General features: G+C 63.0%; 38 protein-coding genes (1 of these 38 running past the window's edge). 17 read left to right on the forward strand and 21 right to left on the reverse strand.

Going from position 1 to position 57,671, the window contains the following annotated elements; translation table 11 throughout:
* The 5 genes from ACTJK9_RS00005 to ACTJK9_RS00025 form a co-directional block, all read left to right on the forward strand.
* On the forward strand, positions 1 to 604 hold a 604-nt coding region (locus ACTJK9_RS00005; protein ID WP_440811178.1), incomplete at its 5' end, for a bacteriophage T4 gp5 trimerisation domain-containing protein.
* On the forward strand, positions 601 to 1,176 hold the full coding sequence (locus ACTJK9_RS00010) for a DUF4123 domain-containing protein (RefSeq protein ID WP_085610224.1): 576 nt from the start codon (positions 601 to 603) through the stop codon (positions 1,174 to 1,176). The genes ACTJK9_RS00005 and ACTJK9_RS00010, both read left to right, overlap by 4 nt.
* A gap of 111 nt (positions 1,177 to 1,287) precedes the next feature.
* Positions 1,288 to 1,803, forward strand: a complete 516-nt coding sequence (locus ACTJK9_RS00015) for a GNAT family N-acetyltransferase (RefSeq protein WP_064382008.1) — start codon at positions 1,288 to 1,290, stop codon at positions 1,801 to 1,803.
* A gap of 37 nt (positions 1,804 to 1,840) precedes the next feature.
* Positions 1,841 to 2,881, forward strand: a complete 1,041-nt coding sequence (locus tag ACTJK9_RS00020) for a GSCFA domain-containing protein (protein ID WP_440811180.1) — start codon at positions 1,841 to 1,843, stop codon at positions 2,879 to 2,881.
* Positions 2,850 to 3,539, forward strand: coding sequence for a hypothetical protein (locus ACTJK9_RS00025; protein WP_260329054.1), 690 nt, complete (start codon positions 2,850 to 2,852; stop codon positions 3,537 to 3,539). The genes ACTJK9_RS00020 and ACTJK9_RS00025 overlap by 32 nt, the downstream gene beginning before the upstream one ends.
* A 47-nt stretch (positions 3,540 to 3,586) precedes the next feature.
* Here the strand turns inward: ACTJK9_RS00025 and ACTJK9_RS00030 are convergent, their stop codons facing one another.
* The 6 genes from ACTJK9_RS00030 to ACTJK9_RS00055 are packed head-to-tail and all read right to left on the reverse strand — an operon-like array spanning position 3,587 to position 27,563.
* The gene (locus ACTJK9_RS00030) at positions 3,587 to 4,456 is read right to left on the reverse strand and encodes a TauD/TfdA dioxygenase family protein (protein WP_039771066.1); all 870 of its coding nucleotides are present in this window, start codon (positions 4,454 to 4,456) and stop codon (positions 3,587 to 3,589) included.
* A gap of 15 nt (positions 4,457 to 4,471) precedes the next feature.
* On the reverse strand, positions 4,472 to 4,678 hold the full coding sequence (locus tag ACTJK9_RS00035) for an MbtH family protein (protein WP_007958563.1): 207 nt from the start codon (positions 4,676 to 4,678) through the stop codon (positions 4,472 to 4,474).
* Complete coding sequence (locus tag ACTJK9_RS00040; protein WP_440811182.1) at positions 4,671 to 5,354, reverse strand: hypothetical protein; 684 nt, start codon at positions 5,352 to 5,354, stop codon at positions 4,671 to 4,673. The genes ACTJK9_RS00035 and ACTJK9_RS00040 overlap by 8 nt, the downstream gene beginning before the upstream one ends.
* A complete protein-coding gene (locus ACTJK9_RS00045) occupies positions 5,351 to 14,449 on the reverse strand; it encodes an amino acid adenylation domain-containing protein (protein ID WP_440811184.1) in 9,099 nt (3,032 codons plus the stop codon). Before ACTJK9_RS00045 ends, ACTJK9_RS00040 begins: the two co-directional genes overlap by 4 nt.
* Positions 14,446 to 18,558, reverse strand: a complete 4,113-nt coding sequence (locus ACTJK9_RS00050; protein WP_440811186.1) for a non-ribosomal peptide synthetase — start codon at positions 18,556 to 18,558, stop codon at positions 14,446 to 14,448. Before ACTJK9_RS00050 ends, ACTJK9_RS00045 begins: the two co-directional genes overlap by 4 nt.
* On the reverse strand, positions 18,555 to 27,563 hold the full coding sequence (locus tag ACTJK9_RS00055) for an amino acid adenylation domain-containing protein (protein WP_440811188.1): 9,009 nt from the start codon (positions 27,561 to 27,563) through the stop codon (positions 18,555 to 18,557). Before ACTJK9_RS00055 ends, ACTJK9_RS00050 begins: the two co-directional genes overlap by 4 nt.
* A gap of 812 nt (positions 27,564 to 28,375) precedes the next feature.
* Here ACTJK9_RS00055 and ACTJK9_RS00060 point away from each other — a divergent pair.
* From ACTJK9_RS00060 to ACTJK9_RS00070, 3 genes are all read left to right on the forward strand, one after another.
* Positions 28,376 to 28,780: a hypothetical protein gene (locus tag ACTJK9_RS00060; RefSeq protein ID WP_221399441.1), complete on the forward strand. Its 405-nt coding sequence runs from the start codon at positions 28,376 to 28,378 to the stop codon at positions 28,778 to 28,780.
* A 40-nt stretch (positions 28,781 to 28,820) separates the two neighbouring features.
* Entirely contained in the window at positions 28,821 to 29,237 is a 417-nt protein-coding gene (locus ACTJK9_RS00065; RefSeq protein ID WP_085610216.1) for an organic hydroperoxide resistance protein, read from the forward strand.
* A gap of 136 nt (positions 29,238 to 29,373) precedes the next feature.
* A complete protein-coding gene (locus ACTJK9_RS00070; protein ID WP_440811190.1) occupies positions 29,374 to 30,807 on the forward strand; it encodes a catalase in 1,434 nt (477 codons plus the stop codon).
* Between the two features lie 66 nt (positions 30,808 to 30,873).
* Here the strand turns inward: ACTJK9_RS00070 and ACTJK9_RS00075 are convergent, their stop codons facing one another.
* The 3 genes from ACTJK9_RS00075 to ACTJK9_RS00085 form a co-directional block, all read right to left on the reverse strand.
* Complete coding sequence (locus ACTJK9_RS00075; RefSeq protein ID WP_440811191.1) at positions 30,874 to 32,292, reverse strand: aldehyde dehydrogenase family protein; 1,419 nt, start codon at positions 32,290 to 32,292, stop codon at positions 30,874 to 30,876.
* A 65-nt stretch (positions 32,293 to 32,357) separates the two neighbouring features.
* Positions 32,358 to 33,107 (reverse strand): creatininase family protein, encoded by a 750-nt coding sequence (locus tag ACTJK9_RS00080; RefSeq protein ID WP_440811192.1) that lies wholly within the window; start codon positions 33,105 to 33,107, stop codon positions 32,358 to 32,360.
* A 134-nt stretch (positions 33,108 to 33,241) separates the two neighbouring features.
* On the reverse strand, positions 33,242 to 34,057 hold the full coding sequence (locus ACTJK9_RS00085) for an AraC family transcriptional regulator (RefSeq protein ID WP_440811193.1): 816 nt from the start codon (positions 34,055 to 34,057) through the stop codon (positions 33,242 to 33,244).
* Between the two features lie 133 nt (positions 34,058 to 34,190).
* On the opposite strand from ACTJK9_RS00085, the gene ACTJK9_RS00090 reads away from it, so the two are divergent.
* Complete coding sequence (locus ACTJK9_RS00090; RefSeq protein WP_440811195.1) at positions 34,191 to 35,405, forward strand: MFS transporter; 1,215 nt, start codon at positions 34,191 to 34,193, stop codon at positions 35,403 to 35,405.
* Positions 35,406 to 35,451: 46 nt separating this feature from the next.
* On the opposite strand, the gene ACTJK9_RS00095 is transcribed toward ACTJK9_RS00090, so the two are convergent.
* From ACTJK9_RS00095 to ACTJK9_RS00110, 4 genes are all read right to left on the reverse strand, one after another.
* Positions 35,452 to 36,228, reverse strand: coding sequence for an alpha/beta fold hydrolase (locus ACTJK9_RS00095; RefSeq protein ID WP_440811197.1), 777 nt, complete (start codon positions 36,226 to 36,228; stop codon positions 35,452 to 35,454).
* A 24-nt stretch (positions 36,229 to 36,252) separates the two neighbouring features.
* Positions 36,253 to 36,762: a cytochrome P460 family protein gene (locus tag ACTJK9_RS00100; RefSeq protein ID WP_011333683.1), complete on the reverse strand. Its 510-nt coding sequence runs from the start codon at positions 36,760 to 36,762 to the stop codon at positions 36,253 to 36,255.
* 24 nt (positions 36,763 to 36,786) lie between these two features.
* Positions 36,787 to 37,830, reverse strand: coding sequence for an alpha/beta fold hydrolase (locus ACTJK9_RS00105; RefSeq protein ID WP_440811198.1), 1,044 nt, complete (start codon positions 37,828 to 37,830; stop codon positions 36,787 to 36,789).
* Between the two features lie 71 nt (positions 37,831 to 37,901).
* Positions 37,902 to 39,248 carry an epoxide hydrolase family protein gene (locus ACTJK9_RS00110; protein ID WP_221399435.1) on the reverse strand — a complete coding sequence of 449 codons (1,347 nt, stop codon included), beginning with the start codon at positions 39,246 to 39,248 and terminating at the stop codon, positions 37,902 to 37,904.
* Between the two features lie 216 nt (positions 39,249 to 39,464).
* On the opposite strand from ACTJK9_RS00110, the gene ACTJK9_RS00115 reads away from it, so the two are divergent.
* A complete protein-coding gene (locus tag ACTJK9_RS00115) occupies positions 39,465 to 40,694 on the forward strand; it encodes an MFS transporter (RefSeq protein WP_440811199.1) in 1,230 nt (409 codons plus the stop codon).
* Here the strand turns inward: ACTJK9_RS00115 and ACTJK9_RS00120 are convergent.
* Positions 40,681 to 41,646, reverse strand: a complete 966-nt coding sequence (locus ACTJK9_RS00120) for a quinone oxidoreductase family protein (protein ID WP_064595626.1) — start codon at positions 41,644 to 41,646, stop codon at positions 40,681 to 40,683. The genes ACTJK9_RS00115 and ACTJK9_RS00120 overlap by 14 nt on opposite strands.
* Before the next feature lie 338 nt (positions 41,647 to 41,984).
* On the opposite strand from ACTJK9_RS00120, the gene ACTJK9_RS00125 reads away from it, so the two are divergent.
* The 3 genes from ACTJK9_RS00125 (at position 41,985) to ACTJK9_RS00135 (ending at position 45,010) form a co-directional block, all read left to right on the forward strand.
* A complete protein-coding gene (locus ACTJK9_RS00125; RefSeq protein ID WP_440811201.1) occupies positions 41,985 to 43,946 on the forward strand; it encodes a PAS domain-containing sensor histidine kinase in 1,962 nt (653 codons plus the stop codon).
* Positions 43,946 to 44,317 (forward strand): response regulator, encoded by a 372-nt coding sequence (locus ACTJK9_RS00130; protein ID WP_039771030.1) that lies wholly within the window; start codon positions 43,946 to 43,948, stop codon positions 44,315 to 44,317. The genes ACTJK9_RS00125 and ACTJK9_RS00130 overlap by 1 nt, the downstream gene beginning before the upstream one ends.
* Before the next feature lie 78 nt (positions 44,318 to 44,395).
* Positions 44,396 to 45,010, forward strand: a complete 615-nt coding sequence (locus ACTJK9_RS00135; RefSeq protein WP_440811203.1) for a response regulator transcription factor — start codon at positions 44,396 to 44,398, stop codon at positions 45,008 to 45,010.
* On the opposite strand, the gene ACTJK9_RS00140 is transcribed toward ACTJK9_RS00135, so the two are convergent.
* On the reverse strand, positions 44,997 to 47,879 hold the full coding sequence (locus ACTJK9_RS00140; protein WP_440811205.1) for an ATP-binding protein: 2,883 nt from the start codon (positions 47,877 to 47,879) through the stop codon (positions 44,997 to 44,999). The two genes, ACTJK9_RS00135 and ACTJK9_RS00140, sit on opposite strands and share 14 nt — an antisense overlap.
* Positions 47,880 to 48,074: 195 nt before the next feature.
* Between ACTJK9_RS00140 and ACTJK9_RS00145 the strand changes: the two genes are divergently transcribed.
* Entirely contained in the window at positions 48,075 to 49,934 is a 1,860-nt protein-coding gene (locus tag ACTJK9_RS00145; RefSeq protein WP_440811206.1) for an ABC transporter ATP-binding protein, read from the forward strand.
* A 40-nt stretch (positions 49,935 to 49,974) separates the two neighbouring features.
* Here the strand turns inward: ACTJK9_RS00145 and ACTJK9_RS00150 are convergent, their stop codons facing one another.
* The 4 genes from ACTJK9_RS00150 to ACTJK9_RS00165 all read right to left on the reverse strand — a co-directional run bounded on the left by ACTJK9_RS00150 (position 49,975) and on the right by ACTJK9_RS00165 (position 53,440).
* On the reverse strand, positions 49,975 to 50,355 hold the full coding sequence (locus ACTJK9_RS00150) for a nuclear transport factor 2 family protein (RefSeq protein ID WP_039771019.1): 381 nt from the start codon (positions 50,353 to 50,355) through the stop codon (positions 49,975 to 49,977).
* Positions 50,356 to 50,428: 73 nt separating this feature from the next.
* Positions 50,429 to 51,532: an alkene reductase gene (locus ACTJK9_RS00155; RefSeq protein WP_440811208.1), complete on the reverse strand. Its 1,104-nt coding sequence runs from the start codon at positions 51,530 to 51,532 to the stop codon at positions 50,429 to 50,431.
* A 109-nt stretch (positions 51,533 to 51,641) separates the two neighbouring features.
* Positions 51,642 to 52,901: a cation:dicarboxylate symporter family transporter gene (locus ACTJK9_RS00160; protein ID WP_440811209.1), complete on the reverse strand. Its 1,260-nt coding sequence runs from the start codon at positions 52,899 to 52,901 to the stop codon at positions 51,642 to 51,644.
* A 113-nt stretch (positions 52,902 to 53,014) separates the two neighbouring features.
* Positions 53,015 to 53,440, reverse strand: coding sequence for a VOC family protein (locus ACTJK9_RS00165; protein WP_011333668.1), 426 nt, complete (start codon positions 53,438 to 53,440; stop codon positions 53,015 to 53,017).
* A 104-nt stretch (positions 53,441 to 53,544) separates the two neighbouring features.
* On the opposite strand from ACTJK9_RS00165, the gene ACTJK9_RS00170 reads away from it, so the two are divergent.
* The gene (locus ACTJK9_RS00170) at positions 53,545 to 54,423 is read left to right on the forward strand and encodes a LysR substrate-binding domain-containing protein (RefSeq protein WP_064595608.1); all 879 of its coding nucleotides are present in this window, start codon (positions 53,545 to 53,547) and stop codon (positions 54,421 to 54,423) included.
* Between the two features lie 11 nt (positions 54,424 to 54,434).
* Here ACTJK9_RS00170 and ACTJK9_RS00175 read toward each other — a convergent pair whose 3' ends face one another.
* Positions 54,435 to 55,418 (reverse strand): alpha/beta hydrolase, encoded by a 984-nt coding sequence (locus ACTJK9_RS00175; RefSeq protein WP_440811211.1) that lies wholly within the window; start codon positions 55,416 to 55,418, stop codon positions 54,435 to 54,437.
* 191 nt (positions 55,419 to 55,609) lie between these two features.
* Between ACTJK9_RS00175 and ACTJK9_RS00180 the strand changes: the two genes are divergently transcribed.
* Positions 55,610 to 56,443: an oxidoreductase gene (locus tag ACTJK9_RS00180; protein ID WP_440811212.1), complete on the forward strand. Its 834-nt coding sequence runs from the start codon at positions 55,610 to 55,612 to the stop codon at positions 56,441 to 56,443.
* Positions 56,444 to 56,464: 21 nt separating this feature from the next.
* A complete protein-coding gene (locus tag ACTJK9_RS00185) occupies positions 56,465 to 57,403 on the forward strand; it encodes an AraC family transcriptional regulator (RefSeq protein ID WP_085610197.1) in 939 nt (312 codons plus the stop codon).
* 4 nt (positions 57,404 to 57,407) lie between these two features.
* Here ACTJK9_RS00185 and ACTJK9_RS00190 read toward each other — a convergent pair whose 3' ends face one another.
* On the reverse strand, positions 57,408 to 57,671 hold the 3' end of the coding sequence (locus ACTJK9_RS00190; protein ID WP_440811213.1) for a helix-turn-helix transcriptional regulator. It continues 669 nt past the right edge of the window; only the last 264 of its 933 coding nucleotides appear in the window; its start codon lies off the right edge, out of view — the gene reads right to left on this strand; its stop codon occupies positions 57,408 to 57,410.

Genomic DNA, 57,671 nt, shown 5'->3' on the forward strand with positions numbered 1-57,671 from the left:
CTACATCCACGCCCAGCGCGACTGGGACGAAAACATCGAGCACGACCAGAAGATCCGCGTCGGCAATGAACGGCATGACATCGTTGAAGCCAATGTTTTAAGTGAATTCAAGGTCGAGGAACACCGCATCACCCACCTGGACCGCAAGAGCGAAATGCGCGCCAACGATCACCTGACCGTGGGCGTGACACAGCATGTGAAGGTCGGCACCGGGCAGTTCGTGGAAGCGGGCACGGAGATTCACTACCACGCTGGTGAAAAAGTCGTGATCGAAGGCGGGATGGAACTGACGGCGAAGGCTGGCGGCAGTTTCATCAAGGTCGACGCGGGTGGTGTGACCATCAGTGGTGCCGAGGTAAAGGCCAATACCGGCGGTGCGCCGGGTGTGGGTTCCGGAATTGCAATTCTGCCGCCCGTCATTCCCTGGATAGCCGACAGCGATAAAGCCGGACAACGGCTGACCGCCGCTACTGCTGCCACTGCCCCCCGTATTTCTGCTGTCGAACTCAAAAAGGCCCGCATACAGCGCCAGGATCGCCAAGCCAGATCTCTGAAACAGGCGGCCGAAGACGGAAAGCCATTCTGTGAGATCTGTTCGAAATGAGTGCCCCGCATGAATCAGACCTGAGCCTGGTCACATGGCTTGTTCGGGAGCTGTGGAGCGCAGGGAAAGGTCCGCAGGCACCGCAGGTATATGCATTGCTGGACGGAGCTCGCGATGACCGAATCGAACCCATGATCCGTTTGAGCAATTCCGATTTTACCTGCCTGTATGCAGGCAGTCTCACTCCGGCGCTGTCTGCCGTTGCCCCCTATCTGGTGCATCTTGATCCTGATCAAGCGTTCACCGGTTCACTGCTTGATGTGGGATGGGGAGCAAGCTGGGGGTATTTTGTCATTGCACCACCCGATGTTTCCCTCCGCCAGTTACGCCGTCACTTTCGCACCTTGCTCAAAGTAGTGGACTTCGAAGGCAATGAGCTCGCCTTTCGCTTTTACGACCCGCGAGTGCTGCGCACCTACTTGCCGACCTGCATGCCGGAAGAACGTAAAGCCCTCTTCGGGCCTTCTCTGCTTTTCATCGCAGAATCAACAACGCAGGACTCACTGGATGCCTACTCTGCCGCCCCCTCTATCGAATACACACGGCAGTTGAAGCCTAACAGCCTTAAGTAAACGGCAGGTTTAGTAAAAACATTGAAACCACCGAGCAGTACAGATCATTGATCTTTGCCCCGGCACCAAGTAAAAAACCTCTTTCCTTTCCACCTCTGCAAGGTGCACCGGATGCTCGAACTCACCACGCAACGCCTGGACCTGCGCACGATGGTCGAATCCGACTGGCCGCTGTTCCTCAGGCTGCATTCCGAGCCGCAAACCATGCAGTACGTGTTCGGTGAAATCGCCGAAGAACAGGTGCGCAAAGGCTTCGAGCATCGGCTTCCGGCTTGGGGGCCGCAGTCGGATCACTGGTTGTGTCTGGTGGTGACCGACAGGGCCAGCGGGCAGGAGCTGGGAGTGACCGGTTTTCGCATCCTGTCGCCGGGGCATGCCGAGGTGGGTTGCCTGCTGTTACCCGAGCATCAGGGCAAAGGCTTTGGCACCGAGTCGCGGCAGGCGATCATCGACTATGCCGCCGCCATCGGCCTGGACTCATTGGAGTCGACCGTGACCGACGGTAATATCGCGTCCTGCAAGGTGTTGGAGAAATGCGGTTTTGTATTCGAGCGCCGCGTGCCGCAGGCCTATCAGATTGGAGATCGGTGGTTTGACGACCTGATCTACCGCTATCAAATCAGTTGACCCCGTTTTATCAGCGACCGCCAAGGAGGCCCTCGTCGTGAATCCTTATCAATGCCTGCCACCCCGCGCTTTCTGGCGCACCGCCGTGGCTGACAAGCCCGCGCTGAACATCGATCAACTGTGGACGCCGCAGTTCGAGATCGGCAACAAGGACGCCATCGTCACCGCCGGCTCGTGTTTCGCCCAGCACATCGGCCGGGCGCTGGGCGAACGCGGCATGAACTGGCTGGATGCGGAACCGGCCCCGGCCGAACTGCCCGCAGCCGAATGGAAGGCCCACAACTATGGGGTGTTCTCGTTCCGCACCGGCAATCTGTACACTCCGGCGATGCTGTGCCAATGGCTGGAATGGGCGCTGGGCGTGAGCCTGCCCCCCGACGAAACCTGGGCCCATGACGGGCGATGGTTCGACCCATTCCGCCCCTCCGTGGAGCCCGACGGTTTTGCCAGCGAGGACGCGCTGTTCGCCTCGCGTGAAGCCACCCTCGACGCCATCCGCAGCGCCCTGCGCCGGGCCAAAGTGTTCGTGTTCACCCTCGGCCTGACCGAAGCCTGGCAAAACCGCCAGACCGGTCTGGTGTATCCCGTGTGCCCCGGCACCGTGCGCGGCACTTTCGATCCGCAGCTGCACCGTTTCTGCAATTTCGGCTTCATGGACACCTATGGCGACATGGTGCGGGCGCTGGAATTGATGCGTTCGATCAACCCGCAGCTGCGCCTGCTGCTCACCGTGTCACCAGTGCCCCTGACGGCGACGGCCACGGGCGAACATGTGCTGAGCGCCACCACCTATTCCAAATCGGTGCTGCGCGCCGTCGCCGGGCAGCTGTGCGAAGACCTGCACGACGTCGACTATTTCCCCTCTTACGAAATCATCACCGGCACACCGTTCAAGGGCGCGTTCTACCAACCCAACCAGCGCGAGGTCACGCCCGAAGGCGTGGCGTTCGTCATGCAGCAGTTTTTCGCCGGGCTCGACGCCGTTCAACCGCTGCAAACGCCGGCCAGCATTCCCTCCACCTGCGTGTCCAGCGAGGAGCTTGTCTGTGAAGACGCCGTGCTCGATTACTACGCCTAGGTTTCTGCTGCTGGGCGACTCCCATGCCGGGGTCATCGGCAAGGCCGCGCAGGCCCGTGAGTTGCCGTTCAGCGGCGGCCCGCTGGGCACCGGCCGGGATTTCGCGGTGGATTTTTTCAGCCTGACCCGCCATGACGTGCTGTTTCGCGAGGCCGAGATGGAACGTCTGTATCGCCAGGCCCTGGCGCCTTTTGAAGTGCCGCAACTGGCGAAGGTCGGGGTGCCGCTGGTGAGTACCATTGGCCTGAGCCTGCACTACCTCGCCACCGCGCCGAACTGGACCTGCTACCAGACACCGGACGGCGAATTCGACGAAGGTTTTCTCGCCGGGCCCCTGTTCGAATCCATCGTCGACACCTTGTCCAAGCCTGCGCTGGCGTTCTATGAACAGGCCCGGGCGATGAACCTCAAGGTGTTCGCCGTGCTGCCGCCGCAACGGGTGCCAGAGTTGTCCGATCCGCGTGTGTTCATGGCCGCGCAGGCGCTGCTGATCGAGCGCCTGCAGGGGCTCGGCATCGAGCTGATCGATGTGCGCGCGGCAGCGAATGATGAGCTGGGTTTTCAGCTTCCGGCGTACTGCGAAGTGGATGACCCGCTGCACGGGAATCTGGCGTTCGGCGAGTTGATCGTCGAGCAACTGCTCAATCGAGGAATTTAGACCCGAACCTGTGGGAGCGAGCTCCCACAGAGGGACTTTCAGGGTCATCAAGCCTTGGGCTGCGTCCCCAGAATCGTCACCCGCTCGCCATACCGCGAGTGCGGGAAATAATCCCAGACCGCATGGTGCTGGGTGCAGCGGTTATCCCAGAACACCAGGCTGTTCGGCGCCCAACGCACGCGACAGCTGAGGACCGGCTCCCGCGCCACCAGATCGAACAGCATGTTCAACAGCACCTGACTTTCACCGCCGGACAACTGGACGATGTGCGACGTGAACCCGGAATTGACGAACAGTGTTTTACGCCCGGTTTCCGGGTGGCGAACCACCACCGGGTGTTCGGTTTTCGGCAGGTTGGCCGGCGCCTCATAGCCCTTCCACGGAATCGCGCCGTCGTGGATCGCGGTCAGCTCGCCGAGAAACTGCTGCATCGTCGGCGACAGCATTTCCAGCGCCAGGTGCATGTTGGCGAACAGCGTATCGCCACCGGTGCCGATGGCCGGGGTTTCCTTGACGTACAGCATCGAACCCATGGACGGCGCCAGATCGGCGGTACCGTCGGTGTGCCAGGTTTCGCCGGCCACGTAGCGCGATTGCGCATTGGCGCGGATCACCACCAGCTCCGGGTCATCGCCGTCGATGTCTTCCACCGGCAGCGCCCGCAGCTCACCGAACAGCCGGCCAAACGCCTTGTGCTCGTCCACCGTCAGGTGCTGATCGCGGAACACCACCACGTGGTTCTCCAGAAAGGCCCGGCGGATTTCCGCGAGCTGCTCGTCGCTCAGCGGTTGCGAGAGATCGACGCCGCCGATCTCGGCGCCAATGATCGGCGTGATCCGCTCGACCGTGATGTGCTGATACGGCGCACGCCGTTCGGCGGCGATGCGCTCGATTGCCTTGAGTGCCAACTGATCCATGTTCCCTCACCCTTTTTATTGGAACGACGCTGATGACTGTTCGCGTAGCGAACGCGGGCGCATGTCGATCCAGTGTTCGTTGATGTAATCCAGACAGATTTGGCGTTCGCCGCGCATCCCCGCCTCGCTCCAGCCGCTGGCCATCGGCTTGCCCGCCGGCCACAGGGAATACTGACCCTGAGCGTTGATCACCACATCGAATTGCAGTTGTGCGTCATTCATGTCGTTCTCCTGTTGAACGGGATTGCAGCGTGGCCAGGCTTCGGTCGAGCCCGGCGGCGAGATGGTTGAGTGCGGCGTTTCGTTGTTCATCGGCCTGCGCGCAAGCTCCGACGTAAACCCGCACGGACGCCCCGCAAATCTGCGCACAGGTGTCTGCGTCGTCGTCCGCGAAGGCCCGGGCCGACACTTCGGCGTTGGCGCTGGCATGAGCCTGGGCAAACGCGGTGGCAGCGGCCTCGGTATTGAGTTGCGCGTAGTACTCGGCGAACGCCTCGGCATCGCCGAAGTGCTCGGCAATCATGGCGGTGTTGGCCGGTGCGAGGCCGTAGGTCAGCGCACTGGCGTGGGCCTTGGCGTACGCCGCGTCATAGGCATAAGCCTTGCGATACAGCGCCAGCAACACCGGTTTGAGCGTGGCCCGCCATTCGCCCTGACGCCCGAGCACGCCGAGTGCCGCCCGCTGATGCAGGCTTTGCAACGCGAGCAGCGCCTGTCGATGTTCCGGCAAGGCTTCGCCGAGCATCGGCAGGACCACGTCGGCCTGCCAGCGATGAAACAGCTGAAACGGCACATGACCCTGCAGTTGCCTCAAGCGCAAGGCCGCGTTCGGCTCGGCTTCGCACAATACCTTGGTCAAGGCCAGCCACCATCGCGGCATCGAGATCGGTTCATTCATGGCGCCGGCTCATCCGTACCGATCACCTCGGCCAGCAACCGCGCCCAGCGGCCCGCCACGATACCGTAGTGGTCGGTGTCCAGGGTTTGCCAGCTGCGCAACTGCGGCAGCAAGGCCTGCCAGTTGCGTTGCAGGTCGTCCGGGTTCCAGTCGTTGCCCAGCCCGTAAGGATTGGCGTGCCCGGCGATGAACAGCCGCACCGCCGTGGTCGCCAGCGCCGGCGGCTGGAAGTCGAGCATGCTGGTCATGTTGTTGCGACAGCACACCGTCAGCCGTTGCAGATACGCCTGACGTTCTTCGGCCATGCCCTGCCCTTCGACCTCCGGCCAGCGCTGGGCGAACTCGCGCTGGAACACCTGCTCGATGGTCTGCTCGTCGATGCCGGCCAGTTGCGCACCGGCATCCGGCGCGGGCGGGTCGATCAGGTACAACAACGGCTGCCTGAAGCCGTCGACCTGGGCCTGATGACACAGCGCCTGCGCCACCCATGCTCCGAAGGACCACCCTGCAAGGCGCCAAGTGCTGCCGTGCGGAAGATGCTCCTTGATCGCCGCCAGATACCAGCGTGCACGTTCCTCCACGCTGATGTTCGGCAACTGCGGCAGGCGCAGCGCCGGGTCGGCGATCACGCACACGCCCAGTTCCGCCGGCAGCGCCGAGACCAGTTCCCGATAGGCCTGAACATCGCCGCCCACCGGGTGGATCAGGTACAGCCAGTCGCGCCCGGCTCCGGCATGCCATTGATCGATCCGCACCGCGTCGTGCCAGCCGTGCGGTGCAGCAGGGGGCGCCTCTTCAACCGTGGCGGTCGAGACCAGCCCCAGCACCTCGTTCAGGCTGACCTTGTGGCTGAATTGCGACAGCTGAAACACCTCACCGGTGGCCGCTTGCAGTTCGTCGATCAGGTCGAGCAGCGTCAGCGAGTCCGCGCCCAGGTCGTACAGCGAATCGTCATCTTCCAGCTCGGCCACACCGAGCCACTTGCACAGGCACTCACGCAGGCGCGCCGACAGATCCACGCCCTTCGGCGCCTCGACCGCTGCAGCCACGGCACCATGGCGAACCGGATAAAACCGCCGCGCCGTGTCGATGCCGGTGGTGGAGATCAGCAGCTGCGGCAACTGCGTCGCCATCGCCAGATCGAACACCCGACAGCCCTCTTCCGCCGACAGGCCAACCGTCAGATGCTCCAGGTGCGCGGCGTCCCCACCGTTGCTGGTGGTGGCCATGCCGATGTCGCGCCAGATGTCCCAGTTGATCCCCAGACGCAGGCAAGCGTCGGCCGGGTTCGGGCGATAGTGAGTGAAGCCGTCGAGCACTCCGCTGGCCGCCGCGTAGTCCAGATGCCCCGCGCCGCCGAACAGTGCCGACATTGACGAGCAATACAGGACAAAACCCGGTGTCAGGTGTTCGATCAACGCCTCGACCGCCAGCATGCCGCGAGTCTTGGCGGCCATGGTCTCGGCCATTTGCCGAGGATCACGGTGGCGAATCAGACTGCCTGCACCGACGCCCGCCGCATGAATCACCCCGCTCAGGCGACCGTAACGAACGGCCAGTTGATCGAGGATCTGCGGCCAGCGCGGCAGGTCGGCGATGTCCGCTTTGATGCAGTCGATCCGCGAAGCGTAAGCCGCCAGAGACGCCGGCAGTTGCCCCTGACGCGAGAGCAGCACCACCCGGCGTGCAGGCGCCTGCAGCAGGTGTTCGCACAAGGTCCGGCCGATGCCGCCGCTGCCGCCCAGCACCAGGAATGTACCGTCTTCCGGCAGAAGCCCTGATGTCGTTGCTGGGCCGGTCAATGGCTGAGGCATCAAGCGTGGCTGCCACAGGTAACCATCGCGCACCGCCATTCGCCGAGGCAGTGAAGACGGATCGCCAAGCAGCGCTGCCAACTCGCCGGCGTGCGTTTCAAGTGGTGACGACGGCCAGTCCAGCCAGTGGCAACGCACCGGATATTCCTGCGGCACCACTTCGGTGATGCCGGCCAGCGCTGCCAGTTCGGGGCGCTGAACCTCGCCGTCTACCGGGCAAGCCTGCCATGACATCAACCACAACCGCAGCCGTGTCGTGCGCGGGTTTTGCCCCCAGGCCTGCATCAACGCACTGACCGTGTCCAGGCAAGCCCACTGCGCCAGATCCAGCGATTGCTCGTTGACCGCGCCCGACACCGCCAGCGGCAAGGCATGCAGCCAGTCGAGTTCGCCGAGTTCAGGTTCTGCAACCTCGGTGAGCAAGCGGTTGAGTGATTCAGTGTCCAGCGGATCAAGTTCGAAACGATCCGCGCTCAGGCGCTTGAAGCCATTGCCGGCACGCACGTGAATGACGCGTCGGTACACAGTGTTCAGGCTCGCCAGCAAGGTCGATTCCGGCGTTTCAGGGCTGCACAGAATCAGCACCTCACGGGATTCCGCCGTCGCTGTCGCGCTCAATCGCCGGGTGCGCACCCACTGGCGCTGGTGGAACCAGTCCGCCAGCGGTTGCCGCTCAAGGGCTGGCGCAGCAGGTTGGTTAGCCACGGGAGTCTGGAAACGATACGGCTGAAGATCGAACGACGACGGCGGCAAATCCCAGGGCGGCGGTGCCGAGCGCTGCGGCCACTGGATATTCGCGCCTTCGTACCAGGCGTCCAGCAGCTCCTGCGGCGATTGATCACGGGCGATCACCTGCGCGCTTGAGACCGTGACTTCCTTGATCGCTGTCGGCTGCAATGGAATGGCCTCACCCGTCCCACAAACCATTGCGAAGCGCCAGCGCAACTGCCGGCGACCTGACTGCAAGTGCCGCAGCAACGCAGTCTGCTGTTCCGGGTTCGCGTGCAGGTATTCGCGAATCGCCGCGATATCGCGCAGCAACTCCGCCCGGCTATGGGCCGAGATCATCAGCAGCGGCAATGTTTCCTCGACCGTTTCCTGCGCCGTGGGCGCAGCGCCGACGATGACATGCGCATTGGTCCCGCCAATCCCGAAACTGCTGACACCGGCCAGTCGCCGCCGTCCTTGCGGCCATGGCCGGGACGTGGTCGGCACGTAGAACGGTGAATGCTGCAGATCGATCTGCGGGTTGATCCGGCCAAAACCGAGGTTCGGCGGCAGCACGCCGTGGAACACCGCGAGGCTGGCGCGAATCAGCCCGACCACCCCCGCCGCCGCGCCCAGATGACCGATCTGGCTTTTCACCGAAGCCAATGCGCACTGACCGGCCGGCGCATCGCCGAAAGCCTTGGTCAACGCCGCAACCTCGATCGGATCGCCCAGCAAAGTACCGGTGCCATGGGCCTCGATGTAGCCGATGTCGGCACCGGCCAGCCCGGCCCGACTCAAGGCATCGCGAATGACCGCGCTCTGCCCGGCCACCGACGGTGCGGTGTAACTCATCTTGGCCCGACCGTCATTGTTCAACGCCGAGCCTTCGAGCAGCGCATAGATCCGGTCACCATCGGCCCGCGCCCTGGCCAGCGGTTTGAGCACCACGACGCCGTAACCACTGGCACCGAGGGTGCCGCTGGCGTCGTCGCTGAACGGACGGCACAGACCGTCGGCGGAAAAGATGTGCTGCGAGCGATGCCGGTAGCCCTCGGTCAGGGTCGGGTCGATCAGCACCCCGGCCGCGAGCATCACGTCGCTATCGCCCTGCCGCAGCATCGAACTGGCCAGGTGCACGGCGATCAATGAGCTGCCGCAAGCGGCTTGCACGCTGAGGGCCGGACCGTTGAGGTCCAGGTGATACGCGGCTTTGGTCGCCAGAAAATCCTTGTCGTGATGCAGCGCCAGCTGGAAGCCATCCGGCAGATCGTCGTCGGCGGTTTCGCGCAGCATTTGCTGGAAGTAAGTGGTTTCGCCGCAACTGGCGATCAGACCGATGCGCGGACCGTCCGCCGACGGAACGATGGCCGCGTGTTGCAGGGCCTGTACGCAGGCCATCAGCAGGTGCCGCTGTTGCGGGTCCATCAGGCGCGCTTCCTGGCGGCTGATGCCGAAGTACTCGGGATCGAAATCGAGCAGGCCCGCCAGTTGGCTGCGGGCACCGACCAGGCCTTCTTCGGCAGCAAAGTGCTCGATGCCCAGCCCATTGCCTTGCACCATGGCCCAGAACTCCGACAGGTTCTGCGCCCCGGCTACATTGACCGCCATGCCGATGATCGCCATCGGCTGATGACCAGCATCGGTTTGCCGTACCTGCTGCACCGCTGCCACTGGCGCGGTCGACAGATGCGCCGCCAGACGCCGCACCGTGACGTGTTCGAACAGATCGGCCATCGTCACCTTGTGCGGCAACTCTTTGGCGTAACGGCCGTGCAAACGCATCAGGCCGAGGCTTGTGGCGCCGGCCTCGAAGAAGGTCTGCTCCGGCTCGATATCACGGCCGATCACGGCCTGGAACAACTCGCTCAGTTGCCGCTCCAGCGCACTCAATTGAACAACCGGTTGTGGCGTGCTGCGCCGCTCCAGCGCCTCGCCCAGATTCGGCAAGGCCTTGCGGTCGATCTTGCCGCTGGGGGTGCGTGGCCAGCGGTCGATCCGTCGGTACTCATCGATTCGCACATGGGCCGGCAGCAGTTGCGCGACCTGACGATCCAGCTTGCCGGATGTCGCAGGTTCGCCATCGAGTTGCAGCCAGGCAATCAGCCGTGGCGGATCGGCCTGAACCGCGACCACCGCGTTGACCACTTCCGGCACCTGCATCAGCGCCGCCTCGATCTGCCCCAGTTCCAGGCGATGGCCGCTGAGTTTGATCTGCTGATCGTCACGCCCCAGGTAATGCAGGCAGCCTTGGGCATCGGACCACGCCAGATCGCCGGTGCGGTAGTACAAACAGTCGTCTGCCAGCTCGACAAACCGTGCGGCGTTCAGGGCAGGATCGGCCAGATAACAGCGGGCAACCATCGGCCCGGCCACCAGCAGATAGCCGCGAGAGCCGTTGGGCACCGGGCGGTCGTGTTCATCCACCAGCAGCAACCGCGCATTGCCGACGGCATGGCCGATCGGCGCGCGCAGTGGCCAGTTCCGCGCCACGGGCGGCAGGCGCAAGGCACTGACCACGTGGGTTTCGGTCGGGCCATAGTGGTTGAACAGCGACGCCTGTGGCATGCCGTCGAACCAGTTGCGCAGCGCATCGGTGCAGAGCAATTGCTCGCCGGCCGTGATCACCTCGCGCAACGCCAACGGGTAAATGCCCCGACTCACGGCGGTTTGCGCCAGATGCTGCAACGCCACGTACGGCAGGAACAGGCGCTCGATTCGCGCCTCGACCATGTAATCCAGCAACGCCTCGGCATCCTGACGCCAGCGCGGCGTGATCAGGTGATAGCAACCGCCGCCGCACAGGGTGCTGAAAATCTCCTGGAACGACACATCGAACGACAGCATCGAGAACTGCAGCGTTACCGCTTTCGCCGGCAACTGCCCCTCGGTGCGCTGCCATTGCAGCAGGTTGCACAGGGTGCGTTCCAACACTTGCACGCCTTTCGGTGTGCCGGTCGATCCGGAAGTGAACAGCGTGTACAGCGGCCGTTCGCCAGCGTGGCGTGGACGCTTGAATGTTCCGGCATCGGCGCGCAGATCAACCCGATGGGTGGCGAATCGTCCGGCGTTCAGGTCATCCAGTGCAGCCTTGGTCGCGTCGCTGAACAGCACACAAAGCGGCTGCGCCTGCTCCAGCACCTGACGCTGGATCGCCACCGGATAGGCGGGATCCAGCGGCACGGCGGTCAGGTTGAGTTTGGCCAGGGCCAGCAAGGCGACAATGTGCTCCACCGAGGCATCGAGGAACAGCACGACATGCAACGGCGCGTTCCCGGCCGGCAACGGATGGCGCTCGATCAGGTTTGCCGCCAGAGCATCGGCCAGCGCATTCAGCTCGCTGTAGTTGAGGCGCTGCTGGCCTTGAACCAGCGCGACCGCCTCCGGCGTGCAAAGCACTTGATGCTCGAACCCGTCCGCCAGTGTGTTGAACGGCAGCGCAATCTGCGGACCTTCGCTGGCGGGTGGCAGGCTGCGTCGATACGGACCGAGCAAATTTTCGAGGTTGGCCGCCGGGTTTTCCAGCAACAGATCCAGACCCCGGCGGAACAGCGCGTTCAACGCCCGCATCTGTTCGGCATCGAAATAGCTGCACTGATATTCCCACCAGCATTCCAGCTGCGAACCGCTGCCCACCATCAACAACGTCAACGGGCACTTGGCATGTAACTGCTCGTTGAATGCCAGCGTGGCGCGCAGGTTTGAGTCGGCCAGTGCGGCGTAGTCAGTGTTTTCCAGCACGAACATGAAGTCGAACAGCGAGGGGCTCGACGACAGCCGCAGGTCTTCCACCAGATCCGCCAGCGCCACGTCCTGCAACGCCAGCACTTCGCGCACGGTGGCGGTCTGTTTGCGCAACTGCTCGCTCAGGGTCAATGGGTTTTCAACGGCAGTGGGGATCAGCACGGTGTTGGCAAACATGCCGACGGTGTCTTCGAACTCCGCCAGTGGCCGGTTGGCCACCGGGCTGGCGATCCGTGGCCGCTCGCACCCGGTCAGGGCGTACAGGCTCCAGGCGAAGACACTGAACAGCACTTCGAAACGGGTCAGCCGTTGTTGGGTGCAAAAGCGCTCGAGGGCGGCGCTGCGCAGGGTGCCCAAGGGTTCGCGGTGCAGCCGGGCGTCGGGGCTGACCTCGCGCATTGGCATCAATGCAGGCGACGGTTCTTCCTGACGGCGATGCAATTCGGCGAGGGCGCGGCGCTGGTCGCGATAATGCGGATCGACGCTCCACTGACGCTGCCACTGGCCAAACTCCAGCGTCGTCAATCGGGCGACCGGTTGCAGGCTGTCGCAGCCTTGCAGGGCATCGGCGTAAAGCTGCGTCAGGTCATCGAACAACAGGTTCACCGACCAGCCATCGACGATGATGTGATGCAGGTTCAGCAACAGCCGGCAGCTGCCATCGGCGAACGGCAGCAGCCAGGCTTGAAACAGATTCGGGGTGGTCAGGTCGAACGGCGCGGCGAACACCAGCTCGGCGAAAGCCTGCCAGTTGTCCTCGGTGAAATGCCCGACCGCGAAGGTGCGACAGGTCGGCCCCTGCTCGGCGATTACTTGATCGAGTCCGTCGGCACCCGCCGCGAATGCCGTGCGCAATCCCGGATGACGCTGCACCAGACGCCCCAAAGCCTCGGCCAGTGCCGCAACTTCGACACCTGCCGCCAGATGCAGAATCAGCGGCACGCTGTAGGCGGTCGAGGTCGGCGAGCGTTGTTGCAACAGCCACAGGCGGCGCTGTTCGGCGGTGGCCGGCAGGCGTCTGGCGCTGCTGATCGGAGGCGCGGGTGGGTAAATCGACTCGCCGTTCGTCTCACCGCTCAGTTGTGCGGCCAATGACGAGAAAGGCTCGTTGAGCAACGTATCGATGGCGATCTCTCGCTGCCAGTGGACACGAATCGCCGAACGCAGGCGCAGCGCCTTGAGCGAATCGCCGCCACTGCCCAGCCAGTCGTCCTGCGCGCTCAGAGCCGGTTGGCCGAGCAGCGAGCGGGCCTGACTCAGCAACCAGTCCAGCGCCGGTGAAGCGTTTTCGTTATCCGTAGCCGCCAGGACTGGATGCCACGGACTCAACCCTTGGGCCAGCAAGCCATCACGATCGATCTTGCCATTGGCCGTCAGCGGCAGGCGCTCCAGCAGGAACAGCTGATGCGGCCGCATATACGGCGCCAGTTGTGCCCGCAGATGGTTTTCGAAGGCGTGATAGTCCAGATCCCCGCGCGGCACGATGAACGCCAGCAACTGATGATCTTCAGCCGCCTGACGCCGGGTGCAGACGTACACCTGCGCCACGCCCGGATGCTCCAGGATCCGTTGCTCCACCTCCCCCGGTTCGATCCGGAAGCCGCGAATCTTCACCTGCCGGTCGACCCGCCCCAGGTACTCGATCAAGCCTTCTGCATTGCGTCGCACCAGATCACCGGTGCGGTAATGCACCTGCGCGCCACCGTCGAGGTCGGGCAAACGGACGAACTGGCGAGCAGTTTCTTCGCGCCGGTTGCGGTAGCCACGGGCGACACCGCTGCCACTCAAATACAGCTCGCCGACCTCGCCCGCCGGCACCGGGCGTTGCTGCTCATCCAGCACCTGCACGCCGGTATCCGGCAACGGTCGGCCAATAGGCGCCGAGTCACCGGCAAAATCGCGGCTGATCGGCCAGCACAGGGCAAACGTGGTGCATTCGGTGGGACCGTAGACGTTGAAGATCCGGCAGCGGCTCTCAGGGTTGGCCCGATACCAGCCGCGCACGGCGGCAGCGCTGATCTGCTCACCGCCGATCAGCACCTGACGCATGCTGGAAAAGCACGACGGCCACTCGGCAATCAACGTGTTGAACAGCGACACGGTCATGAACAGATTGTCGACCTGGGTGCGCTCCAGCACCTCAGCCAGTCGACGCGCGTCCAGCACGTCCTCGTCGGCGATCATCACGCAGCAACCGCCATTGAGCAGCGGCGCCCACAGTTCGAAACTGCACGCATCGAACGCCGGGTTGGACAGGCAGGCGAAGCGGTCCGTCGGGCGAATCTCGATATAGCCGTCGGTGTGCGCCAACCGCAACAAGCCACGCTCGCCAACCTCGACCGCTTTTGGCGTGCCGGTGGTGCCCGAGGTGTAGAACAGGAACATCACCTCGGCAAAGTCTTCGGCCAGTGTTTGCGGCGGAGCGTCCGGCTGATCGAGCAAGGCCTCGACGCTGGTTTGCCACAGTGAAGGCGACCACGCCGATTCTTCGCCCAGGGTAATCAGACCGACACACGCCGCATCCGCCAGCATCAGTTCCCGGCGTTTGCGTGGGCTGGCGCGATCCAGCGGCACCACCACCGCGCCGACTTTCAGGGCGCCGATAATCGCTGCCAGCCACTGCCAGCAGCGCGGCATGCACAACGCCAGCGACTGGCCGGGCTCGACGCCGCGCGCCAGCAACCCTCGGGCGATGCGCTCGCTGGCGCTGGCCAGTTCGGCGTAAGTCAGCGTGACCGATTGATCGATCACCGCCGAGGCTTGCGGATTACCCGCCACTTGCTCGGCAAAACGCGCGAGCAATGGCCTGTCATTGGACGCACTCATCATTTCGCCTCCTGCGCGTCGAAGCGTTGCAGCTCCCGACGGATGATTTGCGAGACCCGGTGGATTTCCGCGCTTTCAAGCATGTCCCAGTGCCCGCCGCTGACCAGTTTCGCCAGATAGCCGCTGCCCGCGCGGCGACGCCAGAAGCCACGCAGTTCATGCAAATGATGGCGGCTGAAATCTTCCCGCGCCTGGATCAGCACCACTCGACCGGCGCGCGGCGCGCACTCATAGGCGGCCATGGCCAGGCGGTTGTGGTTGTAGATGTTGAAGTAGCGCTCGACCTGCGCGTCCTCGATGCCGGGGTACATGCCATTGAAACGCACCAGTTTGTCGCGAAACTCGGCCATGTCCACGGTGCCGATCTGTTCGCGGAAACCCGGATCGTCGCTGCCCTGGGTGTCGAGCAGCACCACCGTCACCTGACGATGTCCCGCCGCCGTCAACCGCCGCGCCATTTCATAGGCCACCAGGCCGCCGAACGACAGTCCGGTGAGGATCAGCGGTTGCTCCGTCAGCGGTTCGATCTGGCGCAAGTAAGCCTCGGCCATCGCTTCGACCGTCGGCTCGGTGCTCTCCCCCGGATTCAGTCCCGGCGATTGCACCCCGTACACGCCGGCTTCATCCGGCAGCACCTTGGCCAACGACAGATAACAGAACGCCGTACCGCCCGCCGGGTGAATGCACACCACGTTGTGCTGGCCGCTGCCGCGACGGAATTCGATCAGGTTGCTCTGGGCCAGCGCCGGATTGGCCCCGACCCGCAGCCAGCCGCCCAGCGCTTCGATGGTCGGGTAGCTGAGCACCACGCGCACCGGCACTTCGACCGCGAACTGCTGGCTGATTTCATGGGCCATTTTGATAGCAGCAATGGAGGTGCCGCCGACATTGAAGAAGTTGTCGCGAATGCCGATCTGCGGCGCCAGCAACAGGCTTTTCCAGATCTGGTACAGCGCCAGTTCGATGTGATCGCGCGGGCTGCTCAGATTGACCTGACGATTGACCAATTCCTCGTCCGCCAATGCCGTCAGCGCAGTGCGATCGACCTTGCCGTTGGCAGTCAGCGGCAGCGCGTCTAGCCACAGATAGCTGCCGGGGATCACCGCTCTGGGCAGGGTTGTCGCCAGATGGGCGTGCACCGCTGCTTCGTCAACGGGTTCGGCCACCACACAGCAGGCCACCAGCCGCTGATCCTGTGCCGCTTCGCCGACCATCAACACCACGGCGCTGCGGATGCCGGGAAACGCTTCGAGCCGGGCTTCAATTTCGCCCAGTTCCAGGCGCACGCCGCGCAACTTGACCTGAAAATCGTTGCGACCGAGAAACTCCAGCTGACCGTCCGGGCGGTAGCGCGCCAGATCGCCGCTGCGATAGAGCCGATCCCCCACGACAAAGGGGTTGTCGATAAAGCGCTCGGCACTGAGCTGCGCCAGCCCCAGATAACCGCGGGCCACACCGACGCCGCCTATGTGCAGATGCCCGCTCACACCCACCGGCACCGGCTGGTCGTGGTCATCGAGCACGTAAAAACGGTTGTTGGCAATCGGCCGACCGATCGGCAGTTGCCGGGCCGGCACCTCGGCGCCGGGCTCCAGGGTCCAGATGCTGTTGATCACCGTGGTTTCGGTCGGGCCATAGACGTTGTGCAGCCGCGCATGGGGCAGGCGCTCCTGAAAGCGCCGGGCCAGGGCTGGCGGCAGCTCACCGCCGCCGCTGAACACATCGGTCAGCGACACACACTGACTGACCTCGTCGACTTCCAGAAACAGCTGCAACATCGCCGGCACGAACACCAGCGCCGTGACCTTCCGTTCGCGCACCTCGCGCGCCAGATAGGCTGGTTCGTAATGCCCGCCGGGTCGCGCAATAACCAATCGCCCGCCGGTTGCCAACGGCCAGAAGGTCTCCCAGGCCGAAGCATCGAAACCGAACGGGATCTTGTGCAGCATCGCCCCTGCTTCGCCGCAGACCTGCAAACACCACAGCAGCAGATTGCTCAAGCCACGGTGGGCGACCATCGCGCCCTTGGGCAACCCGGTGGTGCCGGAGGTGTAGATCACGTAGGCGAGATGGTCCGGGGTGACGCCGACATGGCGCGGATCAAGATTGTCGGCCGCCAACGACGCCCAGCTCGCGGCATCTTGTTCGAGGTCGAGAATCGGCGCTTCCCAGGTCGAGCCTTGCACGGTTTGGCGCAAAATCCCGTGCGCCGAGCCGAGGGTCAGCAGCACCGCCGGCGTGCTGTCGCCGAGCATATGACTCAGGCGCCCCAGCGGATAATCCGGATCCAGCGGCACGTAAGCGCCGCCGGCCTTGAGCACCGCCAGCAACGCAACCGGCAACTCCAGCGAGCGCTCGATGCACACCGCCACGCGCACGTCCGGGCCAACGCCCAAGGTGCGCAAGTGCCGCGCCAGCCGATTGGCTTGGGCATTGAGCTCGGCGTAGCTCAGGGATTCGCCCTCGAAGACCACTGCGCAGGCCTGAGGGTTGCTCGCGGCCTGCGCTTCAACCAGTTGATGCACGCAGGGCGTCGCTTGCGTCAGCGGTGCGGCGCGGTTGAAGTCCACCAGCACCTGCTGGCGCTCAGCCTCGTTCATCAACGGCAAGGCATTGATCGGTTGCTTGGCGTCGGCGGCGATCTGCTCGAGCAAGTGACGGTAGTGCCCGCTCAGGCGTTGAATGGTCGCAACGTCGTAGAGGTCGGTGTTGTATTCCACCAGCAGGTCCAGCCGCCCATCCCGCTCGACCCATTCGAATGCCAGATCGAACTTGGCCGTGGCACTGCTGGTGCCGTACGGCGCCAGTTCCAGGCCAGGCATCTGCACTGCGTTGCCCGGGGTGTTCTGCAGCACCAGCATCACCTGGAACAACGGCGAATGACCGGGATCGCGCGGCGGGTTGACTGCCTCGACCACGCTGTCGAACGGCACGTCCTGATGGGCGTGGACGTCGAGCATCTGGCCCCGGACTTCACGCAACAGCTCGGCGAAGGTCTGCTGCGGATTCAGGCGCTGACGTAGCACCAGCGTATTGACGAAATGGCCGATCAGCGGCTCGACTTCCGGGCGATTGCGGTTGGCGAACGGCGTGCCGATGCACAGGTCCTGCTGACCGCTGTGGCGCCACAGCAGCACCGCCAATGCGCCCAGCAGCACGTTGAACAGCGTGCCCTGAGTCTGCCGGGCCAGCGCCGTGAGTTCGCGCAAGGTGCCGCCATCGACGGAAGAGCTGAACGTGGCCCCGACATAACGCTGCACCAAGGGTCGCGGCCGGTCGGCGGGCAAGGTCGACAACAGCGGCGCGTCGTCCAGGGTGCGGCGCCAGTAATCGAGCTGAGCGTCCAGCGCCGCACCGCCGACGCGCTGTTGCTGCCAACAGGCGTAGTCAGCGTATTGCACCGGCAGCGGCGCAAGCGTCGGGGTTTCGCCACGCAGATAATCGCCGTACAACGTGGCGACTTCGTGCAGGATCACGCCCATCGACCAGCCGTCGGCGATGATGTGATGCACGCTGTACAGCCACAGGTATTCATCGTCGGCCACGCGCAGTAACGACGCCCGCAGCAGCGGCCCGCTGGCCAGGTCGAACGGCGCCCGGGCATCCTGTTCGACGGCGAATCGCACCTGTTGCTCACACTCGTCGGCAGGCAATTGGCGCAGATCCGTCACCGACAACGACAGCGGCATCGACGGGTGCACCACCTGACGCGGTTCACCGTCGACGCGGCAAAACGTCGTGCGCAGGATTTCGTGGCGAGCCACCAATTGCTTCAGCGCCCGCTCCAGTTGCGCGACGTCCAGCCGGCCCTTGAGCGTCACCGCCGTGGGCACGTTGTAGAACGGGTTGCCGGGTTCCAGTTGATCGAGAAACCACAGTTGCCGTTGCGAGAATGACAGCGGCCAGTCCGTTTGGTCGTCGATACGCCGGGGAATCGCCGCGTCATCGTGCCCGCCGAGCAAGGCGATCAGTTCCTGTTTGTGACGTTTGAGCGCCAGGGTCAGTTCTTCGGTGAGAAACCCGCGCGGCGCCTTGCAGCGCAGCCTGTCACCGTCCACCTCGAGCACCACGCCATGGCGAGCGAACAACGCCAGCAATTGATCGGCATTCATACTTCGAACTCCTCCATGTCTTCATCGTCCAGGCTGGCGGTAGCAGGCTCGCTGGCAAACACCTCGACTGGCGCGCGGTGTTGTTCATCGGCCGTGCGCAGGCCGCCGATCATCGAGTAGATCAATTCATGGCTCGGCCCGAGGTCGAACAGCGTCTTCAGTTGTTGTTCCTCGACAGAGCCGATGCCGCAAAGGCCCAGGCCGTGCTCGACGGCGGTCATGCTCAGCAACTGGGCCATGGCGCCGCTTTCGATGTGGCAGAAGTCGCGGCTGCGCTCGCCGTACAACGGACGAATCGCCGCCATGTCGGCGATGAAAAACAGCGAGAACGCGGCGCTCTCATACACCGGACGGTTGACGAAATAGTCGTAGGTGTCCGGGTCGAGCGCTCCGCTCTGGAGCGCCAGCAGACGATGCTGGCGGGGATCGTAGTAATACGCGCCGCCGGGCACGCCGAGCACGCGATCCGCTTTGATGTAGAGGTAGGCCTGAATCGGGTACAGCCCGCCCGCCGACGGGAACTGGTATTTCACTTCGCCGTCGAGTTGCCCCTGGGCCAGCGCTGCCAGTACGTGCGCGAAGGCCTGGGTGGCGATCGGTTGCCGATCGTATTGACGCACCGAACGGTAATCGCTCAAACGTCGGGCGAAGGCCGGGTCTTGCGGCAGGTCCAGCGCCAGCGCCGGCAGGGTCTGAGCGAAGTCGCGGCGTCCGCGCTGTTCAGCCTTGAACTGCGCCCGCTGCTGGGGATCTTCGATCATGTCCTGCGCGGGCTCCGGAGCCTGCTGCACGTTGCCGAGCAGATCCTGCCGCGCCCGGTTCTGGCGGTACATGCCAAGCAAATGCAGCAGCGTCGGTTGGGCCAGCAATTGCGCCACGTGCGGGCGGAACTGCAAGGCGCCGGACAACGCGTTGCTGATCCTGACGATATCGATCGACGTTGCGCCGAGGTTCAGCAGATTGGCGTTGGCGGCAATGGAATCGCGCTTGAGTACGTCCTGCACGATTTCCACCAGCCGTTGCTCCTGCGGGCCCTCGACTTCGAGCGCCGGCCCTTGTTCCTCGATCTGCTCCGGTTCCGGCAGGCGTTTCTTGTCGACCTTGCCGTTGGACGACAACGGCCACGCTTCAACAAAGGTGAACGACGGCGGAATCATGTAGGCCGGCAGTTTGTCGCTCAGGTACGCGCTGAAATCGCTGGCCTGCAACGCCGGATCGGCCTTGAGCACATAACCCGCCAGGCGCTTCTCGCCCAGCGTGCTGCCCAGAATCCGCACCACCGCGCTCTGCACGCCGGGATGGCGATTGAGCGCAGCTTCGATCTCGCCCAGTTCGATGCGATAGCCCTGGACCTTGACCTGATTGTCTTCGCGACCGAGGAATTCGATGTTGCCGTCCGGCAGCAAACGGCCCAGGTCGCCCGTGCGATACAGCCGCTCGCCGGTCAGTGGATGATCGAAGAAACTGCCCGCGCTAAGTTTTTCATCGCGCCAGTAACCTTTCGCCAGACCGATACCGCCGATGTACAGCTGCCCCGCGACCCAGGTCGGGCGCACTTGCAGCGCTTCATCCAGCACGTAGAAACGCTGATGATCGAGGGCCTTGCCGTAGGGAATGCTGCGCCACGCCGGGTCGACCTGTTGCACCGGATAGCAGATCGACCAGATCGACGCTTCGGTGGCACCGCCCAGGCTGATCAGTTGCAAACCCGGCTGCAAGGCCCAAGCCCGTTCGGGCAGAGTCAATGGAATCCAGTCACCGGACAGCATCGACACCCGCAGGCTGGCGGGCAACGTGCCGCCCTCGCCCTCTACGTACTCGACCAGCATGCCGAGCAGCGCCGGCACCGAGTTCCACAGGCTGACCTGATGACGCTTGATCAATTCGAGCCAGTGCGCCGGATCGAGTGACAGTTGCGGTTCGAGGATGACCACCGCCGCGCCCACCGCCAACGTGCCGAAGAAGTCATAGACCGACAGGTCGAAGCTCAGCGACGAGATCGCCAATACGCGGTCAGTCGGGCCTACGGCAAAGCGCCGATTGATGTCGAGCAAAGTGTTGACCGCACCGCGATGGTCGATCACTACGCCTTTCGGCTGACCGGTGGAGCCCGAGGTGTAGATCACGTAAGCGAGGTCGCTTTCGTTCACCTGCACGGGTTGCAGTGGCAAGGCATCGTTTGAGACTTCATCGGTCACGGCAATGGCCGTGACCTGCGCTGGCCATTCGATCTTGTCGAGCAGCGCCGGTTGGGTCAGGGCCAGGCTCACCTCGGCCCGTTCCAGAATATGCCGCAGCCGTTCCGCCGGTTGCGTCGGCTCAATCGGCAGGTAAGCGCCGCCGGCATACAGAATCGCCAAGGTCGCGACCACCTGCTCCCAGCCGCGTTCCATCACCACCGCGACCAAGCGGTTCGGCAGCACACCCTGCGCTTGCAGTCGGGCGCCGAGTCGGCGAGCCTCATTGCGCAACTGGGCGTACGTCAGCTGCCGCGTGCCGATCACCGCCAGTGCATCCGGTGTAGCGAGGGCCTGACGTTCGAACAGTTCGTGCATCAACGGCAATGTTTGTTGATTATCGACCGGCGCTGGCAACCGCGCCTGTGGCAGAAGTTGTGGCGTATTCGCGCCCCAGGCTGCCGGCTCGCAGAGGCTATCGAGCAGGATGTTATAGGCGACGAACATCTGCTCGATCATGCCTTGCGGGAACAGTTCGTCGATGCTGTCCCAGTTGAACAGCAGGCGCCCTTCCAGCTCCAGCAACGTGTGGTCGAGCCACACTTGCGGGGTCTGGGTGATGCTGTGCATGTGCCGGGCGTTCAACGCGTCGGCGAGGTTGAATTCGGCCAGCTCCGGCGCCGCCTCCGAGAGCGTGCTGTTGAACACGATCGGCATCGCCGTCTGCTGCACGCCCCGGGCCTGGGACAATTCGCGCAGCACCCGCACGCCGCTGACCACCGAATGGTCGATGTCGCGCCACAGTTGCGCCTGCACCGCGCGGGCCTTGTCGGTGAAACTCAGCGCCCCGTCTATGCCGACTTCCAGCAGCACCAGCGAAGTGAAGTCGCCAATGATTTCGTCGACATCGCTGTGCAGCGGCATGCGGTTGAACAGCGGCAGGCTCAGGGTGAAACGTGGGGTGCGGCTCCACAGCGCCAGCACTTCGCTGAACGCGGTCAGCAGCATCACCGACGGCGTCACCGCAAACTGTTTGGCCACGGCTTTGAGCTGCGTCCACTGCGCCGCCGACATGTCGCGGTCGCGGCGGGTGAAGTGCGGGTTGGCGATGCTTTCCGGCTGGCGTACCAGCGGCAGGTCCGGCGCCGGGGCCAGAGTGGTCACCCGCTCACGCCAGTAGCCCAGCGCCTGCTCGTAACGGCGGCCATTGCGCAGCTGTTGTTCGGCCAGCACATAGTCGCGGAAAGTCAGGCCAGGTGCCGCCAGTTCCAGGTTCGGATCGACGTAGAACGCCATCAGTTCGCGGGCGAGAATCTGCGTGCTCGCGGCGTCGACGATCAGCGCGTCGAGGCTGATGTGCAAATGGGTGATGCCGTCATCGAGCAACGACAGGCTGAACTCGAACAGCGGCCAGCGACTGGCATCCAGCACCTGATGGGACTGGCGTTCGCGGGTCGCTTCCAGCGTGCGCTGCGCCTCTTCGGCGGGTAAACCGCGCAGATCGCTGCGAGGCATGCGATAGGTCGGCACCTGCGCCAGCACTTGTTGCGTGCCGTCGCTGAGGAACACCACGCGCAGCATGTCGTGGCGCTGGATCATGCGATTCAAGGCGTGTTCGAAACGTTCGGCGTCGAACTCGGGAATGCGCAGTTCTTCGTAGCCGTGAGCGCTGACGCCACCGAGGCTGACCGTGGCCTCGCGCCCGAACCAGTAGGCTTGCTGGATATCGGTCAGAGGGAACGGTTCATGTCGATTACTGCGATCCGGCTCGATCTGGATAAATGCCGGTTCAACGCTTTGCTCTTCACGCGACACCTGCGCCGCCAGATCCAGCAACACCGGAGTCTGGAACAGACTGCTCAGGGACAGTTGCGCGCCCATGCGCTGGTTGATCGCGTAGATCATCCGCGTCGCCAGCAGCGAATGGCCGCCGAGGTCGAAGAAGTTGTCGTGGATGCCAACCCGCTCGCACTTGAGCACTTCGGCCCAGATCTCGGCCATTTGCCGTTCAATGTCGTTGCGCGGCGCTTCGTAAGTCGCGCCGGCGCTGCGTTCCGGTGCCGGCAGCGCCTGGCGGTCGAGCTTGCCGTTGCGGGTCAGCGGCAATTGCGACAGGCGAACCCAGGCACTCGGGATCATGTGTTCGGGCAACTGGCGTTGCAGTTCGGCACGCAGGCATTCAGGGGTCGCGGTGCCGACCACATAGGCCACCAGACGCTTGTCCCCGGCCACGTCTTCGCGCAGCAACACGGCGGCTTCCTGCACGCCGGGTTGTTGGTGCAACAGGCTGTCGATCTCACCGAGTTCGATGCGGAAGCCGCGCACTTTCACCTGTTGGTCGATGCGTCCCAGGTACTGCACGTTGCCGTCGGCCTGGAATTTCGCGAGGTCGCCGCTGCGGTACATCCGTGCGCCCGGCTCGGCACTGAACGGGTCCGGCAGGAAGCGTTCGGCGGTCAGGTCCGGGCGGTTCAGGTAGCCCCGGGCCAGGCAGGCGCCGGCGATGTACAACTCACCCGCCACGCCGACCGGCACCGGATTCAGATATTGGTCCAGCACATACAGCCGCGCGTTGGCGATGGGACGGCCGATGGGCGGCGCGTCCGGCCAGGATTCGGCCTCGTTGCAATCGAGGCTGAACTGGCTGACCACATGGGTTTCGGTCGGCCCGTACTGATTGTGCAGTTGCGCGCCACCGAGCCCACGGACAAAACCACGCAGCTCGTCATTGATTTGCAGGGCTTCACCGGCGGTGATGATTTCGCAACCACCGGCCGGCATCGGTGCATCGGCCTCGGTCAGGCCGGCGAGTTGCTGCAACACGGCGAACGGCAGGAATGCCCGCTGCACGCCTTCGGCCACCAGGGTCGGGCACAACGCGGCGAGGTCCTTGCGGCTGTCTTCGGTCATCAGCAACAGGCTGCCGCCCTGACACAGCGTGCTGCAGATTTCCTGGAACGAGACGTCGAAGTTCAGCGAGGCGAATTGCAGGACGCGCTGCGGTGCGATGCCCTGATCGAGTTGCCAGGCGATCAGGTTGTCCAACGCGCGACGGTTGTGGGCCACGCCTTTCGGGCGTCCGGTGGAGCCGGAGGTGTAGAGCACGTAGCCGAGGTGGTCCGGGCTCACCGTGACCTGCGGATCATCCGTCGGGTGTTGTGCCCATTGCGCTGCGTCGGTGTCCAGGCAGCAGATTTTCGCCTCGTTGGCCGGCAGCCCGGCCATCAGGCTCGATTGCGTCAGCAGCAAGGTCGGCGCCGCATCGCTGAACATGAACGCCAGACGCTCGCTCGGGTAAGCCGGGTCGAACGGTACGTACGCCGCGCCGGCCTTGAGGATCGCCAGCAGGCCGATGACCATTTGTGGCGAGCGTTCCAGGCACAGGCCGACGCGATGCTCTGGGCCTACACCTTGGTCGATCAGGTAATGCGCTAGGCGGTTGGCCGCGCGATTCAGTTCGCCGTAACTAATTTGCTCACGATCGGCGAGCAGCGCCACGGCGTGGGGCGTTTGCCGGGCAAGGGTTTCAAAACGCGCCACGCAACCGGGCAACGACACGGTATCCCGCGCGGTGCGGTTCCAGTCGTGAACGATCTGCTGGTGTTGCTCGGCGTTCAGCAGCTTGATCGCGGCCAGCGACTGCTCGCTGTCCTCGACCATCTGCGTCAGCACCCGACGCAGGTACTCGCCGAACTGCTCGACGGTGCCGCGCTCGAACAGCCCCGAGGCATATTCCAGGCCACCGACGATCTGCCCGTCACGCTCACTGAGTGCCAGTTGCAGATCGAACTTGGCCACGTGGTGGCTGCTCTCGACCGGCGTAACGTCGAGCCCGGTCAGCAGCAGATCGGAATCCTGATCCTGCTCCCAGGCAAACAGCACCTGGAACAGCGGACTGTGGGCCAGGCTGCGCGGCGGGTTGAGCAATTCCACCACTTGCTCGAACGGCAGGTCCTGATGTTCCTGAGCCTCCAGCGCCACTCGCCGCGCCTGTTGCAGCCATTGCGCCACGGACGGCGTCCCGGACTGAGTCATGCGCAGCGCGAGGGTGTTGACGAAGAAACCGATCAGCCCTTCCAGTTCCTGCTGTGGACGGTTGGCCGACGGCACGCCGATCACCACGTCGCTTTGCCCGGAAAGACGCGACAGCAGCAGTGAAAAACCGGCCAGCAGATTCATGAACAGCGTGGTGCCTTGCTGCATGCCCAGGGCTTTCAGGCGTGCGGTCAGAGCGGCGTCGAAGACCAGCGGGACGAAGCCGCCGAGGTAATTCTGCACGGGCGGGCGCTTGTGATCGGTCGGCAACTCCAGCAGCACCGGCACGCCGCTGAGGGTTTCGCGCCAGTAACGGCTTTGCTGCTCCAGCACGTCGCCGGACAGCCACTGCTTTTGCCACACGGCGTAATCCACGTACTGCACGGGCAAGGGCGGTAGCGGATCGTCGCGATCCAGCAACGCCGCTGCGTACAGCTGACCGAGCTCGCGGGTGAGCACGCCCATCGACCAGCCGTCAGAGATGATGTGGTGCTGGGTCAGCAGCAACACATGGTCGTCCGCTGCCAGCCGCAGCAGGCTGACCCGCATCAACGGGCCCCGGCTCAGGTCGAAGGGTCTGGCGCCTTCCTCGTCGATCAAGCGGCTCAGGCGTTCTTGCGCATCGAGCCCCTGCACGTCAGTCACCGTCAGCCGGACACTGTGCGCAGGCGGCGCAACCCATTGCCGCCCTTCCCCTTCAACGGCAATGAACGTCGTGCGTAGCGCCGCATGACGCGCCACCAGTTGATTGAAGCTGCGTTCCAGTGCCGGCACGTCCAGCGAACCGCGCAAACGCAGGTTCAACGGCATGTGATACGCCGCGTTGCCACCCTCCATTTGTGCCAGAAACCACAGGCGCTGCTGAGCAGACGACAACGTTTGCGCGCCCGTGCGTTCAAGGGCCGTGATGGCCGGGCGAGCCGCCGCCTGACTGGCTTGCAGCCGTTCGGCGAACGCCGCCAGAACCGGCGCGGCAAACAGCGTCGAGGGCGCCACTTCCAGCCCCAGCGCATGACGAACCTGCGCCAGCACCCGCATCACCAGCAGCGAGTGACCGCCGAGGGCGAAGAACTGATCCTGACGCCCGACCCGCTCCACGCCGAGCACGTCGGCCCAGATTGCGGCGAGCGCGGTTTCCAGCGAGCCTTCGGGTGCCTGGTATTCCTGCTGATCGAACGCCTCGACGTCCGGCGCCGGCAGATTTGGGCGATCGACCTTGCCGTTGGCAGTCAGCGGCAGTGCATCGAGACGCACGAAAGCGGTCGGCACCATGTAGTCCGGCAGACTGCTTTGCAGCTGTTCACGCAGCGCGCGCGGGCTCAGCGTTGAGTCTGGTTTTTCGCAGTAGTAGGCGACCAATCGCGGTTCACCGGGACTGTCTTGGCGCAGCAACACCACGTTTTCGCGCACGCCCGGGATGTCCGCCAACCGGGTTTCGATTTCCCCCAGTTCCAGACGCAAGCCGCGCAATTTGGCCTGGGAATCATTGCGGCCGAGGAATTCCAGTTGGCCGTCGGCCCGGTAACGCGCCAGATCGCCGGTGCGATACAGACGCTCGCCCGCCACGAACGGGCTGTCGATGAAACGCTCGGCGGTCAGTTGCGGCAGGTTCAGATAACCGCGCGCCACGCCGACGCCACCGATGTACAGCTCACCGGCGCCCCCGTCGGCAACCGGTACGCCGTCAGCGTCGAGCAGGTAAATCCGGGTGTTGGGCAGTGCCCGGCCGATGGGCAGCACTGGGTCGATCTGGCTGTTTTCGGTGAGCTCGAAACAGGTGCTGTCGATGCTCGCTTCGGTCACGCCGTAGGCCTGGACGACCTGCACGCGATCACCGCAAAGCCTGCGCAATTGCCGGGCGCTGTGGGCGGTCCAGATGTCGGAGCCGCAGACCACGGTGCGCAGGAACGACAGGTCGTGGCCGGTCTCTTCGACCCACGCCAACAGTGGATTGAGCAGCGCCGGGACGAAGTCGGCAAAGCCGATGCGCGCGTCATGCATCAGGCGATACAGGGCCGGCGGGTCCATCAGGGTGTCCCGTGGGCAGAGCACCAGCGTGCCGCCAAAACCCAGTGCACGGATCAGGTCGGCGCTGAACACGTCGAAGGAAAAACCGGCCATTTGCAGGTGGTTGATCGGCTCGCCCAACTCATAGAGTTGCGCCCAGTCAGCGCTCACCGCAACCAGCCCGCGATGCTCGACCATCACGCCTTTCGGGGTGCCGGTGGAACCGGAGGTGTAGATCACGTAAGCCAGGTGACGGGGTGTCAGGCCGATCGCATGCGCGTCGGGGTTGTCAGCCGACAGCGCAGCCCAATCGCGGGCGTCGGCCAGATCCAGCAGCGTCGGGGTGGTCGCCGACTGTTCGAGCGCTGCCCACAAAACACCGCGCGCCTGGCCGTGGGTCAGCACCACCGGCGGTGCGCTGTCGGCCAGCATGTGCGCCAGCCGCGCCTGCGGATAGGCCGGGTCCAGCGGCACATAGGCGCCGCCGGCCTTGAGCACCGCGAGTACGCCGATGAGCATCTCCAGCGAACGCTCCAGACACAGCCCGACCCGCACGTCTGGCCCGACCCCGAGTTTGCGCAGCTGATGGGCCAACCGATTGGCGCGGGTGTTCAGTTCACGATAACTGAGCGCCTTCTGCTGCCAGCGTGCGGCGATGGCCTCGGGGTTGCGCAGCACCTGCGCCTCAAACAGGCCGTGCACGCACAGGTCTGCATCGAACGGTTTCAAGGAGCAAACGTCGGGCTGCGCGGAATTCGTCCCACGCAAGGAAGTGTTATCGAGCATCGGAGGCTACCGTCCATGACTACTTTATTTTTGTGATCAGGCCGGGACAGAAATGCCCCGCCAGTCAGGCCCCGGCATCAGATGCCGGCACGGTCATTCGAATTCAGGAGGATGGCGCGGCGCGCGCGTGCAGACTCGCGTTGAACGCGGGCACACGGAGAAATTCGGGGGGAGACAGGCTGGAGAAAAACGCCGCCGCGCGGTCGGCGCAGGCAACTGGAAAGTGGGCCGGATCGTTGGCGACAGACGTCGCCTCGTTCATTGCATCGACGATTGCAAACCGCGTGACCAATTGAAACCTCGACTTCCATTTGAGGGTCAACGACGAGGAACAACCTGCGCGGGGATGACAGCGCCAGGGTGGTCCCGATCGGCTGCGACTGCCGGGTCTGTAGACACACGGCAATCTTCTGGCGCCGGGTTTGTGACCCGAAGCGCCGGCGGATAATAACCACGTTTTTTGTTAGGGAGGCAAACAAAATGTAGGAATTCGGTGAAATAAATATCAGCTGTTTCCTACGTCATTGTGACGATGGCAAAGAGACAGGGATGTCAAAAATGCTCGTACACCGCCCCGCCATTTCTTCCAGGCAAAGGGCATGAAAAACCCGCGCAGAGCCTTGATCGGCCAGCGGAAAAACCACCCTTTCAAGCACTGCAACAGACGGGCGCTAACAAGCGCTAACAACGCATAACTGGCAGTCATTCGGCTGTGAAGGCAGGCTTGAACCTCACCGCTGAACGCCGGCCCACCTGCAAATCTTTTCGGCAGCCGCGCTCAGTCGAACGATGGTTTTGCGAGGGATTCGACCATGGCTGAAGGTTATCGCCACACTTGCCTGTGCGAGTCAGACCGGCTCGGCAACGACGAACTGTATGCCTTGGTCGCGGGCGCCGTCCGGCATGGCCGGGGTGAGGCGCAACAGCTGTTCGCGACGGTGACACCGTTGCTCATCGCCTTCTACGAAGGTCAGGTGCAGGCCGGGCGGGTCCGTCGCGAAGACACCGGCAACCTCGTTCAGCAAGCCTTCAGGGCGCTCTATCAGGAACAGGCCGCCCATGACCCGAGCTTTCCGTTTCGCGCCTGGCTGATCGAGATCGCCCGCTCGACCCTGCTCAACAATCTTGGCCATCGCGGCGCTGAAGTCGTGCCCACGGCCGACGGGCTGGCGGGTGCATCTGCACGCGAATGTCATGAACCCACGCGGGCCACATGAACCGCCCTCCACGCTGTGAAATGCTTTTCAGGGAATGCCCATGATCGATATCGAAAAAACCCTCTACTCCGCGCATACCTGCACCACAGGCGGCCGCGAGGGCACAGGACGCAGTGACGATGGCCGACTGGATCTCAAGCTGTCGCCCCCGGGTGCGCCCGGCTCCGGAACCAACCCCGAGCAATTGTTCGCCGTGTGCTGGTCAGCCTGTTTCCTCGGCTCACTGCGCCACGCCTGCAATGCGCGCAAGATCGTTTTTCCGGCCATGGCCGGGGTGGATGCTCAAATCGACCTGGTCCACGGCGAGCACGGGTTCTTCCTGCAAGCGAAACTGGCGGTGTCACTGCCGGAGATCGAACCGCAAGTGGCGCAGCAACTGATCGACGCGGCACACCAGAACTGCCCCTACTCCAAGGCCACGCGCAACAACATCAAGGTCAGCATCACCCTCGCCTGATCTGTCCCCCGCCGACACCAGAACGCACCGTCTTCCAACCACACCTTCGTACTATCCGGCGACACCATGGTGCAATAGATCGCGCCCGGGGCTTTTGATGTGATGGCGGGAAACCGACAAAAGCCAGGAGTTGCGCATGAACAAGCTGACGACTGCCGCGGGCGCGCCCGTGGTTGATAACAACAACGTACAGACCGCCGGCCCCAGAGGCCCGATGCTGTTGCAGGACGTATGGTTGCTGGAAAAACTGGCGCACTTCGATCGGGAGGTCATTCCGGAGCGGCGCATGCACGCCAAGGGTTCCGGTGCGTTTGGCACCTTCACCGTCACCCACGACATCAGCCGTTTCACCAAGGCCAGACTGTTTTCCAGCGTGGGCAAGACCACCGATGTGTTCGTCCGCTTCTCGACCGTGGCCGGTGAGCGTGGCGCGGCAGATGCCGAGCGCGATATCCGTGGATTCGCCATCAAGTTCTACACCGAACAAGGCAACTGGGATCTGGTGGGCAACAACACGCCGGTGTTCTTTCTGCGCGACCCGTTGAAATTCCCCGACCTCAACCATGCGGTCAAACGCGACCCGCGCACCAATATGCGCAGCGCCCGCAACAACTGGGATTTCTGGACGTTACTGCCGGAAGCGCTGCATCAGGTCACGATTGTCATGAGCGATCGTGGCCTGCCGCGCACCTACCGCCACATGCACGGTTTCGGCAGCCACACCTTCAGTTTCATCAGCCCGGCGAACGAACGTTTCTGGGTGAAGTTCACCTGGAAAACCCAACAAGGCATCGAGAACCTGACCGATCAACAAGCCGCGACACTGATCGGCGATGACCGCGAAAGTGCCCAGCGCGACCTGTACAACGCCATCGAGGAAGGCCACTTCCCGCAATGGAAGCTCTACGTACAAGTGATGCCGGAGCTGGACGCCGAGACCTACCCGATCAATCCGTTCGACCTGACCAAAGTCTGGCCTCACGCGGATTACCCGCTGATCGAAGTCGGCGTGCTCGAACTCAACCGCAACCCGGACAACTACTTCGCCGACGTCGAACAGGCGGCCTTCAACCCGGCCAACGTGGTGCCCGGCATCAGCTTCTCACCGGACAAAATGCTCCAGGCCCGACTGTTCTCCTATGGCGATGCCCAGCGCTATCGCGTCGGCGTCAACCATCATCAGATCCCGGTGAACGCGCCGCGCTGCCCGGTCAACAGCTATCACCGGGACGGCCAGATGCGCACCGATGCGAATGCGGGCAGCACAATCGGCTACGAGCCCAACAGCTATGGCGAGTGGGCCGAGCAACCGGATTTCAGCGAACCACCGCTGGCCCTGAAAGGCAGCGCCGGGCACTGGAACCACCGCGAGGACGACGACTACTTCTCGCAACCGGGCGCACTGTTCCGGGCCATGTCGCCCGCCCAGCAACAGGTTTTGTTCGAGAACACCGCGCGCTCGATCCATGGCGCCAGCGCCCAGACCCGGCAACGCCACATCGATAACTGCACCCAGGCTGATCCGGCGTACGGTGCGGGTGTTGCACAGGCCATCGAAGCACTGGGCTGATCCGCAATGGCGTAAGCAAGGCAAGCAGGACAAGCAGGATTGATCCTGTTTGCCCTGCTGCCGTGGTCAGTCCTCTACGATGCTTTTCGCCTCAAGAAACGCTTCCAGCCCCGACACCCCGAATTCCCTGCCGATCCCCGACTGCTTGACCCCGCCAAACGGCGCCAGCAGTTCCGGTGCGATCCGGTTGATCAACACCGAACCGGCCTCCAGGCGCGCAGCGATGCGTCGGCCCCGTCCCGCCTCGCGGGTGAACACATACGCCTGCAAACCGTAGACGCTGGCATTGGCCAGGCGGATGGCGTCTTGCTCATCGTCATAGGCGATGATCGACAGCACCGGGCCAAAGATCTCTTCCCGGGCAATGTCCATGTCATTGCTGACGTCGGCAAACACCGTGGGCTTGACGAAATAGCCCTGGCTCAGCCCGGCAGGCCGGCCCTCCCCGCCGACGATCAATCGCGCGCCCTGCTCCAGCCCGCGCCGGATAAAACCCTGCACGCGATCAAACTGCGCCTGGTTGACCAACGGGCCGATGGCGGTCGCCGGATCATGGGGATTACCGACCACTATGGCGTCGACCAAGGCTCTTACCCGCTCGATCACCTGCGGCAAGAACGCGCGCGGCACCAACAGCCGCGTGCCGGCGACACAGGCCTGACCGTTATTCATGAAGGCGGCATTCAGGGCCATGGGGATGGCCGCTTCGAGATCCGCGTCGTCGAGCACGATGGACGCCGACTTGCCGGTGAGCGAAAGGCTCACCCGCTTCATGGTCTCGATGCCCGCGCGGGCAATGAGTTTTCCGGTGGCGGTGGAACCGGTGAACGAAATCTTCGCAATGTGCGGGCTGGTGCTGATCTCGTCGCCCACATCGCTCCCACGGCCCGAGACAATATTGATCACCCCGTTTGGCAGTTCCGCACGATGCAAGGCGAGCGCGAGCACCTGGGTCTGCAACGGGCTGAGTTCGCTCGGCTTGATGACCGAGGCGCAGCCGCCGGCAATCGCCGCCGCCAGTTTGCTGCACACCGTACCGGCGGTGCTGTTCCAGGGGGCGAACAACGCGGACACCCCGACCGGTTCCATCACGACGCTTGCACGGCCCACAGGCCGCACCAGCTCGTAGTTTTCGAGAATCTGCGCCGCGTTGACGAAGGATTGCGAGGCGTACTGGCTGACCCATTGCGCACGTGCCAACGGTGCGCCGTATTCCTCGATGGCGGTGTCGCGTATCTCCTCGGTGCTCTCCAGCACCGCCGCCTGCAGGCGCTTGAGCATGTCGATGCGCTCGGCTTTCGAGGTGCGGCCCATCGTGGTTTGCGCACGCTGGGCGGCGGCGATGGCTTGCCTGGCATCCTCGCGATTGGCCAGGGTGACCGTTCCGATGACGGACTCCGTCGCCGGGTTGATGCATTCGATCGTTTCGCGGCCCTGAACGGGCACGAACGCACCATCGATGTAGCTGTGCTTGATAGTCCACATGGCGATTTTCCCAAGGGTTGAAACAGCAACGCCCGGAACATCCGGGCGTTGGTCAGGGCGACGGCTCAGTCAGGTAGTGATTCGCGGCTGAAGGCTTGCACCTCCTGCACCAGACCGCGAGCGGCCATTTCCACCAGTTGCCGACCCTTTTCCGGCGAAGCCTGGGCCGGGTCCGAGCCCATGCGGCCGTCCGGATGACGGGCACGGAAATCCGCCGCTTCCCGGATCGGCCCCCAATTGGCGATCTGCGGCGAGTAGTCGGCCGACTTGATGGAATCGGGGTAGGCCCATTGGGTCACGGCGATTTCCGAAGGCGTGGCATGAATGCCGTGGCCGGTCGGGAACTGCTCGCGCGCCAGCTCGTTCACCCCTTCCAGGTCCCACCAGTTGCACAGCTTCAGGGCGAACCCGGCCTTGCATCGGGCGAAACTCGCTTCGGCGTACAGCTCCGAAAACGCCGCTTCGATTGACGCGATGTTGCCGCCGTGGCCATTGAGGAAAAAGATCTTTTCAAAGCCATGGGCGGCCAGCGAACGGGTCCAGTCGGCGATGGCGGCGATGAACGTCGAGGGCCTGAGCGAGATGGTGCCGGGGAAGCCGAGGTGATGTTGCGCCATGCCGATGTTGAAGGTCGGGGCAATCAGAATGTCGGCGTTTTTCTGCGCTTCATGGGCGATGATTTCCGGGCACATCCAGTCGGTGCCCAGCAGGCCGGTCGGCCCGTGCTGTTCATTGGAACCGATCGGGATGACGATGGTGCGGCTGCGTTCGAGGAATTGGGCGATTTCGGACCAGGTCGATAGGTATAAAAGCATCAGGATTCTCACTCTTCGAAGGTTCCTCGCGGAACGAGGCTGGGTGTTCAGTGCACCTGCAACAGCAGTGTCATTGATACCACCCGCCTCCCTTCGACGACAGAATACGAAGGTATCGGAATCGCCGGAACGCGCTAATCGCGGACGAGAAATTCACGGGGCGATTCGCCCATCACCCGTCTGAACATGGCACTGAAGGCACTCTGGCTGGCGTAGCCCAGATCCCGGGCAATCACCCCGACGGATTGCCCCTTGTCGAGCCGGTCGATGGCGGTCGCCAGCCGCACCTGCTGCAGCCAGTGGCGGAAATTCAGGCCGGTTTCATTGACGAACAGACGTATCAGCGTGCGCGAACTGGCACCGACCCGGTCTGCCCAATAGCCGATTGAATGGTCTTGTCCGGGGTCCTGCAGAATCGCCTCGCACACCGTCAACAGTCGCCGGTCGAGCGGCCATGGCACTTCGATCGGCAACGTCCGCGCCGCCTGCAATTCACTGAGTATCAACGCCACGATGTGCGCGTTGCGGCCTTCCTGCGGGTATTCGATCGGCTGCTCGGCCAGGGCCAGAATCAACTCACGCAGCAGTCCGGGGATCTCCAGCACTTTGCAGTGATGGCCCAGCTCTGCGCAGGCTTGCGGCTCGATGTAGATCGAGCGCATCTTGACCGCGCTGAGCATCAACTGGTCGTGGATCATTCCGGGCGGAATCCACAGCGCGCGCTTCGGCGGCAGGATCCACAAACCGCGCTCGGTGGCTACCCGCATCACGCCGTTCGAGGCATACAGCAACTGCCCGTGCCGATGCACGTGCGGTTCGTTGTATTCGCCGGTGGCCTGATCGCGGACCAGCACGGTCATCACTCGCGGCACGTCCTGATAATCGGGATAACGTTCGCTGCGCGGCGCGGAATCACGCTGGGCGATGATCTTGCGCACCTCCTGTTTCATCGCTGGAGTCTCCTGAAAACAGACCTTGATCGTGTTAAAGCGGCGATTGTCACTTTGGCGACAAACCCTGGCATTTGCCATGGCCGGCCCATTGTTAGCCTTGCGCTCATTGTTCATCAATGAGGCCTTTCCCATGGCAATCACCCGCAATCTCTCCGGCCACCAGCAGAGCGTCACGGCGGTGATCGGCCTGCTGATCCTGTCCATCGCCCTGCGGCCGCCGATCATTTCGGTGGGGCCGATTCTGTTGCTGATCCAGCAGCACTTTCAGTTGAGCTACACCCAGGCCGCGCTGCTGACCTCGATTCCTGACGTGTGCATGGGTGTGTTCGCGCTGGTGGTTCCGAGCCTGGCCAGGCGCTTCGGGATCGATCGCAGTGTGGTGGTCGCCCTGACGTTGTTGGGCGCCTCGACCTTGTTGCGGGCGATCTCGCCGAATGCATTCTTCCTGCTCGGCAGTACGTTCTTTGCCAGCATCGGCATTGCGGTTGCCGGCGCGATGACCGGCGCGTGGATCAAGACTCACTTTGCGCAACGCCCGGCGCTGTTCATGGGCATCTATGCCGGCGGCTTGAGTCTGGGCGCGACCCTCGCGGCGGTGCTCAGCGCACCGATTGCCGAGCTGGCGCAGGACTGGCGGGTCAGCGCCGGGTTCTGGAGCGTGCTGTGCCTCACCGCCATCGCCAGTTGGGTGTGGATGGCACGGCGTTTTGCGACACCGGCGCCCACCGTGAAATCGCCATCGAGCCCGAGCAAACGCCTGCCCTGGGGCAATCCGCAGGCCTGGCTGATCGCGTTGAATTTCGGGGCCGGGCAATTCGTGGTCTACGCCCTCTTCGCCTGGATGGCGCCAGCGTCGGTGGAAGCGGCCACATCCAGTGTTTCCCCGGGCGTCCTGCTGGGCATTTTTACTGCAGTGTTCGCCGTGGCCAGCGTGGGTGCGGGCCTGATTCCGGGCAAGGCCCACGACCGGCGCGGTTTGCTCGGGTGGTCGGCGTTGCTGGCCCTGCTCGGGGTGGGCGGCATGGCGTTCCTGCCGGCGTACTGGCCGATGCTGTATGTGGTGCTCGCGGCCATCGGGCTGGGCATGGGCTTTACCGTGGCCATGACCTTGCCGCTGGATCACGCCCGCACCAGCGAACAGGCCGGATTGTGGACGGTGTTCATGTTGTTCATCGGTTACCTGATCGCCGCGCTCGGGCCGCTGCTGTTCGGTGCCCTGCGCGAATACACCGGACACTATGGCCCGGCGTACACCTTGCTGTTCGCGGTACTGCTGTTGATGCTCGGCATCACCCCCCTGCTCAGACTGGCACCGGCAACTTCGCCGCAGGTGTCCGTTGCCTGAGCGGGGGGTGACAGACCTGCGACGCGCCTCGGCACGTCGCAGGGTTTCAGTTGGCCGCCGCGGCTTTTTCAATCAGCCGGGCCACCGGTGCCGGGTTCGACACCATCACCACGTGCGACGCGCCCTTGACCACCTCAACCGCCTTGGCATCCGCACGCTTGGCCATGAACGCCATCGCCTGGGGCGGGATGTTCTTGTCCTTGTCGCCGTAGATGTACCACGACGGAATGTGCTTCCAGGCCGGCGTTCCGGCCTGCTCGTTCAGCGCCGCTTCGGTGACCGGACGTTGAGTAGCCGCCATCAGCGCCGCTTGTGCAGCCGGGACATCGGCGGCGAACTGGTCGTGGAACTTGCTCTGCTGGATGTACAGGTCCTTGCCGCCGTCGGCCAGCGCAACGGGTGGTGCCAGCGTTGGTCCGAGGGTGCTGCCGGGAAACTTGCCGGCCAGCCCGGCAACGGTTTCACCGGCCTCGGGGGCAAAGGCGCTGACGTAGACCAGCGCTTTGACATTGGCATGATCGTTGGCCGCATCACTGATGACGTTGCCGCCATAGGAGTGACCGACCAGCACCACCGGCGACTGGATGCTGCTGAGCAACGCCGATACCGCTGCGCCATCGCTCTTGACGCCGCGCAGCGGATTGGCGGCGGCGATCACCGTGTAGCCATCCTTCTCGAGGATCTTCGTAACGCCGTTCCAGCTCGACGCGTCGGCAAATGCGCCGTGCACCAGCACCACCGTGGGTTTGGCGGTTTGGGCGAAGGCATTGGCACCCAGGCACAGGCCCGCAGCGATGCTCAGTGCAATCAGTGTTTTTTTCATCTGGATGTTCCTCGTATGACGGATTCAGGGAGCGTATCGAGTGAAGACAAAATCGTGGTTCTGCACCCGCGCCTGATGGCAGGCAAAGCAGGTCTGGTGCTGGGCTTCGTCGGCGGGTTTGCCGTTAATGAAACGGCCGAATCCCCAGCCACCGGTCGAGGCGTATTTGCGCGAGTCCTTGACCATCACCTGAACGGTGGTGGCCGCTCCCGGAATCGAGGCCGGCTCGAACTCCGGCGACTGCACGTGTTTCCACGCCAGCTTCACCAGCACGGTGCCGTCGGGAAACGGCAGCGTCTTGCTCTGGTAAGCCTTGATCGCCCGGTCATTGCCCAGCACTGCGCGCAGTTCATCCAGCGGCGCGGCTTCCTGGGCCGGGGCAATCAGCGCCCACTGACGATAGTTTTTCGGCAGCTTCACGCCGTAGATCGGCGAGGCGTCGCCGTCATCGGCCTCGCCCAACGCGACACCGGTGGCCGCCAGTGCCGCGAGCGCAATGGCCGCTGGCAACACGGCCCAATGGTTGAATTTCATGGTCGGATCCCCTTCGGCCGGCAATCAGAGATGATCGGCATCGATCACCGCCTGGGCGAACGCTTGCGGCGCTTCCTGCGGCAGGTTGTGGCCGATGCCGCCGCTGATCAGCCGGTACTCGTACTTGCCGATAAAGCGTTTGGCGTAGGCCTCGGCCGGTGGGTGCGGCGCACCATTGGCGTCGCCCTCCAGAGTGATGGTCGGCACGCTGATCGAGGGGAATGCCGCGAGTTTTTTCTCCAGCGAATCGTATTGCGCTTCCCCTTTGATCAGCCCCAGGCGCCAGCGGTAGTTGAAGATCGATACGGCGACGTGATCCGGATTCTGCAACGCGGCGGCGCTGCGCTCGTAAGTCGCGTCGTCGAAGGTCCACTTCGGCGAGGCCAGCTGCCAGATCAGTTTGGCGAAGTCGTGGGTGTTCTTTTCATAGCCCAGACGGCCACGCTCGGTCGCAAAGTAGAACTGATACCACCACTGCAACTCCGCCGCCGGCGGCAGCGGCGTCTTGCCCGCCTCCTGGCTGCCGATCAGGTAACCGCTCACCGCCACCAGCGCTTTCACCCGCTCGGGCCAGAGCGCTGCAACGATGTCGGCGGTGCGCGCGCCCCAGTCATAGCCGCCAAGCACGGCCTGTTTGATCTTCAGGGCGTCCATGAAGTCGATCAGGTCTTTGGCCAGCGCCGCCGGCTGGCCGTTGCGCACGGTTTTGGCGGACAGGAAACGCGTGTCGCCATAACCGCGCGCGTAGGGGATCAGCACCCGATAGCCCTTCTGCGCCAGCGCCGGGGCGACGTCGGTGTAGCTGTGAATGTCGTAGGGCCAGCCGTGCAGCAGGATGACCACCGGACCGTCGGCCGGACCGACTTCGGCGTAGGACACGTCCAGCAGTCCGGCCTTGACGTGTTTCAGCGCGCCGAACGAAACATTCGTGCCGGCGGTAATGGCGTCAATCTTGCCGGCGGGCACTTCGGCGGCGCTGGCGTATGCCGAAGCGATGCCCAGCGCAAGCGCCAGGATCGAACCGGCGAGCACGCGCCGGGATGGGGTTACAGCGTTAGAGTCAGTCATGCCGGATCTCCCTCGTGAACCGCCGGGCGGCGGTTCCGGGCTTTGGATTGAAGGGCTTGCGGATTGAAGGGCTAGCGGGCTGCCTGCGCAGCGGTTTTCTGCGCGGCGGCGCGCAGTGGCCGGAAGGCTTCGCGCAGTTCTTCGCTGAACAGTTGCGGTTGCTCCCATGCCGCGAAGTGACCGCCCTTGCTGACTTCACTGAAGTAGGCCAGCGACGGATAGGCGCGCTGCGACCAGACTTTCGGCGCCCGGTAGATTTCGTGGGGGAACACGGTGATCGCCACCGGCACCTTGATGTCGGCAGTCTTCTGCGCGGCGGCGCTGAAGTTATTGTTGTTGTTCTCCCAATAGAAACGGGAGGACGACGCCCCGCTGTCGGTCAGCCAATACAAGCTGATGTCATCGAGCATTTCATCGCGGCTCAGGACTTTCTCGGGCTGACCGTCGCTGTCGGTCCACGCGGCGAATTTTTCATACATCCACGCTGCCGTGCCGGCAGGCGAGTCGGCCAGCAGATAACCGATGGTCTGCGGCCGGGTTACCATCATTGCGCCATAAGCGGCGTTGCGACCGAAGAACTGGCTGAGCGAGTTGAAGGCCGTCACCTCCGGCGCGGTCAGCCCCGCCGGGGCCGGGTCGCCGCTGTTGATCGGCTTGACCAGTTCCGGCGGCACGGTGGCCGGCATGTTCAGGTGGATGCCCAACAAACCGGGCGGCGCCAGGCGACCCAGCGCATCGGAAATCACCGAGCCGTGATCGCCGCCCTGGGACACGTAATGGCTGTAGCCCAGACGTTTCATCAACACATCCCAGGCCTTCGCCACCCGGTCAGGGCCCCAGCCGAGCTCGGTCGGTTTGCCGGAGAAACCATGGCCGGGAATCGACGGGATCACCACATCGAACGAGTCCTCGACCTTGCCGCCATAGGCCACGGGATCGGTCAGCGGGCCGATGGTCTTGAGGAATTCGAACTGCGAACCCGGCCAGCCGTGGGTGAGGATCAGCGGCATCGCATTGGGATTGCGCGAGCGCACGTGGATGAACTGGATGTCGACGCCGTCGATGGTGGTCACAAACTCCGGCAAGGCGTTGAGCTTCGCTTCAGCCTTGCGCCAGTCATAGCCGTCGCCCCAATACTTCACCAACGCCTGGACCTGCGCCAGTTGCACTCCCTGGGACACGTCGCCGACCGTTTCCTTGTCCGGCCAGCGAGTGTCGGCGATGCGTTTGCGCAGGTCGCTCAATTTCGCTTCGTCCACATGGATGGTGTACGGGCGAATGGCTTGCGCCGGATCCGCTGCCGGGGTCGCGGCCCAGACGCCGCTGCTGCCCGCGAGTACGGCAAGGCCGAGCACGCCGCCCCTGATGGATGACGCCAGGCAATGGCGCCAGGTAAGACCGGACGAAACCGCAACCATGATGGATCTCCTTGTAGTCATTATTCGAAAGGCATCGCCAATCGGATCAGACCACTGCGCTGGCACCGGGGCGATTACACGATGGTGTCGGTCGATACCTTGGTATGACGCGTTGGCCCGGCGCGCAAAAACGCGCTCGAACTCAGCAGCGGTTAACGGGCAGAATGCGGCGGGGAAACGGCCCAATTGAATGACAGACCTGAACAAGGATTGCGGATGCGTGGGGAAACAGCGCTCGAACGCCTGAGCAGTACGCCATCGACCACTTCGCCGTGGTGGGTGATCGGGCTGTGCATGCTGTTCAACGTGATTGACGGACTCGACGTGATGGCCATGGCCTTCACCGCCAGCCGGGTTGCGGCCGAATGGGCGTTGAGCGGCGCGCAACTGGGCCTGTTGTTGAGCGCAAGCCTGGTCGGGATGGCGCTCGGTTCGCTGCTGGCCGCGCCCAGGGCCGACCGCTTCGGGCGCAGGCCTTTATTGCTCGCTGGCCTGCTGCTCAGCGGCCTGAGCATGTTGCTGTCGTTCTGGAGCCCGGATCATCACGTGTTGATGCTTTTGCGACTGCTGACCGGTATCGGCACGGGGGCGGTGCTGGTGGGGGCGAACGTGCTGACGTTCGAACACGCCAGCCCGCAGCGACGCAACCTGGCCATCGCCCTGCAATCCCTCGCCTTCGCCATGGGTGCCAGTCTGGGCGGTGTGCTGGCGCATGTACTCAATGATTTGATGGGCTGGCGGTATGTCTTTCTGGCCGGGGGTTGCATCACGCTGGCGGCGGCGTTGGTCGGTGTCTTCTGGCTGCGAGAATCGCCGTCATTTCTGGCACTTGAACACCGCGCGCCTATTTCTCCACTGTCGCCGGACATCGCTAACCGGCCGTTTTCGCCCGGTCAGTGGCAACAGACTCTATCGCTGGCACTGGCACTCTTTCTGTTGATGTTCTGCTTTTACTTCGTGATGAGCTGGACCCCGGCCCTGTTGGTCGACAATGGCTTTACCGACCAACAAGGCGCCCGGATCGGGATGCTGTTGGCGCTGGGTGGCATGCTCGGTGCCCTGCTGCTGGGACTGGCAGCCAATCGTTTCGGCTGCCGACGATTGTTGTCGGGTTTCCTGCTGCTCAACGTCGCTCTGTTGCCATTGATGCTGCCGGCTACTCGCGTCTCCGGTCTGGCGACACTCGTGGCGGTCACGCTGGGGCTGATGCTCAATGGTGCAGTCGCGGCTCTGTATGTTCTGGCCCCTCAAGCGTTCTGCACGTCGGTCCGTACGACCGGCGTTGGCGTGGTGCTGGCGACGGGGCGTCTGGGGGCAATCATTTCGCCGGTGGTCGCCGGGTTTCTGTTGGATGCCGGATGGACCGCACAACACCTGTTCACGTTTTTCGCCGGTAGCCAGGTGTTGGCGGTCCTGCTGATCTGGCGTGGCGTCAAGGGACGATGATCAGCTTGCCCGTCGTGTTGCGCGACTCGATATCGCGATGGGCCTGTTGCGCATCATCCAGTGAATAACGCTTGCCGATCACGGCTTTCAGTTTGCCGGCACTGACCCACGCGAACAGTTGCCGGGATTTTTCCAGCAGCACCTCGCGGTTGCGCACGTAGTGCATGACCGAGGGATACGTCAGCTTGATGCTGCGCGGCATGCTGAAGATATCGATCGGCGGGGTCGGGTTCATGAACGGTCCGTACAAGGCCAGGGTGCCGAAATAATCCAGCAGCTCCAGCGAGTCGGCAAACCCCTCCGCGCCCGTGCCGTCGTACACCACATTCACCCGCTGCCCGTCGGTCAGACGCATGACCTGGGCGGCAATGTTTTGCGCTCGCCCGATCACCACATAGTCCGCCCCCGCCGCGAGCACCGCCTCGACCTTGTCGGCATGAGACACCCGGCCAATGACCTTGCCGCCCAGCAGCTTGATCAACTGGGTCAGCATCAGCCCCACGCCCCCGGCCGCCGCATGCACCAAGGCTACGTCGCCCGGCTGGATCGCATGCACCTTGTCCACCAGATTGCTGGCGGTCAGGCCCTGCATCATCAGGCTGGCGGCGGTGGCGAAGTCGATATCGTCCGGCAGCGGCACCAACTGGCTGACCGGGGCGATCACCTGTTCGGCGTAGCTGCCCGGTACGTAATGCCAGGCCACGCGGTCACCGACAGCGAATTCCGTCACCTGCGGGCCACTGGCCAGGACGACGCCGGCGCCTTCTGCACCCAGCGTCAGCGGTAGCTCCCAGGCAGCGCCGAGCCCGCGTCGGGCACCGGTGTCCATGAAATTGATACCCGCCGCCATGACCTTGACCAGGACTTGTCCGGGCCCCGGTTCTGCCAGTTGAATGTCCTGCACCGTCAACACTTCGGGCCCGCCAAAGGCCTGGATAACCACTGCTTTCATAATGTTCTGCCCTGTCATCGGGACGACCGGTCCTGCTGCCTTTCGGGTGGCAGGAGCGCGGACGTCACGTTGCTTTCACTCAACGTCGAAGGACGTTGAAACCAGGTCCAAGGCTGCGCGGCGGATGTATCCCGGCGGTTTCGCCAACCCGGCGCTGTGCATGCTTGTATGGCTAGAGGGGCCGTAGATACAGTGGCTTACAAAAGCGCCACTGTGATGCCCATCGCAGTGTGCAATGTCGGCCGATATTCGCCACGGGCGACACCAAAGTATGATGGGCGAGTGCCATCCGAAGGCGCATCTTTGTTCAACGGTGACTGCACACAATGAGAATCGGTATGACGAACGAGCAGGAGCGCGTCATCGAGGACGGTCCAGGCCGCGCGGGTGACGCGGTCATGCCGGCGCCGGGGATCGACTCGATCATCGACAGCATCCCGGCCATGGTCGCCTTCATGACGCCGTCCGGTGAGCTGGAACAGGTCAACCGGCAAATCATGGAGTACATCGGCGCCCCACTCCATGAACTGAAAAACTGGCAAGCCAGCGAGACCGTGCACCCGGACGACCTGCCTTCGGTCATCGCCGCCTGGATGCACTCGGTCAGTACCGGCACGCCCTATGAAAACGAGCACCGGATTCGCCGCGCCGACGGTGTCTATCGCTGGTTCCATGTGCGCGGCCTGCCGATCAGAGACAGTGCAGGCACCATCACCCGCTGGTGCGTGCTGCAGGTCGATATCGATGAGCGCCGGCGGGACAAGGCCTTGATCGCCAGTGCCCTGGCCGAAGTCAGCGCGTCGGAAGAACGTCTGCGCGGGATCATCGACGCCGTTCCCGGTTTTGTCTGGAGCGCCTCGCCGGAAGGCAACGTCGGCTTCGTCAATCAGCGCTGGTGCGACTACACCGGCATGTCCGTCGAACAAGCCTGCGGTGACGGCTGGACGGCGTCCATCCACCCCGACGACGCGCCGGGCCTGGCGGTTTATTGGCAAGGGATTCTGCAATCGGGCAGCGCTGGCGAGTACGAGGCCCGACTGAAGCGCTTCGATGGGGTTTACCGCTGGTTCCTGATCCGCGCCGTGCCCCAGCGTGATGACACGGGGCGGATCGTGCGCTGGTATGGCGAAAACACCGACATCGAAGACCGCAAACGGGCGGAAGTCTTTTTGGCCAAGGCCCAACGCCTGAGCGCCACCGGTACGTTTTCCTGGCGGGTGAGCACCGACGAGATCACCTGGTCGGACGAGGTCTACCGCATCCTCGAACTGGACCCGGACACGCCACCCGGCTTCGAGGCGATCTATCGCCGCGTGCATCCGGACGACATCTCCAGCCATCGGGAAATGATCAAGCGCCAGCGCCGCAAGGGGCGTGACTTCGAACACGAACATCGGCTGCTGATGCCCGACGGCACGGTGAAATACGTGCGGCTGGTGGCGCACTCGATCGCCCATGCGCCGGACGGCTTCGAATACATCGCCGCCCTGCAGGACATCACCCAGCGCCGGCTCGCCGAAGAGGTCCTGAGCAAGGCGCGCTCGGAACTGACGCACCTGGCCAGGGTCGCCAGCCTTGGCGCGGTCACGGCGTCGATTGCCCACGAGGTCAATCAACCGCTGGCCGGCATCATCACTAACGCCAGCACCTGCCTGCGCATGCTCGGCGCCGACCCGCCGAATGTCGATGGCGCCAGGGAAACCGCGCGCCGCACCATTCGCGACGGCAACCGTGCGGCCGATGTGATCAATCGACTGCGGGCGTTGTTCTCGAAAAAAAGCATCACCCTTGAAAACGTCAATCTGAATGACGCGGCACGGGAAGTCATCGCCATGCTGCTGGGCGAGCTGCAACGCAACGGCGTGGTGCTGCATCCGCAATTTGCCGAGGCCCTGCCGCTGGTCAGAGGTGATCGGGTTCAGCTTCAACAGGTGATCCTTAACCTGATCATGAATGCCGCCGAGGCCATGAGTGCGATCCACGGCCGGCCCCGGCAATTGATCGTCAGCACCGGTCTGGGCTCGGACGAGAGCGTTTACCTGGCGGTGAAGGACAGCGGCAACGGCGTCGATCCGCAGGACATCGAACGCATTTTCAATGCGTTCTACACCACCAAAAGTTCGGGCATGGGGGTCGGTCTGTCCATCAGTCGCTCGATCATCGAGCGCCACGATGGGAAGCTGTGGGCCAGCGCCAATGACGGCCCGGGTACGACGTTTACCTTTGCCATCCCGCATTCGACGGACTTGCCGCAAACCGATAACCGCGACCTCGCCGATCGCACCGTGGAGAATGATTGATGGGTACGCATTTGCTCGTATCGGTGGTCGATGACGACGAATCGGTTCGTGAATCACTGCCTGACCTGATCAAGGAGTTCGGCTTCGCCGTCCAGGCGTTTGCCTCGGCGCAGGCGTTTCTGGCATCGCCCTATCTGGATCTGACTCATTGCCTGATTCTCGACGTGGCCATGCCCGGCATGTCGGGACCTGATCTGCAACGCGAGCTGCTGCGGCGTGACTATCGCATTCCGGTGATTTTCATCACCGCGCACGGCGATGCCAGCGAACAAGCGAAGCTGCTGAACAGTGGCGCCGTGGAGTGCCTGTTCAAACCGTTCAGCGAAGCCCAATTGCTCAAGGCCCTGAGTGCCGCCCTGCCCCTCGATTGAGCGTGAAGCCGAACAGAACAAGGAATCGACATGTTGAACGCGAACAACGCAATCGCCCCTTCCCGTGGAGCATTACCGATGAGTGATGTCACGCCCGTCGTATTCGTTGTCGATGACGACATTTCCGTGCGCGAGTCGCTGGAGCTGATGATCCGCTTCGCCGGTTGGCACCCACGGCTGTTCGAGTCCGCGCAGGATTTTCTCGACGCGCCCCGGGCGCTGGTGCCCAGTTGTCTGGTGCTGGACATCAACCTGCCCGACCTGAACGGCCTGGATCTGCAGACCGCGCTGGCCGATGAGCGCCACAACATGCCGATCATCTTCATCACCGGCTACGGCGATATTCCGCGCACGGTGCGGGCCCTGAAGGCCGGTGCGGTGGAGTTTCTGACCAAGCCGTTCAACGACGAGGTGATCCTCAGCGCCATGGCCGATGCGCTGCAGAGCAGTCGCGTGGCGCTTGAGGGGGAAAAGAATCTGCGCGCACTGCTCGAGGCCTACAAGACCCTGACGCCGCGCGAGCAGGAGATCATGGCTTCTGTGGTCAGCGGGCGGCTAAACAAACTGATTGCCGCCGATCTCAACATCAGCGAAATCACCGTCAAGGCCCATCGCGGCAAGGTGATGCGCAAGATGAAGGCCCGCTCGCTGGCGGATCTGGTGAAAATGGCCGCCCTGATTACGCCGGAATAGCGGGCAGGCTCTGCCAGAAGCTTTCCAGCCGACGCAAATCAAGGCTGTCGAAGCCTTCCGACGCCCGCTCGCGGCAGGCACCGAGCAACGCCCGGGCCTGATCCGGTTGACCCTGTTCAAGCCAGAACCGCGCCAGATCCATCGATGACCGCAACTCCCACGCCCACGCGCCCTGCTCGCGACTCAGCGCAATGGAATCCTCAAGAACCGCCAGCATGGCCTGAACATCGTCGGCCTGGATGACCTTGAGAATCCCGGCCTTGATTCGCAACAACTCCGGCAGCGCAAAGGCATCACCGCTTCGGCGGCAGTGATCGATGGTGCCGTCGACCAGGGTCAGTGCCTTTGGGTGTTGACCCACCAGCATCAGGCCTTCGGCCAGTGCGATTTCGAATGAGGTCGTCAGCAGTTCGTAACGCATGCCCCGCAACCGCGCCAGACTTTCCTCCAGCATGGCAACTGCTTCGCCGGGTTCCTCGGCACGGATGGCGATCGCCGCGCGCAACCCGTGGCACGCGGCAATGTAAGGGCCGAGTGCGTTGGTTTCGGCGACAGCACTGAACCGTTCGAGACTGGCAGTTGCCTTGGCAAGATCGCCGGTCCAGATATAGATGCACAGAATCCAGACCATGGCGATGCAGTAGGTAACCGGATGCTGCAACGCCGAGGCTTCGGCCTCGATCTGCTCGGCCAAGCGCCGGGCCTGATCGGGATAGCCCTGCAGCCAGAGTGACCGCGCCAGCGCCAGCCCCGTGCGATTGCGGTGATCGAAGCCGTAGTAAATCGTGTTGCTGGGATGGGACGGCAAACTGTTGCGCAACGAACTTTCCAGTTCCTGGCGGGCCAGACGCTGATTGCCGAGCAGATGATGGGAGATGCCGGTCAGCGATGCGGCAATCGCGATGGCGGCGGGCTCGTTGAGGATGTTGCCGACCACAGCGGCCTGCTCCGCCCAGGCCAGCGACGACGGGAAATCACCGATGCGCTCGTAGAAAATCTGCAAGCGGCCCAGCAGCCGCAATTGTGAGCCGTAGTCGTTCAACGCGACTGCAATGTCTTGGGCTCGGAGCAAGGCTTTTTCGGCGGCTTCACTGTTGCCTCGGGTGAACATCAGCACCAGACCGAGCGCGGCTTGCAGTTCCATTTCGGTGGGCGTGCCGTAGTACCCCAGCTCCAGCAGTTCCACCGCCCGGGAGCACCAGGTACGGCACTCGACCAGCAAGGAAAAATGCAGGAACAACGGCGCACTCGCGGCCGCCAGCGGCAACGCCAGTCCCGGATCGCCGTGGGGCCCGAAGCTCCATTCCAGCGCACCGCGAACGTTGCCCAACTGGCTGGCCAGACGCGCCGAATGACGGAAAATTTCGTCGGGCGCAGTCCCCAGATGGCCGAGCAAATCCATGTAAAACGCCGCGTGCCGGAACGCCAGCGCATTGACCTCGGCTTCTCCCCGCGCCGCCAGTTTTTCCCGGGCGTAGGCACGCGTCATCTCCAGCAAGCGATACGAATCCGTCGAGTCGCTGTGATCGACCGTGACCAGCCCCTTGCACACCAGGTCGTCGAGAATCGCAGCCGCCGCAGCGCTTTCGTGTTGCGATTCGGCCACCACCTGAGCGGCGGCTTCCTGGGAGAACGGCCCGACGAAGACCGAAAACCGCTCCAGCGCCAGACGCTCCTGCGGCGACAGCAGGTCATAGCTCCAGTCGAGCATGGCGCGCAGGGTCTGATGGCGGGGAACGGCGGTCCTGCGCCCCGACCAGCCCAGGGAGAAGCGCTCGCCGAGCAGCGCGTGGGTGGCCTTCAATCCGTGGCTGGCGACCCGCATCGCCGCCAGTTCGATCGGCAGCGCCATGCCCTCCAGCCGCTGGCAAATGTCCGCAATCATTTGCCCTCCGCCCGCTTCCAGCAACAGCGCGGCATTGCTCGACGACGCGCGTTCGACAAACAGCTTGATGGCCGGAAATGCCAACAACTCCGCAACCGAGAGGTGTTGCGGCTCACGGGGAAACTCCAGCGGATTGAGCCAGTGCACGTATTCGCCACGCACCCGCAGCGGCTCGCGACTGGTGGCCAGAACCCCGACCTCCGGCGCGGTGTCGCTGATCTGCTCCAGGAGGGTCGACACCGCGTCGATCAGGTGTTCGCAGTTGTCGATCACCAGCATCAGCCGCTGCTCACGCAAATGCGCGAGCAGGACGAACATCGGGTCTTCCGCCTGCACCGGGATGTCCAGCGATCGGGCCAGCGCCGACGGTACCAGCGCGCAGTCTTCCACTTGCGCCAGATCGACGAAACTGACGCGCTCATAGCCCTGGGCGGCGATGCGGTGCGCCACTTCGATGGCCAGGCTGGTCTTGCCGACGCCGCCGGGGCCGACGATGGTGAACAGCCTCGGTTGCTGCATGTGGTCGATGACCAGTTGCAGGTCGGTCTCGCGGCCGATCAGTTTGGCCCGGGGCGGCAGACTGCAGACGCCCTCGGCAGTTCGGGTCGCGATGGGCGCCGGTTGCACAGCGGCCTGTTTTCTTTCCAGCGGCGCGACGAAGGCATAACCCACGCCCACCTGGGTCGCGATGTAACGCGCCTGTTCCTCGCCATCCCCGAGAATCCGCCGCAGGCCGGTCATATGAAAGCGCAGGCTGCCTTCGGCCACCACGCTGTCGGGCCATACCTTGTCGATCAGGTCGTACTTGGACAGCACCCGTCCCGGTTGCTCGAGCAAGGCGATCAGCAGATCCAGCGCCCGCCCGCCGATCTCGACCGCCACACCGTTGCGGGTCAGCAGCCGTTTGCCTGGAACGACGCAGAACGGACCGAAAATGAATTGGGTCGTGAGGGATTCGTGCAATGCGTCCGGGAAAGACTCCACGAGGATCGATCTCTCTAAAAACGTAGGGGGCGCCGCCGGTTACAAGCCACCGACGCAGGCCCTTTGCATGATAGGAGTTTTGCATGGTCGTTCAAGCGCGATGAGCGGCGCTCGGTGATTGACCTGAACCTGCAGCCCCTCAATGTGATCGATAAGTGGCAGAATCCCCGCAACTGATGAATTCGGAGACCCCCAATGCTTCGCCTGTTTGAACAACGGCTCGACCCCTTCCCGCCCGACGAAGCGCCGCCACCGCCGGTCGGTCTGGCACGGTTCCTGTGGGCCTGCACCCGCGGCGCTCGCGGTTATATCCTCGCGCTGGCGCTGCTCAGTGCCGGTGTGTCGATCTACGAAGCCTGGTTGTTTTCCTTTCTGGGTCAGGTCGTGGATCTGCTCTCGACCTGGCAGGCCGGCGGTGATGCAAATGGCCAGGAGAGCCGCGTGCTGTGGGGCATCGGCCTCGTGCTGCTGACCAGTGTCGGGCTGGTGGCGCTGCGCACCATGGTTCAGCATCAGGTCTTGGCGATCAATTTGCCGTTGCGTCTGCGCTGGGATTTTCATCGGCTGATGCTGCGGCAGAGCCTTTCATTCTTTTCCGACGAGTTTTCCGGCCGGGTCACGACCAAGGTGATGCAGACCGCACTGGCGGTGCGCGAAGTGCTGTTCACCGTCATCGAGATCGCACCGGGCATTGGCGTCTATTTCATTGCGATCATCGCCCTGGCCGGCGGTTTCGCCCTGAAACTCATGCTGCCGTTCATTGCCTGGGTCGCGCTGTTCGGGCTGGCGATGCTGTATTTCGTACCGCGCCTGGGCCAGGTCGGACAAGAGCAGGCCCATGCGCGGTCGTCGATGACGGGCCGGGTTTCGGACGCCTACACCAACATCACCACCGTCAAACTGTTCTCCCACTCCAAACGTGAAGCGCACTTTGCGCGCGCGGCGATGGAGGATTTCAAGCAGACCGGTTTCCGCCAGATGCGTCTGGTCAGCCAGTTCGAGATCGTCAATCAGGCGCTGGTGGTCGGGCTGATCATGGGCGCCGGCGGCTACGCCTTGTGGCTGTGGCATCAAGGCGAAGTCGGCACCGGCGCCGTGGCGGCGATCACGGCCATGGCGCTGCGCATCAATGGCATGTCGCACTGGATCATGTGGCAGATGACGTCGCTGTTCGAAAACATCGGCACCGTGCAGGACGGCATGGGCACCCTGACCCGTGGCCCCAAGGTGCAGGATGCGCCGGACGCCGGCGTATTGGTGCCTTCCGGCGGCGCCGTGGAATTCGACAACGTGAGCTTCAACTACAACGGCGAACGCCAGGTGCTCGACGGCTTGAGCCTGAGCATCCGACCGGGGGAAAAAATCGGTCTGGTGGGCCGCTCCGGTGCCGGTAAATCCACGCTGATCAACCTGCTGCTGCGCTTCTATGACGTCGATCGCGGCGAGATTCGCATCGACGGTCAAAACATCGCAAAGGTGACGCAGGACAGCCTGCGCAGCGCGATCGGCATGGTCACTCAGGACACGTCCCTGCTGCATCGCTCCATCCGCGACAACATCGCCTACGGCCGACCGGACGCGACCGACGAACAGATCCAGCGTGCTGCGTCGAACGCCCAAGCCGCCGGCTTCATCAACCAGCTCAGCGACCGCCAGGGCCACACCGGCTATGACACGCTGGTGGGCGAACGCGGCATCAAGCTTTCCGGTGGCCAGCGCCAACGCATCGCCATCGCCCGGGTGATGCTCAAAAACGCGCCGATCCTTCTACTGGACGAAGCGACAAGCGCCCTGGATTCCGAAGTCGAAGTCGCCATTCAGGAAAGCCTCGATGAAATGATGCAGGGCAAGACTGTCATCGCCATCGCCCATCGACTGTCGACGATTGCGGCGATGGATCGACTGATTGTCATGGATGAAGGGCGCATCATCGAGCAAGGCACCCACACCGAACTGCTGGCCAAAAACGGCACCTATGCGCGACTTTGGCAGCATCAGAGTGGCGGGTTTCTGGGTGAGGATCAGGGGCTGACCGAGGCGATGGATCAGGCGTAAACGGTGCTGCCCCGGTACTGCCGGGGCAGAAGACGAGGGCTCAGGCGCTCGGGTGGGTGTGGTAGATCTTGCTGACGATCGTCCACTTGCCGTCTACCTTCAGCAGGTTGAAGAAGTCGGTGAAACGGAACCCCGACACGTTGTCGGTATCGACCCGGGCACTCGCAGCCGTGCCGACGATATCGATGCGAACGATGGCGGCTTCGGCTTCGGGGGATGGACGGAACGCGCTGTCGATGACGTCATACAGATTCTGGATCGCGCCGCCGACGAGCTTGCCGTCGTCAACCCCGAACATGGTCGCCTGCGCATTGAACGCGGGCTTCATCAAGGCGCTGTCAGCCTTTGCTCCACCTTCGTTGTACTGGCTGAGCACTTCGACGATTGCGTTGTATTCCTGCACGTAAGTTGGATGACTCATGATGAACTCCTGTTTGCTGTGAATGTTTTTTCAATCAATCCGCCCTGCGCCGATCCGGTTCAGGGCGCACAAATCAATGGTCAGCCGTTGGCCAGTCGGTGTAGCCCTTGGCGCCGCCGCCGTAGTAGCTCTCGCGTGGCGCGATGGTCAGTTCGGTGCCCCGACGCAGGCGCTCCACGAGGTCGGGGTTGGAAATGAACAGGCGCCCGAACGCCACCGCGTCAATCCGGCCCTGCGCCCGGCGCTTCAATGCCATCTCGAGGTCGTAGTTGTTATTGCCTATGAAGGGGCCTTCGAACTGCGCGCTCAATGCATCCAGATCAACGCCATCAGGAACCGTACGCGAGGTCGCGGTGGCGCCTTCGACGAAGTGCAGATAGGCCAGATTGAGTCGGTTGAGCTGCTGAATCAGATATCCGTAAGTCGCCATGACATTGCTGTCGGGAGGCGTGTTTCCGGCATCGGGCGTGACCGGCGAAAGACGAATGCCGACGCGGTCGCTGCCCCAGATCGAAATCACCGCTTCAGTGACTTCAAGGGTCAGTCGGGCGCGGTTCTCAATGGTGCCGCCGTACCGGTCAGTGCGCTGATTGGTCGAGTCACGCAGAAACTGGTCGAGCAGATAGCTGTTCGCCGAATGAACCTCCACGCCATCGAAACCGGCACGCCTGGCATTTTCAGCGGCGCGCTTGTATTGCTCAATGATGCCGGGAATCTCCGACGTCTCCAGCGCCCGGGGCGTCGACACTTCGACAAAGCCGTTCTCGGTGTAGGTGCTGCCTTCTGCCTTGATTGCCGAGGGCGCAACGGGAGCGGCACCGTGGGGCTGTAACTCGACGCTGGAAAAACGCCCCACGTGCCACAACTGGCTGACAATCCTGCCACCTGCGGCATGGACGGCGTCCGTGACTTTTCTCCAGCCCGCCACCTGCGCGTCCGACCAGATCCCCGGCGTCATGGCGTAGCCGCGCCCCTGCGCCGAAATGTTTGTCGCTTCGGCAATGATCAAGCCGGCACTCGCGCGCTGTGCGTAGTAAGTAGCGTGCAGTTCGTTCGGAACACCGTCTTCAGCCATCCGGCTGCGAGTCACGGGCGCCATGACAATCCGGTTGGCCAATTGCAGGGCGCCCATTTGCATGGGAGAAAAAAGATCCGTGTTGCGACTGTTATCAATCATGTTGCATACCTTCAATATCAGACCGGTCGTCTAGTAACTTGATGAAAAAAATCGCCTGTACATCAGCAGGCGTTTACTCGTGCAGCGCCGTCAGTGCTCCTTGTGATCGTCAGGCCTTTTGTACGTCCGGGCGGGTACGCGAAGGCTCAAGAGTCACCCTCTCCCACTTGGCGATCACCAGGGGCGCAATCGCATTGCCCAACACATTCAGGGTGGTGGTGCCGCTGTCGATAATCCTGAAGATACCGGCGATCAGTGCCACGCCCTCCAGCGGGAGACCGGCAGACGCCAACGTGGCCGACAGGATGACGATGGCGAATCCAGGCACCCCGGCAGCACCTTTGGAGGTCAGCACCATGGTCACCACCAGCAGGATTTCCTGAGAAAGCGACAGATCGATTCCATAAAGCTGGGCGATGAAAATTGTCGCCACGCCGAGGAAGATCGACGCGCCATCGAGGTTGAACGCGTACCCCACTGGCACCACAAAACTGACAATGCGCCGTGGTACGCCGTAGTTCTCCAGCTTGCTCATCAACTGCGGCATGACCGCTGCAGAGGCAGCACTGGAGAACGCAAGAATCAACTCGTCGCGGAAATACCTGATCAACTTGAAGATGTTCTCGCCGATCAGGTAACTGATTCCTCCGAGTACCACCAATGCAAAGACGATCAGCGCCAGATAGACCACTCCAATCAACTTGAGCAAGGGCAGCAAAGAGGCAAAGCCGAAGGTAGCGACGGTCGCACCGATCATGCCGAACACCCCTATCGGGGCATAGGCCATGACGATCGAGACGATCCTGAACATCGCATCTGAAATGCCTTGGACCAGCGCAACCACAGGTGCACTTTTCTCCCTGGGCAATGCGTTCAGCGCGACACCGAACAACACCGCGAAGAACAGCACCGAAAGCAACTTCGCCTCGGACATCGCCACCAGAACGTTATCCGGAACGATGTTTTGCACAATCACGAGCGCGCCCTTCGAAGGCTCCATCGTGATGGCGGCAGTACCGTGTGCGATGCCCGAAATATCGGTGCCCGTACCGGGTTCGAAAAGGTTCGCGAAACACAGGCCGATCACGATGGCCAGGCCGGTGATCGCAAAGAAATAGCCCAGCGACTTGATGCCCATCCGGCCGAACGACTTGTTATCCCCGCCTCCGGCGATACCCAGGATCATGCAACAGAACACGATAGGCACGACCACCATCTTCATCATCTTGATGAAGATATCGCCAAGCGGTTTCAGGATCTCCGTGCTGACCCACGACTGATACTGCGGATGGGTATTGAAGTACCAACCAACGAGCACGCCAAGCAACAGCCCGGCAACGATTTGCCACACCAGGGGAATACGTTTCATGTCTAGCCTTCTTGTTGGAATGAAAGGACTGCATCAATCGGCAGTTGCTAGAGTCATGAGCTTCCAGCTCACTTGAGATCAAATGGCACAACGCCGTTGTGCCATTGCGTTTCTTACTTGGCGAAGAGCTGACTCATATCTTTGAAGGCCTTGAATTCGAGGGCATTGCCGCAAGGGTCGAACAGGAACATGGTGGCTTGCTCGCCAACCTGTCCTTTGAATCGAATGTAAGGTTCGATCACAAATTCGGTACCGAAAGACTTGAGGCGCTCTGCCAGCGCTTCCCACTCTTCCCATCCCAGGATGATGCCGAAGTGAGGAACAGGAACGTCGTGCCCGTCGACCGGGTTGCTGTGAACGCTTTCCTGAGACGCGGTTTTCGGGTGTTCGTGAATCACCAGTTGATGCCCGTAAAAGTTGAAGTCGACCCATTGGTTACTGGAACGACCCTCTTCCAGGCCGAAGACCTCACCGTAAAAAGTGCGGGCTGCAGCCAGGTTGTAAACGGGGATGGCGAGGTGGAATGGCGAAAGGCTCATCAGGACTCCGATACGGTTTTTGTGGTTGGTGAGCACATCGTAGGGCGACACTGACAGCAAAAAAATCAATATATATTTCTCAGAAACACAACTAATATTTGTGAATGATAAAAGAACTCAAGACCCTCATTGCCGTCGCGCGGGAAGGCACTTTCGCGGCTGCCGGCAACCGGATAGGCCTCACCCAGGCGGCGGTGAGCGCCCAGATTCAACGTCTGGAAGCCGAGCTCGGCTTTGAAATATTCGACAGAAAAGGACGCTCGGCCCACCTCAACAGGATGGGCCAGCAAGTCCTGCTTCAGGCGCAGGAGCTGCTTCGTCTTTACGACAACCTGGGATCGACCACCGTCGGTCTTTCCACCAGCATTCTGGTCAACGTCGGCGCAATCGCCTCAGTCCAGCGATCGTTTCTCCCGGACGCACTCGCCAGGTTTCACCAGCAGTGCCCGGAATGCCGAACGCGTGTCGTGCCCGGTCTTTCCATGGAGCTGGTGAACCTGGTGGATACTGGCGAAATCGACATGGCGGCGATCATTCGGCCGCCCTTCTCGCTTCAAAGCGATCTGCGCTGGACCACGCTGGCGCTTGAGCCCTACCGTCTGATCGTGCCCAAGGACGTACCGGGAGAAGACTGGATCGAACTGCTCTCAAGCCTGCCGTTCATTCGCTATGACCGCTCCTCCTTCGGCGGCAGGCAGGTCGATCGTTTCCTGCGACAGATGCATTTCACTTTGCGTGAAGTCTCTGAGCTGGATGAGCTGGAGGCCATCATCAGGCTGGTGGAAAATGGCGTAGGGGTCGCGCTCGTGCCGCAGACGGCCACCCATCAGCAATGGCCGTCAGGTGTGCGGGCGCTTGATCTCGGCCAACACACCTTCCATCGTGATATCGGACTGGTGCACAGGCCTCGGCGAAGCTTCACCGAGCCTGTCAGGACATTGGCTGAACTTATTCTCGAGCAATTCAAGGTGGCGGCTGAGTGAGGGTCGATGGCTTACCCCTCAACAACCCGCCCCGCAACCCACGCACGACTATACCCAAGCACTTTCCCCGCCAACCCCAGCGGAAAATGAATCACCCCATGTGCGGTTTCCGGCAACAGATGCACCTCCACTTCCGCCGCCCTGCCCCAACGCTCAGCCAACTCAAGCGTGTCATCCCTGAGCGGATCCAGTTGCGCAGCAAACATCAACGCTGGCGGAAAACCGGTGAAGTCACCGTACAGCGGTGACAACGGCGCCTGCCGGCGTTCTTCATCGTTCAATCCCGGAGTGAGCATTTGCAGCGCTTCAACCATCCCCGGCCCGTCCAGCAGCAAGGTATCGGGCCCGGCGTTGCGTACGCTGGGGGTTCCGCTCAGGTCGTAGACGCCGTAATACAGCAGCGCCCCGCTCACCCGTTCGAGCAGGTCCGGCCACTGTTTGAGTTGCAGCAGGGTCGCGGCGGCGAGGTGGCCGCCTGCCGACTCGCCCACGACGATGACGGGCAGGTTCGCAAACTCGCGGCAGTCATCGCTCAGCAGCCAGCGGGCCGCCGTGAGGCAGTCCTGCATGACGCCCTCGATCGGAGTCGAGACCACAAGCCGATAGTCGACCGAGATCACTGCTACGTCGCAGGATTTCACCATGGCGATATTGAGGGGGTCGTTCATCTGCGCGTTGCCGATGACCCAGCCGCCGCCATGGAAATCCAGCACTACGCCTTTGGCCTTTGTCTTTGGCCGAATAATCCGCACCGGCACTGATGCGCCGTCGACACCCACCACTTTTCGTTCGGCCTCGAGCCCGTGCTTGAGCAACTTTCTTGCGCCGCCCAATTGGCTTAGCCGCAACAGCAACTGAATCGCCCGTGGCGTGATGCGATTGCGGATGCGAAATCGCGGCAGCCGGGCAAGTTTGCGGTTGAACGCGCGCAATTGCGCCAACTCGTTATCGTCTGCGGGCCAACGGGTTGATGTCTTCATTTCGTCCTGGCTCATCGGCGGTTGTTGCGCAGGATATCAGCGGTTGCAGTCTGTTCCAGCCTGGATGCCTGGAGCTACGCAAAAAGTTCATCGGCCGTCATCTCGCCCCGTTGATAGGAATAGGCAATGATCAAAGACAAACCGACATAGGTGAGTGTTTCTTCGATGGATACCATGAGCTGAAACCGCATTCACTGGAGCCCGTCATGACCACCACCAAAACCCTCTTCATCACCGGCGTCAGCAGCGGCTTCGGCCACGCGCTGGCCAAGGAAGCGCTGGCTGCCGGCCACCGCGTCATCGGCACCGTGCGCAACGAAGCCGACCTGCAAGCCTTTCAGGCGCTGTCCAGCGGCAACGCGTACGGCGTGCTGCTGGATGTCACGGACTTCGACCGGATTGAGGGTGTCGTGGCGACTGTGGAAGCGACCCACGGTCCGGTCGATGTGCTGATCAACAACGCCGGCTACGGCCACGAAGGCATTTTCGAGGAGTCGCCACTGGAGGACATGCGCCGCCAGTTCGACGTGAATGTGTTCGGCGCCGTCGCCGTGACCAAGGCGTTTGTGCCGTTCTTTCGCCAGCGGCGGGCGGGCCATATTCTCAATATCACGTCGATGGGCGGCACAATCACCATGCCGGGTATCGCGTACTACTGCGGCAGCAAGTTTGCGCTCGAAGGCATCTCCGATACCCTGAGCAAGGAACTGGCGCCGTTCAATATCTTCGTGACTGCCGTCGCACCGGGTTCATTTCGGACCGACTGGGCCGGTCGTTCGATGCAGCGCACGCCGCGCAGCATCGCCGACTATGACGCCAGTTTCGATCCGGTGCGCAAGGCCCGCGAAGACAAGAGCGGCAAGCAGCTCGGCGATCCGCAGAAGGCGGCGCAGGCGATGTTGCAGATCATCGCCAGCCCTGCTCCGCCAGCGCATCTGTTGCTGGGCAGCGATGCATTGAACCTGGTGCGCGACAAGTTGAAACGCGCCGCCAGCGAGATCGATCAATGGGAAACGCTGAGCCGCTCCACCGACCATTGAACGGCCCACAGAGAGAACCCGATGAAACAGGCCGACCCAGGCACGTCGCGCATGGTGCAGCTCATGGAGACGCTGGCACCGGTCGAGGGCTATAACCTCAGTGCGCTGGAGGGCGTGCGCTTCCTGCGCTCGAACCGACCACTGACCCGCACGCCGGTGCTGTACGACCCCGGCATTGTGATTCTCTGTCAGGGACAGAAACGCGGGTATCTGGGCGATGACGTTTACGTCTATGACGCCCAGCACTACCTGGTGGTGTCGGTTCCGATTCCCTTCACCATGGAGACCGATGCCTCTGAAGACGAGCCAATGCTCGCGATCTATATGCAGCTCGATTTCCAGGTGGCCAGCGAGTTGATGCAGCAAGTGGATGAGGTTCACGGCCCGAGCGATGCTCAACCAAAAGGCATGTTCGCCTCGCCGATGGACGACCGCCTGCGCCTATCGACACTGCGCTTTCTCGAAGCCATGAACATTGCGGGTGAGGCGCAGATATTGGGGCCGTCGCTGTTGCGGGAAATCTACTACCGCATCCTGACCGGCGAACAAGGCGGCTCGATGCGCGCCGCACTCAATCGACAGGGCCACTTCGGCAAGGTGACGCGGGCGATCCGCAAGATCCACAGCAGCTATCAGGAGCGTCTTGACGTCGAGCAACTGGCGCGCGAAGCGAGCATGAGCGTGCCCAGTTTTCACCTGCATTTTCGCAGCGTGACGGACGCCTCGCCCATGCAATACCTGAAGTCGACACGTCTGCATCAGGCGCGACTGCTGATGTTGCGCCACGCCATGACTGCGTCAGCGGCGGCGTTCAGTGTCGGCTATGAAAGCGCTTCGCAGTTCAGCCGCGAGTTCAAACGTTTTTTCGGCCGAACGCCGCAAGCAGAGATCGAGTGGATGAAGGCAACGTATGCGTTGCCTGCGCCGACGTCGGCCTCGGATTATGTTTCGTCGCATTAGCCGATCAAGCATCTACAGGTGACTGCGGGCTGTCGGGGTCCAGTTGCCGACGGCGGAACTGTCCAGGTGGCTGGCCGTGAATCTGGCGAAAACGCCGGGAGAAGTAAGCTTCATCCGCAAAACCACACAGCCTCGCCACCTCGCCCACTGGCCGGGTTCCATTGAGCAGGTAATTGCGCGCCGCGTGCATTCTGCGTTCCAGCACCAGCTCGGTGAAGGTCTTGCCGATTTCCTTGCGCAGCCAGTGCGTGAGATAGGTCGGTGACAG

The sequence above is a fragment of the Pseudomonas sp. 22082 genome, assembly GCF_052046055.1.
Taxonomy (GTDB): domain Bacteria; phylum Pseudomonadota; class Gammaproteobacteria; order Pseudomonadales; family Pseudomonadaceae; genus Aquipseudomonas; species Aquipseudomonas pharyngis.

Bases quoted from the DNA above. Each gene is read 5' to 3' on its own strand.
- ACTJK9_RS00010 (WP_085610224.1), top strand. From the start codon at position 601: ATGAGTGCCCCGCATGAATCAGACCTGAGCCTGGTCACATGGCTTGTT.
- ACTJK9_RS00015 (WP_064382008.1), top strand. From the start codon at position 1,288: ATGCTCGAACTCACCACGCAACGCCTGGACCTGCGCACGATGGTCGAA.
- ACTJK9_RS00030 (WP_039771066.1), bottom strand. From the start codon at position 4,456: ATGGATCAGTTGGCACTCAAGGCAATCGAGCGCATCGCCGCCGAACGG.
- ACTJK9_RS00035 (WP_007958563.1), bottom strand. From the start codon at position 4,678: ATGAATGACGCACAACTGCAATTCGATGTGGTGATCAACGCTCAGGGT.
- ACTJK9_RS00040 (WP_440811182.1), bottom strand. From the start codon at position 5,354: ATGAATGAACCGATCTCGATGCCGCGATGGTGGCTGGCCTTGACCAAG.
- ACTJK9_RS00045 (WP_440811184.1), bottom strand. From the start codon at position 14,449: ATGATGAGTGCGTCCAATGACAGGCCATTGCTCGCGCGTTTTGCCGAG.
- ACTJK9_RS00050 (WP_440811186.1), bottom strand. From the start codon at position 18,558: ATGAATGCCGATCAATTGCTGGCGTTGTTCGCTCGCCATGGCGTGGTG.
- ACTJK9_RS00055 (WP_440811188.1), bottom strand. From the start codon at position 27,563: ATGCTCGATAACACTTCCTTGCGTGGGACGAATTCCGCGCAGCCCGAC.
- ACTJK9_RS00060 (WP_221399441.1), top strand. From the start codon at position 28,376: ATGGCTGAAGGTTATCGCCACACTTGCCTGTGCGAGTCAGACCGGCTC.
- ACTJK9_RS00065 (WP_085610216.1), top strand. From the start codon at position 28,821: ATGATCGATATCGAAAAAACCCTCTACTCCGCGCATACCTGCACCACA.
- ACTJK9_RS00070 (WP_440811190.1), top strand. From the start codon at position 29,374: ATGAACAAGCTGACGACTGCCGCGGGCGCGCCCGTGGTTGATAACAAC.
- ACTJK9_RS00075 (WP_440811191.1), bottom strand. From the start codon at position 32,292: ATGTGGACTATCAAGCACAGCTACATCGATGGTGCGTTCGTGCCCGTT.
- ACTJK9_RS00080 (WP_440811192.1), bottom strand. From the start codon at position 33,107: ATGCTTTTATACCTATCGACCTGGTCCGAAATCGCCCAATTCCTCGAA.
- ACTJK9_RS00085 (WP_440811193.1), bottom strand. From the start codon at position 34,057: ATGAAACAGGAGGTGCGCAAGATCATCGCCCAGCGTGATTCCGCGCCG.
- ACTJK9_RS00090 (WP_440811195.1), top strand. From the start codon at position 34,191: ATGGCAATCACCCGCAATCTCTCCGGCCACCAGCAGAGCGTCACGGCG.
- ACTJK9_RS00095 (WP_440811197.1), bottom strand. From the start codon at position 36,228: ATGAAAAAAACACTGATTGCACTGAGCATCGCTGCGGGCCTGTGCCTG.
- ACTJK9_RS00100 (WP_011333683.1), bottom strand. From the start codon at position 36,762: ATGAAATTCAACCATTGGGCCGTGTTGCCAGCGGCCATTGCGCTCGCG.
- ACTJK9_RS00105 (WP_440811198.1), bottom strand. From the start codon at position 37,830: ATGACTGACTCTAACGCTGTAACCCCATCCCGGCGCGTGCTCGCCGGT.
- ACTJK9_RS00110 (WP_221399435.1), bottom strand. From the start codon at position 39,248: ATGGTTGCGGTTTCGTCCGGTCTTACCTGGCGCCATTGCCTGGCGTCA.
- ACTJK9_RS00115 (WP_440811199.1), top strand. From the start codon at position 39,465: ATGCGTGGGGAAACAGCGCTCGAACGCCTGAGCAGTACGCCATCGACC.
- ACTJK9_RS00120 (WP_064595626.1), bottom strand. From the start codon at position 41,646: ATGAAAGCAGTGGTTATCCAGGCCTTTGGCGGGCCCGAAGTGTTGACG.
- ACTJK9_RS00125 (WP_440811201.1), top strand. From the start codon at position 41,985: ATGACGAACGAGCAGGAGCGCGTCATCGAGGACGGTCCAGGCCGCGCG.
- ACTJK9_RS00130 (WP_039771030.1), top strand. From the start codon at position 43,946: ATGGGTACGCATTTGCTCGTATCGGTGGTCGATGACGACGAATCGGTT.
- ACTJK9_RS00135 (WP_440811203.1), top strand. From the start codon at position 44,396: ATGAGTGATGTCACGCCCGTCGTATTCGTTGTCGATGACGACATTTCC.
- ACTJK9_RS00145 (WP_440811206.1), top strand. From the start codon at position 48,075: ATGCTTCGCCTGTTTGAACAACGGCTCGACCCCTTCCCGCCCGACGAA.
- ACTJK9_RS00150 (WP_039771019.1), bottom strand. From the start codon at position 50,355: ATGAGTCATCCAACTTACGTGCAGGAATACAACGCAATCGTCGAAGTG.
- ACTJK9_RS00155 (WP_440811208.1), bottom strand. From the start codon at position 51,532: ATGATTGATAACAGTCGCAACACGGATCTTTTTTCTCCCATGCAAATG.
- ACTJK9_RS00160 (WP_440811209.1), bottom strand. From the start codon at position 52,901: ATGAAACGTATTCCCCTGGTGTGGCAAATCGTTGCCGGGCTGTTGCTT.
- ACTJK9_RS00165 (WP_011333668.1), bottom strand. From the start codon at position 53,440: ATGAGCCTTTCGCCATTCCACCTCGCCATCCCCGTTTACAACCTGGCT.
- ACTJK9_RS00170 (WP_064595608.1), top strand. From the start codon at position 53,545: ATGATAAAAGAACTCAAGACCCTCATTGCCGTCGCGCGGGAAGGCACT.
- ACTJK9_RS00175 (WP_440811211.1), bottom strand. From the start codon at position 55,418: ATGAGCCAGGACGAAATGAAGACATCAACCCGTTGGCCCGCAGACGAT.
- ACTJK9_RS00180 (WP_440811212.1), top strand. From the start codon at position 55,610: ATGACCACCACCAAAACCCTCTTCATCACCGGCGTCAGCAGCGGCTTC.
- ACTJK9_RS00185 (WP_085610197.1), top strand. From the start codon at position 56,465: ATGAAACAGGCCGACCCAGGCACGTCGCGCATGGTGCAGCTCATGGAG.